Annotated in this window: 51 protein-coding genes (2 of these 51 running past the window's edge); 22 read left to right on the forward strand and 29 right to left on the reverse strand. The window is 66.1% G+C overall.

Annotated elements, in window-relative coordinates; genetic code table 11:
• From PM1_RS18855 to zapE, 8 genes are all read right to left on the reverse strand, one after another.
• Positions 1 to 1,463, reverse strand: partial view of a pilus assembly protein gene (locus PM1_RS18855; RefSeq protein ID WP_009619289.1) — the 5' end (the start) only. It extends 2,893 nt beyond the left edge of the window; only the first 1,463 of its 4,356 coding nucleotides appear in the window; its start codon is at positions 1,461 to 1,463; its stop codon lies off the left edge, out of view.
• A 23-nt stretch (positions 1,464 to 1,486) separates the two neighbouring features.
• On the reverse strand, positions 1,487 to 2,029 hold the full coding sequence (locus PM1_RS18860) for a pilus assembly PilX family protein (RefSeq protein ID WP_009619288.1): 543 nt from the start codon (positions 2,027 to 2,029) through the stop codon (positions 1,487 to 1,489).
• Positions 2,026 to 2,802: a PilW family protein gene (locus PM1_RS18865; RefSeq protein WP_009619287.1), complete on the reverse strand. Its 777-nt coding sequence runs from the start codon at positions 2,800 to 2,802 to the stop codon at positions 2,026 to 2,028. Before PM1_RS18865 ends, PM1_RS18860 begins: the two co-directional genes overlap by 4 nt.
• On the reverse strand, positions 2,803 to 3,348 hold the full coding sequence (gene pilV / locus PM1_RS18870; protein WP_009619285.1) for a type IV pilus modification protein PilV: 546 nt from the start codon (positions 3,346 to 3,348) through the stop codon (positions 2,803 to 2,805). It lies immediately after the preceding gene.
• Positions 3,345 to 3,848 (reverse strand): GspH/FimT family pseudopilin, encoded by a 504-nt coding sequence (locus PM1_RS18875; protein ID WP_009619284.1) that lies wholly within the window; start codon positions 3,846 to 3,848, stop codon positions 3,345 to 3,347. Before PM1_RS18875 ends, pilV begins: the two co-directional genes overlap by 4 nt.
• 476 nt (positions 3,849 to 4,324) lie before the next feature.
• Positions 4,325 to 5,674, reverse strand: coding sequence for an MFS transporter (locus tag PM1_RS18880; RefSeq protein WP_009619283.1), 1,350 nt, complete (start codon positions 5,672 to 5,674; stop codon positions 4,325 to 4,327).
• A gap of 178 nt (positions 5,675 to 5,852) precedes the next feature.
• Positions 5,853 to 6,695: an IclR family transcriptional regulator domain-containing protein gene (locus PM1_RS18885; RefSeq protein ID WP_009619282.1), complete on the reverse strand. Its 843-nt coding sequence runs from the start codon at positions 6,693 to 6,695 to the stop codon at positions 5,853 to 5,855.
• 238 nt (positions 6,696 to 6,933) lie between these two features.
• Positions 6,934 to 8,004, reverse strand: a complete 1,071-nt coding sequence (gene zapE / locus PM1_RS18890; protein WP_009619281.1) for a cell division protein ZapE — start codon at positions 8,002 to 8,004, stop codon at positions 6,934 to 6,936.
• Positions 8,005 to 8,200: 196 nt separating this feature from the next.
• Here zapE and PM1_RS18895 point away from each other — a divergent pair, with 196 nt between their 5' ends.
• The 4 genes from PM1_RS18895 to PM1_RS18910 all read left to right on the forward strand — a co-directional run bounded on the left by PM1_RS18895 (position 8,201) and on the right by PM1_RS18910 (position 14,869).
• A complete protein-coding gene (locus tag PM1_RS18895; RefSeq protein ID WP_009619280.1) occupies positions 8,201 to 10,096 on the forward strand; it encodes a c-type cytochrome in 1,896 nt (631 codons plus the stop codon).
• Positions 10,097 to 10,254: 158 nt separating this feature from the next.
• Complete coding sequence (locus PM1_RS18900) at positions 10,255 to 11,409, forward strand: catalase family protein (protein ID WP_009619279.1); 1,155 nt, start codon at positions 10,255 to 10,257, stop codon at positions 11,407 to 11,409.
• Between the two features lie 63 nt (positions 11,410 to 11,472).
• Positions 11,473 to 14,091, forward strand: coding sequence for an SIR2 family protein (locus PM1_RS18905; RefSeq protein ID WP_009619278.1), 2,619 nt, complete (start codon positions 11,473 to 11,475; stop codon positions 14,089 to 14,091).
• A gap of 280 nt (positions 14,092 to 14,371) precedes the next feature.
• A complete protein-coding gene (locus PM1_RS18910) occupies positions 14,372 to 14,869 on the forward strand; it encodes a BRO-N domain-containing protein (RefSeq protein WP_009619277.1) in 498 nt (165 codons plus the stop codon).
• 525 nt (positions 14,870 to 15,394) lie between these two features.
• On the opposite strand, the gene PM1_RS18915 is transcribed toward PM1_RS18910, so the two are convergent.
• The 13 genes from PM1_RS18915 to PM1_RS18975 form a co-directional block, all read right to left on the reverse strand.
• A complete protein-coding gene (locus tag PM1_RS18915) occupies positions 15,395 to 16,048 on the reverse strand; it encodes an HAD family hydrolase (protein ID WP_009619276.1) in 654 nt (217 codons plus the stop codon).
• Between the two features lie 59 nt (positions 16,049 to 16,107).
• A complete protein-coding gene (locus PM1_RS18920; protein WP_009619273.1) occupies positions 16,108 to 17,406 on the reverse strand; it encodes an MFS transporter in 1,299 nt (432 codons plus the stop codon).
• Between the two features lie 305 nt (positions 17,407 to 17,711).
• A complete protein-coding gene (locus tag PM1_RS18925) occupies positions 17,712 to 17,981 on the reverse strand; it encodes a hypothetical protein (protein ID WP_009619271.1) in 270 nt (89 codons plus the stop codon).
• Between the two features lie 167 nt (positions 17,982 to 18,148).
• Positions 18,149 to 19,063, reverse strand: a complete 915-nt coding sequence (ppk2, locus tag PM1_RS18930) for a polyphosphate kinase 2 (RefSeq protein ID WP_009619269.1) — start codon at positions 19,061 to 19,063, stop codon at positions 18,149 to 18,151.
• A gap of 562 nt (positions 19,064 to 19,625) precedes the next feature.
• A complete protein-coding gene (locus tag PM1_RS18935) occupies positions 19,626 to 20,078 on the reverse strand; it encodes a PaaI family thioesterase (RefSeq protein WP_009619267.1) in 453 nt (150 codons plus the stop codon).
• 81 nt (positions 20,079 to 20,159) lie between these two features.
• Positions 20,160 to 20,561: a hypothetical protein gene (locus tag PM1_RS18940; RefSeq protein WP_238603219.1), complete on the reverse strand. Its 402-nt coding sequence runs from the start codon at positions 20,559 to 20,561 to the stop codon at positions 20,160 to 20,162.
• 136 nt (positions 20,562 to 20,697) lie between these two features.
• Complete coding sequence (locus tag PM1_RS18945; RefSeq protein WP_009619263.1) at positions 20,698 to 21,168, reverse strand: hypothetical protein; 471 nt, start codon at positions 21,166 to 21,168, stop codon at positions 20,698 to 20,700.
• A gap of 262 nt (positions 21,169 to 21,430) precedes the next feature.
• Positions 21,431 to 22,216: a phosphate ABC transporter ATP-binding protein PstB gene (gene pstB / locus PM1_RS18950; RefSeq protein ID WP_009619262.1), complete on the reverse strand. Its 786-nt coding sequence runs from the start codon at positions 22,214 to 22,216 to the stop codon at positions 21,431 to 21,433.
• Positions 22,216 to 23,088, reverse strand: a complete 873-nt coding sequence (gene pstA / locus PM1_RS18955; protein ID WP_009619261.1) for a phosphate ABC transporter permease PstA — start codon at positions 23,086 to 23,088, stop codon at positions 22,216 to 22,218. Before pstA ends, pstB begins: the two co-directional genes overlap by 1 nt.
• Before the next feature lies 1 nt (position 23,089).
• Positions 23,090 to 24,055, reverse strand: coding sequence for a phosphate ABC transporter permease subunit PstC (pstC, locus tag PM1_RS18960; RefSeq protein ID WP_371263856.1), 966 nt, complete (start codon positions 24,053 to 24,055; stop codon positions 23,090 to 23,092).
• Positions 24,056 to 24,150: 95 nt separating this feature from the next.
• Positions 24,151 to 25,167, reverse strand: coding sequence for a phosphate ABC transporter substrate-binding protein PstS (gene pstS, locus PM1_RS18965; RefSeq protein ID WP_009619259.1), 1,017 nt, complete (start codon positions 25,165 to 25,167; stop codon positions 24,151 to 24,153).
• Positions 25,168 to 25,402: 235 nt separating this feature from the next.
• Entirely contained in the window at positions 25,403 to 25,558 is a 156-nt protein-coding gene (locus PM1_RS18970) for a hypothetical protein (protein ID WP_009619258.1), read from the reverse strand.
• A 62-nt stretch (positions 25,559 to 25,620) separates the two neighbouring features.
• The gene (locus PM1_RS18975) at positions 25,621 to 26,745 is read right to left on the reverse strand and encodes a M14 family metallopeptidase (protein WP_009619257.1); all 1,125 of its coding nucleotides are present in this window, start codon (positions 26,743 to 26,745) and stop codon (positions 25,621 to 25,623) included.
• A gap of 353 nt (positions 26,746 to 27,098) precedes the next feature.
• On the opposite strand from PM1_RS18975, the gene PM1_RS18980 reads away from it, so the two are divergent.
• From PM1_RS18980 to PM1_RS18995, 4 genes are all read left to right on the forward strand, one after another.
• Positions 27,099 to 27,371, forward strand: coding sequence for a hypothetical protein (locus PM1_RS18980; protein ID WP_009619255.1), 273 nt, complete (start codon positions 27,099 to 27,101; stop codon positions 27,369 to 27,371).
• Positions 27,372 to 27,869: 498 nt separating this feature from the next.
• Positions 27,870 to 28,880, forward strand: a complete 1,011-nt coding sequence (locus tag PM1_RS18985; RefSeq protein WP_009619254.1) for a GlxA family transcriptional regulator — start codon at positions 27,870 to 27,872, stop codon at positions 28,878 to 28,880.
• Positions 28,881 to 28,903: 23 nt separating this feature from the next.
• Entirely contained in the window at positions 28,904 to 29,146 is a 243-nt protein-coding gene (locus tag PM1_RS18990) for a DUF1272 domain-containing protein (protein WP_009619253.1), read from the forward strand.
• A 13-nt stretch (positions 29,147 to 29,159) separates the two neighbouring features.
• The gene (locus tag PM1_RS18995) at positions 29,160 to 30,329 is read left to right on the forward strand and encodes an MFS transporter (RefSeq protein ID WP_152604503.1); all 1,170 of its coding nucleotides are present in this window, start codon (positions 29,160 to 29,162) and stop codon (positions 30,327 to 30,329) included.
• 378 nt (positions 30,330 to 30,707) lie between these two features.
• On the opposite strand, the gene nfuA is transcribed toward PM1_RS18995, so the two are convergent.
• Positions 30,708 to 31,292: a Fe-S biogenesis protein NfuA gene (gene nfuA / locus PM1_RS19000; RefSeq protein ID WP_009619251.1), complete on the reverse strand. Its 585-nt coding sequence runs from the start codon at positions 31,290 to 31,292 to the stop codon at positions 30,708 to 30,710.
• 156 nt (positions 31,293 to 31,448) lie between these two features.
• Positions 31,449 to 33,737 (reverse strand): fatty acid cis/trans isomerase, encoded by a 2,289-nt coding sequence (locus tag PM1_RS19005; RefSeq protein ID WP_009619250.1) that lies wholly within the window; start codon positions 33,735 to 33,737, stop codon positions 31,449 to 31,451.
• A gap of 175 nt (positions 33,738 to 33,912) precedes the next feature.
• Here PM1_RS19005 and metH point away from each other — a divergent pair, with 175 nt between their 5' ends.
• The 5 genes from metH to PM1_RS19030 all read left to right on the forward strand — a co-directional run bounded on the left by metH (position 33,913) and on the right by PM1_RS19030 (position 41,185).
• Complete coding sequence (metH, locus tag PM1_RS19010; protein WP_009619249.1) at positions 33,913 to 37,605, forward strand: methionine synthase; 3,693 nt, start codon at positions 33,913 to 33,915, stop codon at positions 37,603 to 37,605.
• A 21-nt stretch (positions 37,606 to 37,626) separates the two neighbouring features.
• Positions 37,627 to 37,977 carry a 50S ribosome-binding protein YggL gene (locus tag PM1_RS19015; RefSeq protein ID WP_009619248.1) on the forward strand — a complete coding sequence of 117 codons (351 nt, stop codon included), beginning with the start codon at positions 37,627 to 37,629 and terminating at the stop codon, positions 37,975 to 37,977.
• A gap of 839 nt (positions 37,978 to 38,816) precedes the next feature.
• Positions 38,817 to 39,470, forward strand: a complete 654-nt coding sequence (locus PM1_RS19020) for a potassium channel family protein (RefSeq protein WP_009619247.1) — start codon at positions 38,817 to 38,819, stop codon at positions 39,468 to 39,470.
• A gap of 133 nt (positions 39,471 to 39,603) precedes the next feature.
• Entirely contained in the window at positions 39,604 to 40,929 is a 1,326-nt protein-coding gene (locus PM1_RS19025; protein WP_009619246.1) for an MATE family efflux transporter, read from the forward strand.
• A gap of 37 nt (positions 40,930 to 40,966) precedes the next feature.
• Complete coding sequence (locus PM1_RS19030; protein WP_009619245.1) at positions 40,967 to 41,185, forward strand: DUF2970 domain-containing protein; 219 nt, start codon at positions 40,967 to 40,969, stop codon at positions 41,183 to 41,185.
• Here PM1_RS19030 and PM1_RS19035 read toward each other — a convergent pair.
• A complete protein-coding gene (locus tag PM1_RS19035; RefSeq protein WP_024128312.1) occupies positions 41,182 to 42,261 on the reverse strand; it encodes an ABC transporter substrate-binding protein in 1,080 nt (359 codons plus the stop codon). The genes PM1_RS19030 and PM1_RS19035 overlap by 4 nt on opposite strands.
• Before the next feature lie 344 nt (positions 42,262 to 42,605).
• Between PM1_RS19035 and PM1_RS19040 the strand changes: the two genes are divergently transcribed.
• The 3 genes from PM1_RS19040 to PM1_RS19050 all read left to right on the forward strand — a co-directional run bounded on the left by PM1_RS19040 (position 42,606) and on the right by PM1_RS19050 (position 45,484).
• Positions 42,606 to 43,100: a PaaI family thioesterase gene (locus PM1_RS19040; protein WP_009619242.1), complete on the forward strand. Its 495-nt coding sequence runs from the start codon at positions 42,606 to 42,608 to the stop codon at positions 43,098 to 43,100.
• 238 nt (positions 43,101 to 43,338) lie between these two features.
• Positions 43,339 to 44,997 carry a nitrite/sulfite reductase gene (locus PM1_RS19045; RefSeq protein ID WP_009619241.1) on the forward strand — a complete coding sequence of 553 codons (1,659 nt, stop codon included), beginning with the start codon at positions 43,339 to 43,341 and terminating at the stop codon, positions 44,995 to 44,997.
• Positions 44,981 to 45,484, forward strand: coding sequence for a DUF934 domain-containing protein (locus PM1_RS19050; protein WP_009619240.1), 504 nt, complete (start codon positions 44,981 to 44,983; stop codon positions 45,482 to 45,484). Before PM1_RS19045 ends, PM1_RS19050 begins: the two co-directional genes overlap by 17 nt.
• 742 nt (positions 45,485 to 46,226) lie before the next feature.
• Here PM1_RS19050 and PM1_RS19055 read toward each other — a convergent pair.
• The gene (locus PM1_RS19055; protein WP_009619238.1) at positions 46,227 to 46,805 is read right to left on the reverse strand and encodes a TetR/AcrR family transcriptional regulator; all 579 of its coding nucleotides are present in this window, start codon (positions 46,803 to 46,805) and stop codon (positions 46,227 to 46,229) included.
• Positions 46,806 to 46,940: 135 nt separating this feature from the next.
• Here PM1_RS19055 and PM1_RS19060 point away from each other — a divergent pair, with 135 nt between their 5' ends.
• Entirely contained in the window at positions 46,941 to 47,792 is an 852-nt protein-coding gene (locus PM1_RS19060; RefSeq protein WP_009619236.1) for an alpha/beta hydrolase family protein, read from the forward strand.
• Between the two features lie 22 nt (positions 47,793 to 47,814).
• Here the strand turns inward: PM1_RS19060 and PM1_RS19065 are convergent, their stop codons facing one another.
• Together PM1_RS19065 and sohB are read right to left on the reverse strand one after the other, a co-directional pair.
• Positions 47,815 to 48,807, reverse strand: a complete 993-nt coding sequence (locus PM1_RS19065; protein WP_009619234.1) for a YhdH/YhfP family quinone oxidoreductase — start codon at positions 48,805 to 48,807, stop codon at positions 47,815 to 47,817.
• Between the two features lie 55 nt (positions 48,808 to 48,862).
• Positions 48,863 to 49,885 carry a protease SohB gene (sohB, locus tag PM1_RS19070; RefSeq protein ID WP_009619232.1) on the reverse strand — a complete coding sequence of 341 codons (1,023 nt, stop codon included), beginning with the start codon at positions 49,883 to 49,885 and terminating at the stop codon, positions 48,863 to 48,865.
• 205 nt (positions 49,886 to 50,090) lie between these two features.
• Between sohB and PM1_RS19075 the strand changes: the two genes are divergently transcribed.
• The 4 genes from PM1_RS19075 to PM1_RS19090 all read left to right on the forward strand — a co-directional run bounded on the left by PM1_RS19075 (position 50,091) and on the right by PM1_RS19090 (position 53,289).
• Entirely contained in the window at positions 50,091 to 50,801 is a 711-nt protein-coding gene (locus PM1_RS19075) for a histidine phosphatase family protein (protein WP_009619230.1), read from the forward strand.
• Positions 50,802 to 50,856: 55 nt separating this feature from the next.
• Positions 50,857 to 51,168 carry an SCP2 sterol-binding domain-containing protein gene (locus PM1_RS19080; RefSeq protein ID WP_009619228.1) on the forward strand — a complete coding sequence of 104 codons (312 nt, stop codon included), beginning with the start codon at positions 50,857 to 50,859 and terminating at the stop codon, positions 51,166 to 51,168.
• 257 nt (positions 51,169 to 51,425) lie between these two features.
• Complete coding sequence (locus PM1_RS19085; RefSeq protein ID WP_009619226.1) at positions 51,426 to 52,496, forward strand: phosphotransferase family protein; 1,071 nt, start codon at positions 51,426 to 51,428, stop codon at positions 52,494 to 52,496.
• Between the two features lie 25 nt (positions 52,497 to 52,521).
• Positions 52,522 to 53,289 carry an SDR family oxidoreductase gene (locus PM1_RS19090; RefSeq protein ID WP_009619225.1) on the forward strand — a complete coding sequence of 256 codons (768 nt, stop codon included), beginning with the start codon at positions 52,522 to 52,524 and terminating at the stop codon, positions 53,287 to 53,289.
• Between the two features lie 1,066 nt (positions 53,290 to 54,355).
• Here the strand turns inward: PM1_RS19090 and PM1_RS19095 are convergent.
• Positions 54,356 to 55,003: a hypothetical protein gene (locus PM1_RS19095; protein WP_009619224.1), complete on the reverse strand. Its 648-nt coding sequence runs from the start codon at positions 55,001 to 55,003 to the stop codon at positions 54,356 to 54,358.
• A 100-nt stretch (positions 55,004 to 55,103) separates the two neighbouring features.
• Here PM1_RS19095 and PM1_RS19100 point away from each other — a divergent pair, with 100 nt between their 5' ends.
• Positions 55,104 to 55,895: a TSUP family transporter gene (locus PM1_RS19100; protein WP_009619223.1), complete on the forward strand. Its 792-nt coding sequence runs from the start codon at positions 55,104 to 55,106 to the stop codon at positions 55,893 to 55,895.
• A 22-nt stretch (positions 55,896 to 55,917) separates the two neighbouring features.
• Here the strand turns inward: PM1_RS19100 and nudC are convergent, their stop codons facing one another.
• Positions 55,918 to 56,529 carry the 3' portion of an NAD(+) diphosphatase gene (gene nudC / locus PM1_RS19105; protein ID WP_009619222.1) on the reverse strand. The gene runs 231 nt beyond the window's last position, so only the last 612 of its 843 coding nucleotides appear in the window; its start codon lies beyond the right edge, outside the window — the gene reads right to left on this strand; it ends in the stop codon at positions 55,918 to 55,920.

Consider the following 56,529-nt stretch of genomic DNA (forward strand, 5'->3'; position numbering starts at 1 on the left):
CCGATCTCCGCGTTCCAGAGCGTCGCGCCTATTTTGCTGAAGTCGAAGGTAAAGCCGTTGATCTTTTCCGAGGGGATCGGACTGCTACCCAGGGTGCCGCCGGGCACGTCGGAGTCGTAGCTGGGGTTCACGTCGCTGACCAGCGTCATATAGGGCTTGGTGCAGTACGGATAGGTGTTGTACGGGTTGCTCCAACTACTCAGGCTGGTCAGCCCCAGGCTGGTGTCCTTGCTGCCGGACGCATAGGACGAGAACGGCGTCAGGCCCGCGTAGTAGCGCAACGCCTCATAGGCCATTTCCCCCAGGGGGTTGCCCCAGTCGAGGCAGTCGCCGTTGGAGAACGTCGCCTTATAGGCGCTGCTGCAGACGTCGGTGTAGATCAGGCGGTCAAGGTTGGCGACGATGCCACTGCCGTCGACGTAGGTACGTTTGCTGTTGTTGTTGGACGCGCTACTGGTAAGGAACCGTCCGGAACTGTCGTACTCGCTGGTGAAACTGCTGGTGGGCGCCCGGCGCAGGGCGCCGCCCTGCAGGTTGTTGGTGTAGGTGCCGGTGAGCAGGCCGAAGTACATCTTGTTCGAGGCGGCATAGTCATGCAGCAGGCCTGTGGGCTTGTTGCTGCTGCCATAAGCGGTGCAATTGCTTTCCAGCAGCCCGCTGACGCAAACCTTCACCCGTACCGTCAGGTCGTACTGTGGCGTGATGCTGGTGTCGGTGCGGCTGGTGTCGGCACTGGTGATGGCGTTGGTGCCCTGGGCCACCTCCCGCGACACCCAGCCCCAGATGCGGTAGTTGCTACTGCCCTGCTGGGTGCTGTTGATGATGCGCAGCTTGGGCACTGCGCCGTCGGTGTAGCTGGTGATGGTGTTGCCGCTGCTCGGCCGGGAGGTGTTAGCGAAGAGGATGTACTTGCCGTTGCTGGGTGCGGTGAGGGGCGAGTAGTCGGCGATGTTATAGCCGTCGCGGGCAACGCTCAGGTACTCCTTGCCCCAGGTGTGGGCATCGTTGGGGATGAACTGGCGCTCCAGTACGGTGCTGCTGGTGGTGTCCTCATAGCGATAGCCGCCGTAGAGCACCTTGCGCAGCACGTCGATGCGCGACATGGTCAGGTAGTTGAGGAAGTCGCCGCTCCACTTCCCGCTGCACTTCTTGGTGCTGGTTGTGGATGCAGGAACGAACACACCGTTGCTGTCGTCGTAGGAATAGCACTTGTACGAGTCGAAATAGCCGGTGTAGTCGATGCTCGGCTTGTAGTAGATGTCCAGTTGGCCGTCGCCGTCGATGTCCGAGGCGTCGTTGTAGGCCGGGAAGTAGAGCTTCTGGTCGCGGCCGACCACCAGCATGTTCATCGGCGGGGCGATGTTGCTGACGAACAGCGGCGTCTGCGCCAGCACCGAGGCCCGGGCGCCGGCGCACAGCAGGCAGGACAGCAGGAACAGCGCCAGCATGCGCAGCGGTTTCATGGCGGGGAGCCTCCTTGCGGGCCTCATGGGATCACCAGCGCGGTGCTGGAGCGCAGGCACAGGGTGTTGGCGGCGCAGCCGGTGCTGACGCTGGCGCTGTCCTTGTAGGCCTGGGCGTTGACTTCGTAGTAATAGGTGCAGCCGGACTGGCCCTTGGACAGATAGGCGTTGGCGCTGCCGCCGGAGCCGCCCTTGCAGCTGTTGCCGATGTAGCGCAGGTACCAGCGCGCGTTGCGCGGCAGGCTGGTGGCGCCGTCCAGCCCGGTGTAGGCCGTGGCGCCGGAGAAGTCCGCGGCATAGCTGCTGGCCAGGCCGGTGTAGCAGGGGCTGGACGACGAGCAGGCCTCCAGCGCGCGGCTGCTCTGGCTCACCCTGCCCTCGCCTTCGCGCAGGGCCGACTCGGCGGCGCTGGTCAGCCGCTGCAGCTCCAGGCGGTTGCCGGTCATCCGCCCTTCCAGCTGCATCTCGCGCATACCGCCGACCGCCAGCAGGGTCAGCACCAGCAGCATCACCAGGGCGACGAACAGCACGGCGCCGCGCTGCCGCCCGTGCACAGGAATAGTCATGGCATCAGGTTCCTCAACATGCTGCTGCCGCTGACGATGCGCCGCAGGGTGCCGTCGCCGTCGGTGCAGGCGCTGCCGCCGCTCAGGGTCGTCCAGTTGGCGCAGGTGGTGGTGCTCATGCCGCCGGTCAGGTTGCTCCCGCTGCTGGCCAGCAGCAGCGTGTAGCGCAGGCTGCGCACGGTCTGCGCGCTGCCCGGGCTGGCGACGTACCTGGCGACCTGGCGGGCGTTCTCGTCGGTGCCGGTGTCCACGCCGTAGTCGAAGTGCACCGCCGCCACGTTGTCGGCCAGCACGCTGCCGTTGCAGCTGAGCTGGCCGCTGGCCAGGCCGATCTTCTCCACCACGTCGTTGCTCGAGCTGAAGGTCGCGTAGGGCGTGGTCAGCCCCGGCAGGCTGGCCAGGGAGGCGCCGGTGCAGTCGGTGTCGGCGGCGTCGCGCGGCTGGTAGCGCAGGCACAGGGTGTTGGCGTCCACCCGCACCAGCGCCTGGCCGGCGGCGAAGCTGCAGCCGTTCTTGCTCTGCGCCGGGAAGGCGATGCTCATGCGCGCCGACGGCTGGCGCCGGTAGCCGGCCCGGGACAGGCGCGCGTCCAGTACCTGCTGCAGGTAGCGGGCGTTGTCGAGGTTCTCGGACTGGCCGGCGAAGTAGCGGGTGCGGGTGCTGCCGTCGAGGTACATCTGGGTGACGCCCAGTATCAGGAACAGGCCGAGGGTCATGGCCACCATCAGCTCGACCAGCGAGAGGCCGGCCTGGCGGCGGGAATGGGCGGGCATTCAGGGCTCCTCGCGCAGCACGTAGTGGCAGATGGTCGGGTCGCTGCCGGGGCTGGCCTCCAGGCACTCGCCGGACTTCACCCGCCAGGCCAGCTGGATCTCGATGGCCGAGCCGGTGCCGCTGCAGGTGCTGGCGCCGTTGCTGCGACAGATGTGGAAGTCGCTGCTCATCAGGCTGGCGGCATCGGGCAGCGCCTGCTGCACCCGCTGCGCCCAGCAGCCCAGGCGCTGCGAGGCGCTCAGCGAAGCGAGCGAGGCACAACTGCTCGGTGCTGCGGGGAAGGCTCTGCCGGTGGCCTTGTAGTAGTCGGAGCTGGCCGGCGGGGTCAGCGGCGTGCCGGCGTCCTGGGCGGAATAGAGGTCGGTGCGGAGGGTCTCCATCAGCTCGTCGGCCAGGGCTGCCGCCGTGCCGCGCACCGCCATGTCCTGGGAATAGGCGATCGCCCTGCCCTGCATGGCGAGCATGCCCAGCACGCCGACGCAGATCACCAGCAGCGCCACCAGCACTTCGATCAGGCTGAAGCCGGCCAGGCCACGGCGCGTCATTGGCTGCTCCCCGAGCCAAAGCTCATGTAGCCCGAAGCGGCGACCTTGATGCTGTAGCTGCTGCCGCTCTTGCTGCCGCTTAGGCTCAGGCTGGCCACCGCGGCGCTGCCGTCGGCATGGAAGGTCAGTGCGCTGACGCTGCTGCTGATACCGATGCTGGTCGGCAGGCTGAGGCGCTGCGACACCAGGCTGGAATCGAGCGAGGCGCAACTGCCGGCGCGCACCAGCAGCCACTCGTAGGCGCTGCCGTTCTGGCACAGGCTGGTGGCGGTGCGCGTGCTCACGGCATCGGCGCGGGCGGCCTGGAGCAGACGATAGAGCGCCGAGGCGGAGGACTTCACCCGGCTGGACTCGATCAGCGAACCGAAGGCCGGCACGGCGATGCTGGCGAAGATCGCCACCAGGGCGACGACCACCATCAACTCGATCAGGGTGAAAGCACGCTGACCGCCGGCCCCCTCCCTGGGTACAGGTCTGCGCGGGTGAATGACAAAGCTCATGGCCCGAACCGCTCGAACGACAGTTGCGTGAAACCCCGGCCGAGGGCCGGGATGCGATGGGCCTATTGTCGAGCCGGCGTTAGCGGCGGCATGTGTCCTTAATTTTTCATCGGCGGTACATTCGCTACCGCTCGCAGGTGGGGGGTGACCGCTCGTCTGTTGTCGTTTTTCGGGGCGGCTCTTCGTAGGAGCGAGCTTGCTCGCGAAGGGGGTTTGCTGGTGGCTGTGGGGTTGAGGGGTAAGAGCGCCCTCTCCCCAGCCCTCTCCCGCAAGCGGGAGAGGGGGCCATTCGTGCCACCGGGGCGTCCGGCGTGGCCGGTGAATCCAATCGCGGACAAAGTCCGCTCGCCCGTGCTTCCCTGTAACCGTAGGAGCGGACTCCGTCCGCGATTCGGCGGATAACGCCGTAGTTCGTAGGGCGCATAACGCCTACGGCGTTATCCGCCGTCATTCCCGGGCGCCGACGCCCCAGGGCTTCAAGTCGCATCCGCGTGGCTGACCACCCCCTTGATCACCACCGCCGCGCTGGCAATCGCCGCCGGCACCACCAGGGCAGTGAGCACCTGCTCGAAGTTCCACCCCAGCCCCAGCAGGGTAGCCCCGATCCAGGCCCCGAGAATGGCACCGAAGCGACCAATGCCGAGCATCCACGACACCCCGGTGGCACGCCCCTGTGTCGGATAAAAGCGCGCCGCCAGCGAAGGCATGGCCGACTGCGCACCGTTCACACACATGCCCGCGGCCAGCACCAGAGTCGCCAGCAGACCGAGGGTGCCCAGGCTCTGCCCCACGCAGTAGGCGAAGACACCAGCCAGGCAGTAGAAGATGCCGATCACCTTGTGCGGGTTGAAACGGTCCATGGCCCAGCCCACCGCCACCGAGCTGAGCACCCCGCCGAGCTGGAACAGCGCGCCGATGAAGGCCGCCTGCTCCAGGCTGGCGCCGCTGTCGCGCATCAGGGTGGGCAGCCAGCTGGTGAGCAGGTAGACGATCACCAGGCCCATGAAGTAGGTCAGCCACAGCAGCAGGGTGCCGGCGCTGTAGCGGCCGGCGAACACCACCTTGAGCACGTTGCCGCTGGGCGCGCTGCCCTGCTCCGGCACGCTGAAGCCGCCGGCCATGGCCACCTCGGCCGGGGCTATCGGTGCCAGCGCCTTGCGCACGCGCGCATCGCCGCGGTTGCGCACCACCAGAAAGCGCGCCGACTCCGGCAGCCACAGCAACAGCACCAGGGCCAACGCCAACGGCAGCACGCCGCCAAGCAGCAGCAGGCTGTGCCAGCCGAAGGCCGGGATCAGCTTGGCGGAAATGAAGCCACCGCCGGCCATGCCCAGGTTGAAGCCGCAGAACATGCTGGTGACCAGCAGCGACTTGAGGCGCTCGGGGGTGTATTCGGCGAGCAGCGTGGTGGCGTTGGGCATGGCCGCGCCCAGGCCGACGCCGGTGAGCAGGCGCAGCACCAGCAGCTGGTCGAGGTTGGCGCTGAAGGCGCAGAGCACGCTGAACAGGCCGAACAGGAACACCGCCGCCACCAGCACGACCTTGCGCCCGAAGCGGTCGGCCAGCGGGCCGGAGCCCAGGGCGCCGAAGACCATGCCGATCAGCGCGGCGCTCATCACCGGGCCGAGGCTGGCGCGGTCGATGCCCCAGTCCTGGGTCAGCGCCGGGGCGATGAAGCCCATGGCCGCGGTATCGAGGCCGTCGAGGAAGACGATGAGGAAGCACAGCAGGACGATGCGGTACTGGTACGCCGACAGCGGCTGGGCATTGATGAAGGACTGGACGTCCAGGGTGCCGGTGGACGGCAGGGTGGCGGAACGGGTCATGCGGCGATTCCTGCAGGCGGACAGGAATGAGGGCGCCACCGGGGCGTGGACCGGCGGCCGTCACTCATTGTTGTTATTCGATGCCCTCGCGGGCGGACGGCCCACAGTACGAATTGCCTGTCAGAGCTTCAATTCGATAATCGCCATTGCGGGCGGTTATCGACCAAAACCCTGGCGCTCAGTGGAACAGCCGCGTGCTCAGCTCCCGGCTGGCCTCCAGCAGCACCGGCAGGAAGCGCGTCTCCAGCTCCTGGCGCGACACCCGGCCGACGTGGGTGCCGACGTTCAGCGCCGCCAGCACCTGGCCGGCGGAATCCTTCAGCGGCACCGCCACCGAGCGCAGGCCCATCTCCAGCTCCTGGTCGATGATTACCCAGCCCTGCCGGCGGATCTCGGCGATGCTCACGCGCAGGCCCTCCGGGGTACACACCGTGCGGCTGGTCTTCACCTGCAGGTCGGCGTGGGCCAGGTAGTCCTCCAGGGCCTGGTCGTCGAGCCCGGCCAGGAGGATGCGGCCCATGGACGTGCAGTAGGCCGGCAGCCGGCTGCCCACGCTGAGGTCCACCGAGATCAGCCGCTGCGGCGTGGCCGAGCGGGCGATGTAGAGAATCTCGTCGCCTTCCAGGGTGGCCATGGAGCAGGCCTCGCGCAGCTGCTCGCTGACGCGGTCCAGCAGCGGCTGCGCGGTGACCGCCAGCGGCGTCGACGACAGGTAGGCGTGGCCGAGGGTCAGCACCTTGGGCAGCAGCGAATAGGTGCGCCCGTCGGTGGTCACGTAGCCCAGTTTCATCAGCGTGTGCAGGCAACGGCGCACGGCGGCGCGGGGAATCTCGGTGCGGTGGCTGACCTGGGCGATGGTCAGGTGGCGCTTGCGCTCCTGGAACGCATGGATCACCGCCAGGCCGCGGGCCAGCGAGGTCATGAAGTTGGGGTCGCCGGTGAAGGCCTCGATGCGCTTGGCCGGCGAAGCGACGATGGGCGGGGCCAGGGTGGCCTGGCTGGCGGAATGTTCGTCGGTCATGGCGAGGTCCTGTTGGCGGCGGATTCGGCCGATTATCGAAGCGTCGGGCGATAATCGCAAATGAAATGGGGCGATAATCGCCCACACCTGCAGAGGGGCAGTCCGGGCCGAGCCCGAGGTGGGTCATGCCAAAGTCAGGCGGCGGATAACCGCGAACGGTTATTCGCCCTACGTCATGATCGACCTGTGCGCCGATACCCCAGGCACACCCGCCCCGCCGAAGCCGGGCCCGATTCCCCTACAACGGCTCCAGCTTCAACTGCCGCAAGCGGCTCAGGGTCCGCCCGAAATCGATGGCGGTGCCACCTTCGGCCAGGCGCTCCAGCGACACGCTGGCGAACAGCTGCAGGCGCAGCTGGCGGTCGTAGGCGATGTCGATGAAGTTGAGGAAGCGCATGCTCACGTCCGGCGGGTAGTCGCCCAGCGGGCCCAGGCCGCTGACCGCCATGCGCGGGAAGTGCTCGATCAGCCACAGGTAGTCGGCCGCCGAGCGCGGGCGTTCGAACAGCTCGCTGAAGTCGAGCCAGGCGCGGCCCTCCTCCAGGGCATGGATGCGCAGCGGGTGGTGGTTGACGTCCAGCACCTGGTCGAACTGCGCCGCGTCGTCCAGGCCCAGACGCTGGCCGATCAGGTCCAGGTCGTCGGCGCGCGCCGGCCACAGGTAGCTGCCCCAGTTCTCCAAGGGCGTGGCGCGCAGGCGGTAGTCCTCGCCGCCGTCCAGCGGCACCACGTCGAAGCGCTTCTCGAGCAGCTCGATGGCCGGGCGGAAACGCTCGCGGTACAGCGGGTTGGGGCACAGGCCCTCGGGCTCGTAGTTGGAGGTGCAGACCATGCCCACGCCCTCCTCCACCAGCACCTTGAGCATGCGCCCGAGCAGCATGGCGTCGCCGATGTCGTGCACGTGGAACTCGTCGAAGCACAGCAGCCGCGTCTGCGCGGCTATGTCGCGGGCCGCCCGCGCCAGCGGGTCGGCCTGGCCGGCGAAGGCCATCATGCGTTGCTGCAGCTCCTGCAGGAAGGCGTGGAAGTGCACGCGGCGCTTGGCCTGCAGCGGAGCCGCGGCATAGAAGCAGTCCATCACGAAGCTCTTGCCGCGGCCCACGCTGCCCCACAGGTACACGCCCGCGGGCGGCTTACGCAGCCAGGAGCGGCGGCCGCCGAGGAAGCCGTCCAGCCAGTCGGCCAGGTGCTCGATGGCCGACTGCTGCGAGCCGTCGGCGCTGTAGCCGCGCTCGTCCAGGGCCACGCGGAAGTGCCGCAGCACCCGCGCGGCCACCGATTCGTCGTCGAGGGAATGGTTGGAACTCAAGACACACCTTTCAACATCACCGACAGTGATGTCCCTTGCAAAACGGCGGATAAACCGCGGACGGACCTGGCCTGTGCCTGCTACGGGGTGCATGGTGGCAGGCAAAAACCCTGACTTGTGTGCGGCATCACCTTGCCAACCGGTGCCGGTATTGGCATAACGATGGCCCCGGGCCTCAAGAAACAAGGAAGTTGCGATGCGCATAATCGGACGGATCATACTCGCTATCGTCCTATTGCTCCTGCTCGTGGGTGGCGTGCTGCTGTGGTACGTCGCCCATCCCAACGTGCCGCAGTACACCGCGCCGGACAAGCTCAACCTCCTCCCGCAATGGGACCAGCAGGCCCGCGAGCACTACTACTACACGCCCCAGGGCACCCAGGTGAAGGGCCTGCTCTACGACTGGTTCATCCATCTGCGCCAGCCCTTCTCCAGCGAGAAATTCGCCGCCCCGGCCAACCTCGCCCGCTACGGCTTCCTCATCGACCCCGAGCAGCTCAAGCCGGCGAAGGAGCGCAAGCTCGACCCGAACAACCCCGGCAACCTGCCGGTGGGCTTCGCCCGCCACCGCAACGGCGAGAACGGCCCGCAATACCTCGACATCACCTGCTCCGCCTGCCACACCGGCGAGCTGCGCTACAACGGCCAGGCCGTGCGCATCGACGGCGGCGCGGCCATGCACTCCATCGCCTCCACCGTGCCCACCGTGCGCGGCGGCGCCTTCGGCCAGGCGCTGGGCATGAGCATGCTGTTCACCTACATCAACCCCTGGAAGTTCGACCGCTTCGCCGAGGACGTGCTGGGCAGGAACCCCGATAAAGAGGCCAAGGCCGAACTGCGCGCCGGCTTCAAGGACGTGCTCGGCACCCTGCTGGGCACCGCCTGGAACGACACCCGCCGGCGCCTCTACCCCACCGAAGAAGGCCCCGGCCGCGCCGACGCCTTCGGGCGCATCGCCAACGGCGTGTTCGGCGACCACATCAGCGCCGACAACTACCGCGTGGCCAACGCCCCGGTGAACTACCCGCAGCTGTGGGACATCTGGAAGTTCGACTGGGTGCAGTGGAACGGCTCGGCCATGCAGCCCATGGCCCGCAACATCGGCGAAGCCCTGGGCGTGGGCGCCACCCTCGGCCTGCTCGACGCCGACGGCCAGCCGGTGCTGGGCGACGCGCGCTACGCCTCCAGCGTGCGGGTGCAGGACCTGCATTCCCTGGAAGAAGGCCTCAAGACCCTCAAGCCGCCGGCCTGGCCGGAGCAGGTGTTCGGCGCCATCGACCTCAAGCGCGCCTCCCAGGGCCGCGCGCTGTTCCGCGAGAACTGCCAGCGCTGCCACGGCCCCCACGTGGTGGAACCGGACCAGCGCCTGGCCCCCGCGCGCGACCCGGAATGGAAGATGAGCATGATCCCCACCACGGTGATCGGCACCGACCCGACCACCGCGGACAACATCGCCAACCACACCTACGACCTGACCCCGCTGAAATGGCAACTCGACGAGCTGAACAAGCTCAACGTAGTGCTGATGCCACCGCCCAGCCAGCCGCTGGACCTGTCCAAACTCTCCGCCGCCAAGGGCCTGGCCTACATCACCGCCTACGTCGAGCAGCGCGCCTACAAGGACGCCGACATCGGCCCCGAGGAGCAGAAGCGCATGAACGGCTACGGCCTGGAGATCGGCGTGCGCGAACTGGCCGCCTACAAGGCCCGTCCGCTGGACGGCGTCTGGGCCACCCCGCCGTTCCTGCACAACGGTTCGGTGCCCAACCTGTTCCAGCTGCTCTCGCCGGTGGCCGAGCGCGACACCCAGTTCTACGTCGGCACCTTCGACTTCGACCCGAAATTCGTCGGCTACCGCACCGAACGCTTCCCCGGCGGCTTCCTGTACAAGACCAGCGTCACCGGCAACAGCAACCGCGGCCACGAATTCCGCGACGGCTGCCGCAAGGACGGCGCCATCGGCCGCGCCCTGAGCCCGGACGAACGCTGGGCGCTGGTGGAATACCTGAAGGTGCTGGGCAACCCGGCCTACGAAAGCCGCCTGACCGACGAACCCACCCCACCCTGGACCCCAGGCCCGAACTGCGAGTGATGCCCGAGCGGAGCTGACCGGCTAACGGTGTAGCCCCGCCCCACTCCGAACAGTCCCCTCTCCCTTCAGGGAGAGGGTTAGGGAGAGGGCAAAAACTCCCCGCACACTCGACCCCCACAGAAGAAAACCAAGAAAGCCCCCCGCAAAGGACCGCCCCCATGCGCGCACTGCTCACCCGGATCTGGAACCTCCTCGGCAAATGGGTGGCGCTGCCCATCCTCTGCCTGGCCCTGCTCGGCCTCGTCGGCCTGGGCATTGGCTGGGTGTACTACAGCATCAAGTTCAGCGGCCCGGTCTCCACCCAGGAACAGATCCCGGCGGACGAAGCCCAGCAGGCCCAGGCCATCATCGAAGACGCCATCCGCATCGTCGAACAGCACCGCGACAACACCCGCGTGCTGCGCGACGCCCACGCCAAGGCCCACGGCTGCGTGAAGGCCGAAGTCACCGTCAACCCCAACCTGCCCGCCGACCTGCGCCAGGGCGTGTTCGCCCAACCGGGCAAGGTGTGGAACGCCTGGGTGCGCTTCTCCAACGGCAACGCCTACCCGCAGCAGGACAGCGCCAACGACGCCCGCGGCATGGCCATCAAGCTGCTCGACGTGCCCGGCGCCAAGCTGATGCCCGGCAAGGGCCACGACGGCGAGCAGGACTTCGTCATGTTCAACCACCCGGTGTTCTTCGTCCGCGACGTGGCCGAGTACCGGCAGAACTTCAACGCCCAGGCCAGCGGCCAGAAGATCCTCGCCTTCTTCCCCAGCTGGAAGCCCAACACCTGGGAAATCCGCCACCTGCTGATCGCCCTGCAAACCCTAGCCCCGGCCCCGGCCAGCCCGCTGCAGGCCAGCTACTTCGGCATAGCCCCATACAAGCTCGGCGAGCAGAACAACATCAAATTCCGCAGCGTCCCCGCCCCGGGCGCCTGCCCCAGCTACCAGTTGCCCAAGCTCAACGAAAAACTGCCGAACTTCCTGCGCACCGCGCTCTACCAGCAGCTCTCGATAGACCGAGTCCCGGCCTGCTTCGCGCTACAAGTGCAAAAACAGGACGCCAACAAATACATGCCCATCGAAGACACCAGCGTGGAATGGAAAGAAAAGGACTCCCCCTTCCAGACCGTCGCCCTGGTCAGCATCCCCCCGCAGGACTTCGACAGCCGCGACCAGAACCTGATGTGCGACAACCTCTCCTTCAACCCCTGGCACGCCCTGCCGGAGCATCGGCCGATTGGTGGGATCAACCGGTTGAGGAAGGCGGTTTATGAGGCGGTGAGTGTTTATCGGCATGAGAGGAATGGGGTGGGTGGGGAGTGACTCACTTTACAGAGAATATTCAATAGCCAATACAACTTCCAAAAAACACAGAAGAGTATCGAAATGAATGCAAGCGAGCTACTTAATTCACACGGCGAGCTTTCTCACAAAGTCAGAAGCATCTCCGATGTAATAAGGCATATTAGAACCAAAGAAGAAAAAAGCACCGCAAACTACAGTCTCTTCTTAGGGGCAGGAGCATCTGTTACCTCTGACATTCGTGCAGCTACAACATTAATAGACGAATGGTCTATCGAGCTATATGAAAGATTCGAAAGAAAAATACCTGAATCAGCCAAAGTAGCAAAAGAATATTTTGAGAAATCACATCCAACTTGGTACAACCCAGCCAACCCTTACTCATCTCTATTTGAAAAGAAATTTGATCTACCAATCCAAAGAAGGCGCTTTGTAGAAAAGGAAGTAGACAAAAAACTTCCATCTATCGGATATGCATACCTTGCATCTTTAGTAGACAACAATTACTTCAACACCATTTTCACCACAAATTTTGACGACCTGATAAATGAGGCATTCTACCAATTCTCAACTGAGCGCCCTATACAGTGCGCCCACGACTCATCTGTCCACTCAATCTCAATAACCTCAAAACGACCAAAAATAATAAAACTTCATGGCGATTATTTATTCGATGATATAAAAAGCACACTCAGAGAGACCGAGTCGCTAGAGCAAAACACTAAAGAAAAATTTGTCGAATTTTCAAAAGAGTACGGATTGATTGTCGTCGGCTACTCTGGCAGCGACCGTTCAATCATGGATGTCCTAGAGTTTCTAGTTAAACAGGAAAATTATTTAAAGAATGGTGTCTACTGGTGTTTGAGGCCAAATGACAACATATGTCACGCCCTGCGAAATCTACTTTGGAAAGATAAAGTATACCCTGTACTAATCGACGGTTTCGATGAACTCTTTGCGGAGACGCACCATCGACTAGTCGGCGGTGAACTCGAATTAAAATCGATCACAAAAGAATCAAAAATACAAAAGACCATACAAAATATCATCGAGGATAAATATGGCGTATCTCGAAACCAAATAATTAGAAACGAAATAGCCGCAATAAAAAACGATAGCAACCAGCAAGATATTTCTCAATTCCTTCAAGACCTTTCAAAAGGTAGCGATTCCGACACCCAACTTGGAATCACTGATATGCGAAACTTTTTGGAAATTCAGTCTTTAACACACAAAGATAATTTCGATGCAGCTTACAGCCTATGCGAATCCTACTTCCACTCATGTACGTGCAACGAAACAAAACCAAAATACATTGAAAGACTCATTAGCCTCTCCATAAACAAAGAAGACTTCAACGCTGCCATCCGGTGGAGTGACCGGCTAATTGAGACCGACAGCAAAAATGTATCCTATTACATAAGGAAAGCAGGCTGCATAAAAATTCATGAGGAGCGCTTCCAGTTCCTTAATGACCTATTACCAAAATTCCCCTACAGCCCTTCGCTCCTGAATTACACGGCAACCAGCGGATTCAACGCAATAAAATCAGACCCAACCAGATCGTCTCCTAAAATAGATCAGCTCCTTGAGCTTCTAAAAAGAAGCATATCTACAGATCCAAGCTTAGAGAATCCGGCCTGGGCTGACCTAATAGACGTCATTGACCATATGAAAGGCTCCAAGGACTTAACCAGCGAACAGGCCCAAGAAGAGCTAAACACCCTATTCAATCAAGCAAAGCAACAAAATCCGGAGCATTCAAGATCTCTGGAAATTCAAATATACCAAATCCCAAAATCCTCTGGCTCAGCAGCTCTGAAGTCACACATAAATTTTCTTTACGAAATACATGAAAAATCCTCAACAACCAAACGCAAGAAAATAAACTCTCTAATCTGCGATGTGTTTACAGAGGCCAAGAACCGAGAACAACTCCACGAACTAAACCTAGAGCAAGAAAAATTCTTTGAGCGACACATAAAAGATATAGAAATAGAAAAGAATGCCAAAATTCTTTTAGAAAAGGCCAAGTACTTCATATCACAAAAAAGAAACCTAGAAGCAGCAGCTTCTTATCTAGCAAGCACTCTTGAGTGCCACAACATCTCAAGCCGCCTCTCTGACATATTGAATTATGCGCGCTTTGCAAACCGAAGCCTAATACCTCAAATAGAGGAAAAACTAGAACAAGACAAGCCAAATCTATTCCAGGAATATTATCACGACTTAAAAAGCGACATATACATAGAAAACGGCGACCTAGATAAAGCTATTGAGCACTTAGACAAAGCTTTTAATTTCGGACTCAAGATATCTGCCTATTTATCCGGAAAGACTTACGCCCTACTCATGCAAGAGAAATACGAAGAGGTTATAGCCCTAGCAGAAGCCTATAATGACAAAATTGAAGAGATAGACTGTGAAACAACAAAAATAAACACTCAATTTGCAGCATACAAAATTAACAGCCAAAAGCTAGACAAGACGCTTCTAAGAAACCTTAGCGCACAGTCTCCGTCTAACGATGTAAAAATATGTGCCTTTGTAATACTTGAAAACTATCCAGACGCAAAAAGGTTAATAAAGAAAGAAATTGAAAACGACTATTTCGCTTATTTCCGATTCAAAACGTGGCCAATAGTAAATGATAAGTTAGGTGACTTTTTGACAGAGTGTGTCTCTCTAGCTAACGCTGCATAGCATCCAGTTGACCAATGGACTTTATCTAAATAATCTTCACGTGCCCCGTGAAAACGACGGGGCCGGGTTTAGCAGCCCGAACTCACTAGAAGCGGAAACGCTAGGCGTTCTTTCGGTGATGTCATTCGCCCAAAGAAATCCGATATGGCGGGCCGCATGGGGAGACCTTCGGGTCTGCCGGCTTCTAGTGGTCGGTCTGCTAACCCTGTGCGGTTCCGCCTCCATCCGATTAGCAGCGGTTGGTCGCGGTCCTACAACTCACTAGAGAAGGACCTTTCCCATGGACGAATCCACCCTCCCCACCCCGCTCTACTTCTTCCACAAGCACCGCCCCCTCCGCGCCCTGTTACTCGACGATCAGGTCTGGTTCGTGCTGGATGACCTGCGCCGGCTGATCGGCCATGCCAGCTGCGAACGGTTGGCCAGGCGCCTGGAGGATGACCAGTTGTGCACGCAGTGGCTCCGCCTGGACGATGGCGGCAGCCTGGAGCGGCTGTTGGTCAGCGAGTCCGGTGCTTATGCGTTGTTGTTCCATTTCGCCCATGCCGATCTGGGTGGGTTGCGGCGCTGGATCAGTACGCAGGTGGTGCCGGAGGTGCGTTGTCAGAGCGGCGATGGCGGGCCGCGGCAGTTGTGCCTGAGTTGGGGGCGGCAGGGTGTGCGGGTGCTGGATTGGCAGGGGCAGTTGTGGGTGAACATGGCGGAGTTGCCGCGGGTGGTGCGGGGGTCTGCCGAGGTGCGGGCGGGTTGGCGGGAGTGGGCTCGGCGGTTGAGGTAGGGGGTTTTTGTAGGAGCGAGCTTGCTCGCGAACCGCATGGCACCACGTTTGTTCGCGAGCAAGCTCGCTCCTACGAGAAGCTGTGGTTGTCTGTAACGTTAGCGGGTCTTGCCTGCGATTTGCGCGCAGGGCGCGCTCCTACAAGGGGCGCGGTGTGACGTGCTGGGTTGTAGGGGCTTGTGTTTCCCGGTAATTGCAGCGTTTGGGGATTACTCCGTTCCCTCTCCCCAGCCCTCTCCCTGAAGGGAGAGGGGGCCGTTCGGCGTAGCGGGGAGGGACGGTGCCGACCTGTAGGAGCGGGCCCTGCCCGCGATTCGCGCGCAGGGCCCGCTCCTACAAGGGGTACGGTGTGACGTGCTGGGTTGTAGGTGCTTGCGTTTCCCGGTGATTGCGGTGTTTGGGGGGACTCCGCTCCCTCTCCCCAGCCCTCGGCTACGCGCCCCGCCCTGAAGGGAGAGGGGGCCGTTCGGTGTGGGCGGGAGGGTCGGTATCAGCCTGCAGCGCTAGAGCCGCTTTTAAGTGATTTCAGCGCCAGTCGAGGATCGGCCAGCCGGCGGTTTCGGCGTGGTAGCGCAGGGCTGGGTCGGGGTTTACTGCTCGGGGGTTCTGGACCAGGGATAGCAGGGGCAGGTCGTTGCGGGAGTCGGAGTAGAAGTGGGCGCCGGCCAGGCTTTCGCCCTGCTCTTGTAGCCAGGCTTGCAGGCGGGTGACCTTGCCTTCGCGGTAGGTCAGGGTGCCCTGGGTGCGGCCGCTGTAGGTGCCCTGGTGCTGTTCCAGGTCGATGGCCAGGACCTCGGTCACGCCTAGGCGGGCGGCGATGCTGGCGACCAGGAAGTGCGCCGAGGCGGAGATGACCAGCAGGCGGTCGCCGGCTTCGCGGTGCTGGTTCAGGCAGCCCATGGCGTCGAAGCGGATGCAGGGGCCTATGACTTCCGTGACGAAGGGTTCGACCGCTGCGGCGACGGCTTCGGCGGTGCGCCCGGCCAGGGGCGCCAGGGTGAAGGCCATGTAGTCTTCCATCGCCAGCCGGCCTTCGGCGTAGCGGGCCATGAGTGCCCGTTCGTGGCGGACGAAGGCGTCGCCTTCCACCCAGCCCAGGTCGGCCATGTGCCGGCTCCACAGGCTGGCGCAGTCGCCGTCGATGAGGGTGTCGTCCAGGTCGAAGAGTGCGAGGGCCATGGGCGTTCTCCTTGTTTAGTCGGGAATGCTGGCCGGGCCGCGGGCGGCCCGGTGGTGGCTCAGCGGGCTTGCAGGGCGGTGGCGGGTGCGGCGCCTGCCCTCCCCTGCGGGAGGCTGTGCCAGAACGGCACCAGCAACAGGCAGGCGGTCAGCGCGGCGCAGGTGAAGAGGATGAACACCGAGAAGGTGTCGAAATAGCCGGGCAGCAGGCCGCCGAGGATCGCCCCCACCGAACCGCAGCCGTTGACGAAGCCGGTGGCGGTGCCGGCGGCCTGGCGGGTGCCGAAGTCGATGGCAGCGGCGCCGCTGATCATCGAGTCGGGACCATAGAGGGTGACGCCCATCAGGAACAGCAGCCCCACCACCAGGTACAGGTTGCCGCTGAGCAGCACCGGGGTGAACAGCGCCAGGCACGCCGCCAGCGCCAGCAGGCTGAGCACGCAGGCGGGCATGCGCCGGGCGCCGAACAGCCGGTCCGAGGCCAGGCCGATGAGGATGGGCCCGAGCAGGCCGGCGACCTCGAAGGCGGTGGGGACGACGGCGGCGGCGACCTTGCCGATCTCCGGCATGCGTTCGTAGATGATCACCGGGCCCCAGAACAGGATGGCGTAGCGCGCCGGCTTGAGCAGAAAGTAGGCCAGCCCCAGGACCAGCACGGTGCGGTTGCGCAGCACCTGGCGCAACGCGTCCCACAGGCCGGTGGTGGCTTGCGCCTGCGTTTCCTGTTCGTCGTCCGCTGGCGGCAGGCCGACGTCTTCCGGGCGGTTGCGCTGCAGCAGCAGGAACAGGCAGCCCACGGCCAGCACCACGCCGGCGGAGGCGCTGAAGGCTACCTGCCAGTCGTCGCTGAGCTGGTAGGCGCACCAGCCGACGAAGGGCGTGGCCACCAGGCCGCCGAAGGCGTAGCAGGTGCTCCAATAGCCCATGGCGCGGCCGCGCTCGGCGGTGGAGAAGAAGCCGCCCATGTTCTTGCACAGCCCCGACCAGCCGGTGGACTGCGCCAGGCCCTGGACGACCATGCAGGTGGCGAAGATCGGCACGGTGGCGAAGGTGCCCATGGCCAGCGCCGCCAGGGCCGAGACGAACAGCCCGCCGCCCACCACCACGCGCGGGCCGAAGCGGTCGGCGAAGCTGCCCCAGACGAACTGGCCCACGGCGTAGGCGGCGAGGTAGAGGGCGTCCAGGTCGGCCATGGCCGCCTTGTCGAGGACGAAGCCGGGGTCTTCGCCGATGCCGAGCTTGGCTACGGAGAAGGCCTTGCGGGTGAAGTAGAAGGCGGCGTAGGCCAGCCAGGTGATGGCGAAGATCTGGATGCGCCAGCGCTGCCGGGCCGTCCAGCCGCCGCTTCGAATCTGCATGGTGGTGGTCCCCCATTGGTTGTTCTTGTCGTGGGTGCGACCGGTGCACGGCAAGGCCTGGTCCGGCGCGTGGGGGCGATCTTAGGGGTGGCGCGCCGTGCAGAACTTGACCGCCGGCTCACGCGGCGAACCCCTGGGGTCAAGTCCCACAACGCTCGGCGCAATTGCGGAAATCAGCTACGGCAAGGGCGAGGCAGAACTGTCGGAAATCTGCGCGTCTCCGGCAAGAGTGTGGCGTGGGCAGGTGACGGGCGGGGCTTTGGCGGCGGACCGGGATTCAGAGGGCGTTTGCCTGGCGTTGGCGCTCAGGTGCCCAGGTAGCGCTCCGGCCAGCGCAGCTCCCAGGCCTCCAGTTCGGTGCCGCTGGGTGGGCGGCAGCCAGCGCGCAACGGCGCCACGGCCGCCGGCGGGCTGGGCAGGTCGCAGTGGATGGCGGGGTTGGCGCTGGCGTAGCGGCGCGCGGCCTCGGCGCAGGCTGAGGCTTCGTCTTCACTGGCGCATACGATGAAGAACGTCCCCAGGAAGACCTTCCATGCGGGCGGATCACCATCGGTCTGTTCGATCCGGATGTCCATGGGCCCAAGCATAGCCACACATTTATTACGGGAAGGCGCAGGTCGTCGCCTGGGTGGGGGGCCGCTGGTCGGGGTGGTAATGCCAGGTTCGATGCCGAGTGGACGGTGGCCGAGGTCAAACGGCGGATAACGCCAGAGGCGTTATGCGCCCTACGCCAGGCCTGGGCTCAATACTGCTCCGGCACCAGCATTTCCGCCGGCGTGGGGATGCGCACGTAGTCGGCGTGGCGCTGGCGCGCCGGCAGTTCGATGGGCTTGTGCGCCACTTCTTCGTAGGGCACCTGGCCGAGCAGGTGGTGGATGCAGTTCAGCCGCGCGCGCCTCTTGTCGTCCGCCTGCACCACCCACCAGGGCGCCTCGGCGATGTGGGTGCGTTCGAGCATGGTTTCCTTGGCCTTGGTGTAGGCCTCCCAGCGCCGCCGCGATTCCAGGTCCATGGGGCTGAGCTTCCATTGCTTGAGCGGGTCGTGGATGCGGCTGAGGAAGCGCAGGTGCTGCTCCTCGTCGGTGATCGAGAACCAGTACTTGACCAGTTGGATGCCCGAACGCGCCAGCATGCGCTCGAACTCCGGCACGCTGCGGAAGAACTCTTCGTACTGCTCGTCGTTGCAGAAGCCCATCACCCGCTCCACCCCGGCGCGGTTGTACCAGCTGCGGTCGAACAGCACGATCTCCCCCGCCGCCGGCAGGTGCGAGACGTAGCGCTGGAAGTACCACTGGGTGCGTTCGCGGTCGTTCGGCGCCGACAGCGCGGCGACACGGCACACGCGGGGGTTGAGACGCTGGGTGATGCGCTTGATCACCCCGCCCTTGCCTGCGGCGTCGCGGCCTTCGAAGAGCACCACCAGCTTGTGCCCGGTCTTGACCACCCAGTTCTGCAGCTTCACCAGTTCGCCCTGCAGGCGGAACAGTTCGCCTAAGTAACGCTGGTGGGCCAGGCGCTGTTCGAAGTTTTCCAGGGTGTCGGCGCGCAGGCCGTCGAGGTCGTAGAGCTCCTGCCAGTCGAGCTCGAGTTCCTCGTCGCGGTCGTCGAGCGCCTCCTGGCGGATGCGCTGGGGCAGGGTCTTGTCGTTGAGCAGCATGGGTCAGCACTCGCAAGGTCGGTATGGGCCGTCACTGGCTCCGTCACTCAGGCGTGACATTTTCATGACAGAAAAATGTAGTTACGACTGATGACAGAATCATGACAAAAGACCTTTCGAGAACACGAAAAACTGCGGGCCAGAGCGGTTGGGGATGGCAGGAGGCCATGGGGAGGGATCGTGGACGGAGTCCGCTCCTACGGGGGGGAACACTGCGATTTCCCAGCTGCGGGCCCTGCCCGCGATTCGCGCGCAGGGCGCGCTCCTACAGGGGAGCGGCGCGGCTGGGGCAGCGTAGGAGCGGATCTCATCCGCGATTCGCGCCGATACCTCCGGCAAACACCAGACCCGTAGGATGGCGTTGAGCGAAGCGATACCCATCACCACGACCGCATGGGTTTCGCCAAGGCTCAACCCATCCGTTGAGGCGCGCCTTCGCGCAGCCGGCAAGACAGTTGCTCCTACGGGTGCACGTTGTAAGCGGATCTCATCCGCGAATCGCGCCGGTGGTTCAGGTTATCGCGGACAAGGTCCGCTCCTACAGTCATTCCGGGGCGCAGGCTCAGGCGTCGATCACCGGGCGCTGTTTGTTCTGGTACTTGAAGGTGCCGCTGGCGGTGGCCACGGTTTCGCCCGCGGCGTTGCGGACTTCGGCCTCGCAGAAGGCGATGGAGCGGGTGCGGTGGCGGACCTGGCCGAAGGCTTCGAGCACTTCACCGACGTCGCCGCCGGGGCGCAGGAAGCTGGTCTTCATTTCGACGGTCACGCAGCCGCGGCCTTCCTCGTCGACATGGCTGCAGGCCAGGGCCATGGCCACGTCGAGCAGGCTCATGAGCACGCCGCCGTGGGCGTTGCGCCAGCCGTTGAGGTGCTCGCGCTCCACGCGCAGCACCAGGTGGCCATCGTGCTCGCCGGCGCCGGCCGGCTGGTAGCGGAACTTCAGGTGGTCGAGAAAGGGAATCTCGATGCCACGGTATTTGGTGTAGGACTGCAGGTGCGAAGGGTCGAAGCTCATGGGCCATCCGGTGGAAGTTGACGGGCAGGATCATTTCAACGCATCGGCGGGTCCCGGCGTATCACTCCTTGGGATGAATCTTCAACGGCGCCCCTTGCGGCTGCGCTCGCCGTCGCGCTGCAATTCCACCGCCTGGACGAACAACTCGTCCACCATCAGCGTCTGGATGGGTTCCTCGCACAGCAGCGACAGGCTCATGGATTCGATGGCCTGGTTGTATTCCAGGCGCGCGATGCCGCACAGCAGGATGCGCTGGTTGAAGCCGACGCGGCCGCGGTCGATCAGTTGCTCGCGGACGGTCTCGCCGTCCTGGTAGCTGACTTTCAGTGTCACCTGGGTGTCGCCAGCGGTGGCCAGGTGCAGCCACACCGCGACGTTGAAGTCGGCGCGCCAGCCGCGCCCGACCTTCTTCGCTACGGCCTGCTGGATCAGGTGCCGGGGAACGTGGCTGATGAGTCTGCTGTGGGATTGCATGGAAGACATGTGCACAAACGTGGGTTCACTGCGGAAGACCGCAGTCTAGGCAAGGGAGTTCAGCGATGCAGCCAGCATCGGGTAGCGTCCCGTATCGGTTCCGATACAAGGCTTGAGGCCGGCGCGAGGGCCGGCCGGGGCGGGGTCAGCCGAGGAGGTCGAGGCTGGGCTGGGTTCGTTCGACGCCATACATCTGCTTCAGGGCCACCGGAGTGGCAGTGGGTGCGACCGGCTGGCTGCCGGAGTCGGCCTGCTGCGTGATCTTTTCCCTGATGCGCTGGGCTATTTCGTTCTCGATGCGCTCGCGGTCCTCGGCGGGCATGGCGTCGAGCTGTTCCTGGGTGACGTCCATGTCCTGCATGACGCTGTGCCGCAGCTTTTCGCCGGGACTGAGCTTCATGTAGGCGAGGAATTCGTCCAGGGGGCCGCCGCCACTCTGCGCGGCGCCGCCGGAGGATGCTACCGCGCCGGAGGGCGCCTCGCTCGTACCGCTCGTCGTCGCGCTTGCGCTGCTGGCGTTGGCCAGGTAGCTGGCGAACTCGCTGGCGCCGGCGACCACGCCGCGCACCAGCTTGGTCGCCAGGCCGATGCCGCTCAGGCCGTCGATGATGTTCATGGGCAGGTCTCCCGTGCCGAAGGGGGGAGCCTGTATCGGGCAAGAAACACGCCAGGATGCCGGCCGGCGGTCATGACGGCGCCGCCCTCCCCTGTAGGAGCGAGCTTGCTCGCGAACCGCATGGCAGCGTCGCCCGTTCGCGAGCAAGCTTGCTCCTACGCAAGGCAAACGCCTGCCAGGCTGCGGCAAGGCTTTGCCGGCGCCGCAATGAAAACGCCCACCGCGGCGTGCACCGTGGCGGGCGTCGGGTTAACGCCTGGGCTCAGCCGAAGCGACCGGTGATGTAGTCCTCGGTCTGCTCCTTGGCCGGCTTGGTGAACAGGGTGTCGGTGTCGCCGAACTCGATCAGGTCGCCGAGGAACATGAAGGCGGTGTAGTCCGAGCAACGCGCCGCCTGCTGCATGTTGTGGGTGACGATGACCACGGTGAACTCCTGCTTGAGTTCGGTGATCAGCTGCTCGATGCGCCCGGTGGAGATCGGGTCCAGCGCCGAGGTCGGCTCGTCGAGCAGCAGCACCTGGGGCTTGAGCGCGATGGTGCGGGCGATGCACAGGCGCTGCTGCTGGCCGCCGGAAAGGCCCTGGGCGCTGGCGTTCAGCTTGTCTTTCACTTCGTCCCACAGGGCCGCACCGCGCAGGGCCTGCTCGACGCGGTCGTCCATCTCGCGGCGGCTGACCTTTTCATGGTGGCGCACCGCGTAGGCGATGTTCTCGTAGATGGTCATCGGGAACGGCACCGGCTTCTGGAACACCATGCCCACCTGGCTGCGCAGGCGGTTCATGGAGTAGCCGGGGGCGAGGATGTTCTCGCCGTTGAGCAGCACCTCGCCGCGCGCTTCCTGCTTCGGGTACAGGGAGTAGATGCGGTTGAAGATGCGCAGCAGGGTCGACTTGCCGCAGCCGGACGGGCCGATGATGGCGGTGATGCACTTCTCCGGGATGTCCATGTTGATGGACTTGAGCGAACGGTGCTCGCCGTAGAAGAACTCCAGGTCGCGAACGCGGATCTTGGTGCGTTCGGCGGCGATGGCGGTGGTCATGGCAGTCATCAGGATGCCCTATTGCGCAGAAGGATGAGACGGGAGGTGAGGCTGAGCAGCAGTACGAATAGGGTCAGCACCAGGGCGCCGGCCCAGGCCAGGGCGTTCCAGTCGCTGAAGGGGCTCATGGCGTACTGGAAGACCACGACGGGCACGCTGGCCATGGGCTTGAGCAGGTCGCTGCTCCAGAACTGGTTGCCGAAGGCGGTGAACAGCAGCGGCGCGGTTTCGCCGGTGATGCGCGCCAGGGCCAGGAGGATGCCGGTGATCACCCCGGCGCGGGCGGCGCGCAGGACGATCTGCAGGGTCAGCTTCCATTGCGGCACGCCCAGGGCCAGCGCGGCTTCGCGCATGGTGGTCGGCTGCAGCTGGAGCATTTCGTCGGTGGTCCGCACCACCACCGGGATCACCAGCAGGGCCAGGGCCAGGGCGCCGGCGATGGCGGAGAAGCCCACGCGGTGGTCGGTGAGGTAGTTCAGCGGCAGGATCACGCTGGTGTAGACGAACAGGCCCAGGACGATGGACGGCGCCGACAGCAGGATGTCGTTGATGAAGCGCACCACGGTGCCCATGCGGGTGTGGCGGGCGTATTCGGCCAGCCAGATGCCAGCCATCAGGCCGATGGGGGTGCCGATCAGCAGCGCCAGCGCGCTCATCAGCACGCTGCCGTAGAAGGCGTTGGCCAGGCCGCCCTCGGCTCCCGGTGGCGGCGTCATCTTGGTGAACAGGTTGAGGTTCAGCGCCTCGATGCCGTGGCTGATGGTGGTCAGCAGGATCCACGCCAGCCACATCAGGCCGAACAGGGTGGCGCCGCAGCTGAGCAGCATGGCGGCGCGGTTCTTCAGCGCGCGGGTGCGATACAGGCTTTCGTTGCCGGCCATGTCACTTGCCCTCCTTCTGGGCCAGGCGCAGCAGCATCAGGCGAGCGGCGGCGAGAACGATGAAGGTGACCACGAAGAGCAGGAAGCCCAGGGCGATCAGCGAGGAGCGGTGCAGGTCGGTGTAGGCCTCGTTGAACTCGTTGGCGATCACCGAGGCGATGGAGCTGCTGGGCATCAGCAGCGAGGCGGAGAAGTGCTGCGAGTTGCCCAGCACGAAGGTCACCGCCATGGTCTCGCCCAGGGCGCGGCCCAGGCCGAGGAAGATGCCGCCGACCACCGCCGAGCGGGTGTAGGGCAGGACGATGTCCCAGACCACTTCCCAGGTGGTGTTGCCCAGGGCGTAGGCCGATTCCTTCAGGGTGGTCGGTACGCTGTTGAACACTTCGTTCATCACCGAGGTGATGAAGGGGATGATCATGATCGCCAGGACGATGCCGGCGCTGAGCATGCCGATGCCCAGCGGCGGGCCCTGGAACAGGCCGCCGATCAGCGGCAGCGCGCCCAGGTAGTCGTTCAGCCAGGGGGCGATGTGCTGGGCCATGAACGGGCCGAAGACGAACAGGCCCCACATGCCGTAGATGATCGAGGGGATCCCGGCCAGCAGCTCGACGGCCGCGGCCACCGGCATGCGCAGCCACGGCGGCGCCAGCTCGGTGAGGAAGATGGCGATGCCGAAGCTGACCGGTACGGCGATCAGCAGCGCCAGGAAGGAGGTGACCAGGGTCCCGTAGATCGGTACCAGGGCGCCGAATTTGTTGTTCACCGCATCCCATTCGGTGCTGGTGAGGAAGTCCAGGCCGAAGTGCGAGAAGGCCAGGCTGCCGCCCCACAGGGTGGAGCCGGCGACGCCGGCGAGCAGCAACAGCACCAGCAGCGCGGAGCCGAACATGGCGTTGCGGAACCAGCGGTCGTGGCGCTGGTCGCGCTGGGCGCGGTCTTCGGCTTCGGCGGCCTTCAGGTTGGGCATGGCGAGGGACGGTGAGGATTCGGTAGACATCGGTTCATCCAAGCAAGTGAACCGCCGCACGGGGTTCCGGGCGGCGGTCCTGGTCATTCACCCGATCAGCGGGCGAAGTCCGACTTCCAGTAGCCTTCGATGCGCTTGACCAGGGACTCCGGCAGCGCCACGTAGTCCAGGGCGGCGGCCTGCTGCTGGCCGTTCTCCAGGGACCACTTGAAGAAGTGGAAGGCGGCCTGGGCCTGTTCCGCGTTCTTCGGTTGCTTGTACATGATGATCCAGGTGGTGGCGGTGATCGGCCACGCGGTGTCGCCCGGGGCGTTGGTCATCAGCAGGTTGAAGTCCTTGGCGTTGGCCCAGTCGGCGGTGTCGGCGGCAGCCTGGAAGCTCTTGGTGTTGGGCTGCACGAACTTGCCGGCGGCGTTCTTCAGCGAGGCGTAGGCCATCTTGTTCTGCAGGGCGTAGGCGTACTCGACGTAGCCGATGGAGTTCTTGATCTGCTTGACGTAGGCGGAGACGCCTTCGTTGCCCTTGCCGCCCATGCCGACCGGCCAGGGTACGGTGGTGCCGAAGCCGATCTTGTCCTTCCACTCCGGGCTGACCTTGGACAGGTAGTTGGTGAAGTTGTAGGAGGTGCCCGAACCGTCGGAACGGCGGACCACGGTGATCTTGGTGGCCGGCAGCTTCAGCTCGGGGTTCAGCGCGGCGATGGCCGGGTCGTTCCAGTCGGTGATGCTGCCGAGGAAGATCTTGGCCAGGGTTTCACCGTCCAGGTGCAGCTTGCCCGGCTCGACGCCGTCCAGGTTGACCACCGGCACGATGCCGCCGATCACGCTGGGGAACTGGCCCAGACCGGCCGCTTTCAGGTCGTCGGCCGACAGCGGGGCGTCGGAGGCGCCGAAGTCGACGGTGGCGGCCTTGATCTGGGCGATGCCGCCGCCGGAGCCGATGGACTGGTAGTTGATGCGATTGCTGGAAGACTTGCTGTATTCCTGGGACCACTTCGACAGCACCGGGTAAACGAAGCTGGAGCCGGCGCCGGTGACATCAGTGGCATGGGCCAGGCCGGTCAGGGCCATGGAAGCCAGCAGGACGGACAAGCGGGTTTTGCTGAGCAGCATCACGTCAATACCTCAATATGGGAGGAAGTCCGGGAAGTCCCCGGTTGGTTAGAAGACGTGATGATTTAATGCCGTGAATGTGTACGCTTTATGACAGCGAGATTAATAATCCGCGTACTGGCAACTTAATGGCAGCGCGGGTGTCCGCCCTCCCTTTGCCACTCGGCCCGGCCAGGGCTGCCAGGGCAGGCGCCCTATACGCACCCGGCCGGCGGCCGGGTGCGCGGCGCGCCGGTCAGGCCGGCGCTGCGGCCAGGCGCGGGCGATGGTCGCCCGTGCGGTTCTTGCGGACTTCGCGGCGTTCGCGGAAGTCCAGTTCCTCCATGGCCTCCATGCGTTCCTGCAGGTCCTCGATCTCCTGGGGGGTCAACAGCTTGCGCGTCCTGTACATGGACACCTCCGCATGCAAGTTCCTCACAGCTTTAGACTGGCATGCGGCGGCGAAGATTCCAGTCAGCGCAGTTCTTCCACCAGGCTCGACAGCGTCGAGAGCACCGCGCCGGCCAGGCGCTTGGCGCGCGCGCCGCTCCAGCCGGTGCGGGCATCCGGGGCCAGGTCGTGGTCCTTGAACGGCATCTCCAGGGTCAGCGCCAGGCACTGGTAGGTTTTGCCGACGTGGTTGCAGGCCAGCGTCATGTTGGCCTTGCCCGGCGCGCTGCGCGGGTAGCCGTGCAGGCTCTGGAACTCGCCACGCTCCTCCAGGCGCTTGCGGAACTCCGCTTCGAGGTAGGCCTGGCGCTCGCTGTAGCCGGGGTTGCCCTCGCAGCCGGCGGCGAACACGTAGGGGATTTCCTCGTCGCCGTGGATGTCGAGGAACAGGTCGACGCCCTGCTGGCGCATGTGCGCCTGGACGAACAGCACTTCCGGGCTGTTCTCGGCGCTGGGCGAGGCCCAGGCGCGGTTGAGGTCGGTGCCGGCGGCGTTGGTGCGCAGGTGGCCGCGGAAGGCGCCGTCGGGGTTCATGTTCGGCACCAAGTACAGCTCGGCGTGCTGCAGCAGGTAGTCGAGTTCCGCATCCTTCTGCTGCAGGCGCTCGATCAGGCCTTCCATGAACCATTCGGCCATGTGCTCGCCGGGGTGCTGCTGGGCGATCAACCACAGCTTGCGCGTGGCCTGCGGGTTGCGGCGGATGCGCAGCAGCGGGATGTCGCGGCCCTCGATGCTGCGCCCGGTGGCCACCAGCTCGGCGCCGGCCTGCTCGATGGCCTGGCGCACCAGCGCGGCATGGCGCTCGCGGCTGTAGGGCTCGAAGTAGGCGAACCAGGCCCGGGGCTGCTCGGCGTCGAGGCTGAAGCGCAGCGACTGGCCGTCGTAGCGGCTGTCCACGCGGAACCAGTCGCGCTGGTCGTAGGAGGCCACCGCGCGGTAGCCCGGCCAGCCGCCGGTGTAGCTGGAGTGCCCGGCGTTGGTCAGGTCGAAGGTGTAGCGCTGGCCCGGGGTCAGGCCGTCGGCGCGGAAGTGGAACCACTGGAAGTGCGGGCTGTTCAGGTCCGGGCGCAGGGCCAGGCGCACGTCCTGCGGGTCGCTGGCATCCAGCACCTGGATGTTGCCGCTGTCGAAGTCGCAGCGAATCTCCATGAAACCTCCTCAGGCAAAAGCGGATGCAAAGCCCCTATCTTGCGGCGCCCTGCCCCGGCTGTCACGAATTGGCCGTGGAAAAGCCGAACCAAGGGCACGCGGCCCCTGCGACGCAACGGCGCACCCCGCAAGTTCGATGAAAGCCGCGTGGCAGAGCCATTTATCGGCGGTTTCCCGGAAGATTGCCGGCAATTTTCCGGTTTCCAATGCGACAACCTTGTGCACAAAAGCGACAGGCGTTGTGACTTTTTGCGCGGCTCGCGGTGTCAATGGGTTGTACAGATCGGACGGATCAGTGAAGCGCCGTCCCCTTAACAGAGCAATGGATGACCTGCGCAGAGAGTGTAACCACCATGAACGCGACCCTTCGTTTCAACGAGGCTCTGCTGATCACCGGACGAGCCTTCCAACCCTTCCACTGCGTCACCTGGATCGACCAGTCCGGCGGCGACGGCAGCCTCGACCTGTCCGTCCTCGACCGCACCGGCACTCGCCTGCTGGGCCTGACGCGCATTCCCTGCACCGAATACTCCGACCCGGCGCGCCTGGCCGACCTGCTGACCCAGGCCCGCGAAGAGCTGAACCGCGAAGGCTATGACCTGCAGGAATGGCATATGCCGGAGTGAGGCCCAGGGCCTTGCCGCCCGGAGCTTGAAAAGCGCCGTTTTCCTCGGGGAGGGAAACGGCGTTTTTTATTTCCGGCGGGGCGTTTTGGGCGAGGGCTGTTGTAGGAGCGAGCTTGCTTGCGAACAGCGTTTCCTGGGACGTAGGTGTCCTGGATTGATTCCGCTCCCTCACCCCAGCCCTCTCCCAGAGGGAGAGGGGGCCGTTTGGAGCGAGCTGGAGGTCCGGCGTTCTCCTGGCAGTCCCATCGGCGAACCGCAGTCACAGGATCACGCCGAACCCACAACCTGCAGAGGACAGCCCCCTCTCCCTTCAGGGAGAGGGTTGGGGAGAGGGGACGGAGTTGAGCCGGACTACGAAATAACCGGGAAACACCTTTCGCGAGCAAGCTCGCTCCCACGAAAAGCCACCGAGCGATTGGCAAGATCCGTGGGGCCCATGTCATTGCCGCCACTCCCCACCCGGCGCACACTCCCGGCAAACCCCGGGAGCCGCCCGCCATGCCCGCCATCCGCCGCATCGCCTGCCTGATCTACCCCGACGTGATGAGCTTGGACGTCACCGGCCCGCTGCAGGTGTTCGCCTCGGCCAACATCGAGCGCCAGCGCCAGGGCCTGTCGGCGCCCTACGAGTTGCTGGTGCTGGGCGAAAACGAAGGCCCCGTGGCCACCTCCGCCGGCCTGCGCATCTGCGCCGACGCCACCTGGGCCGATACCGACGCCGCCAGCCTCGACACCCTGCTGGTCCCCGGCGGCCTGGGCGTGGAGGCGCAGTGCGCCAACCCCGCGCTGCTGGCATGGCTGCGCGCCGCCGAAGGCCAGGTGCGGCGCCTCGGCTCGGTGTGCTCCGGCGCCCTGCTGCTGGCCGCCGCCGGGGTACTCGACGGGCGCAGCGCCACCACCCACTGGGCCGACGTCGACACCCTGCGCGAGTGCCACCCCGCAGTCCACGTGCAGGGCGACCGCCTGCACACCTACGACCCCAGCCGCCGCGACGGCGACGACCACGTGTTCACCTCCGCCGGAGTCACCGCCGGCATCGACCTGGCCCTGGCGCTGGTGGAGGCCGACCTCGGCCGCCCGCTGGCCCTGGCCGTGGCCCGGCGCCTGGTGATGTTCCTCAGGCGGCCCGGCGGGCAGGCGCAGTTCAGCGCCTGGCTGACGCCCGAGCCGGTGCGCGCACCGCGCCTGGCCGCGTTGCTGGAGTGGATTCCGGCCAACCTCGGCGCCGACCTGTCGCTGGAAGCCCTGGCCGAGCAGGCCTGCATGAGCCCGCGCACCCTGTCGCGGGTGTTCATCAATGAGCTGGGCGTAGCACCCGGCCGCTATGTCGAGAGGGTGCGCCTGGAGGCCGCCCGCGCCCTGCTGCAGGACGCCCGGGCGTCGATCGCCACCGTGGCCCGGCTGTGCGGCTTCGGCCACCCGGAGAACCTGCGGCGCACCTTCCACAAGCACCTGGCGGTGAGTCCCCAGGAATACGCCGAACGCTTCGGCCAGCTCACCGACGTCTGATCCCCAGTCAGAAGGACCTCGCCATGCTCGAACTGCGCCCCAACTGCGAATGTTGCGACCGCGACCTGCCGGCCGACAGCACGGACGCGCGCATCTGCACCTTCGAATGCACCTTCTGCCGCGACTGCGCCGAAAGCGTGCTCGGCGGCCAGTGCCCGAACTGCGGCGGCGAACTGCTGCAACGGCCACGGCGCCCGAGCGAGGCGCTGCTGCGCCACCCGGCCTCGACGCAGCGGGTGCTCAAGCCCGGCGGCTGCCGGAACTGAGGGCGCGGACATGCTGCTACTGCGCAACGGCGCGCTGCGCCTGCTGTTCCTCGGCCAGGCGCTGTACTGGTCGTGCTCGCTGATCGGCATCACCCTGACCTCGCTGATCGGCGCGCAACTGGCGCCGCTCAACGGCCTGGCCACCCTGCCCCTGGCCCTGCTGGTGCTGGGCAACCTGCTGGCGGTGCAGCCGCTGTCGCTGTTCATGCAGCGCCACGGCCGCCGCCCCGGGCTGATGCTCGGCGCCGCCGGCGGCGTGCTCGGCGGGCTGACCTGCGCCCTGGGCGTGCAACTGGGCTCGTTCTGGCTGTTGTGCCTGGGCGCCCTGCCCATCGGCGCCTACCAGGCCTCGGCGATGTACTACCGCTTCGCCGCCCTGGAAGCGGTGGGCGAGACCGAGAAAGGTCGAGCCAGCGCCTATGTGATCGGCGGCGGAGTGTTGGCCGCACTGCTCGCCCCGAGCCTGGCGCTGTGGGCCCGCGAGGCGCTGCCCACGCCCTTCGTCGGCGCCTACCTGGCCATCGCCGCGTTGGCGCTCGTCGGCCTGCTGCTGATGGCGCGCCTGCGCGAAGGCGCCGCGCCTCGCCCACCGCACGGCGGCATCGCAGCCATGCGCGCCCTGCTCGGCCGGCCGCTGGTGCGCGCGGCCATGGCCTGCACCGCCGCCGGCCACGGGCTGATGATCCTGATCATGAACGCCACGCCGCTGGCCATGCAGTTCTGCGGGCTGTCCCTGGAAAGCTCGGCGAGCGTGATCCAGTGGCACATCCTCGGCATGTTCCTCCCGGCCTTCGTCGCCGGCCCGCTGGTGGACCGCCTGGGCAGCCGCCGCGTGGCCCTGCTCGGCATCGCCCTGCTGGCGGCCAGTGCAGCCGTGGCCCTGGCCGGCCTGGACCACGGCCACTTCCTGGCCAGCTCGCTGCTGCTGGGCATGGGCTGGAACCTGCTGCTGGTGGCCGGCACCACCCTGCTCGGCGAAGGCCATGGCGCGGACGAGCGCGGCCAGGCGCAGGGGCTGATGGAGCAAGGCAACAGCCTGATGGCGGCGCTGATGTCGTTCAGCTCCGGCGCGCTCATCACCAGCCTGGGCTGGAGCGCGGTGAACCTGCTGGTGTGGCCGGTGCTGGCATTCGCCCTGGCGCTGCTCTGGCCGGCGCGCCGACGCCAGCCGGCCAGCGCCTGAGCCACGGTATTCCTCCCCCGTAGGAGCGGACCTTGTCCGCGATAGCCGGCCATCCCGGCGCGATTCGCGGATGAGATCCTACGCCGCCCCACCCGCGCCATTCCATGTAGGAGCGCGCCCTGCGCGCGAATCGCGGGCAGGGCCCGCTCCTACAGGTAGCCTGGAAGCACGGTCCCCCCCGTAGGAGCGGACCTTGTCCGCGATAGCCGGCCATCCCGGCGCGATTCGCGGACAAAGTCCGCTCCTACGCTGCCCCACCCGCGCCATTCCCATTGTAGGAGCGCGCCCTGCGCGCGATTTCGCGGGCAGGGCCCGCTCCAGGTAGAACCACAAAAAAGCCGCCCCTCGGGGCGGCCTTCTTGCCGAAACACCCACCACTCAGTAGTAGGCGTTTTCCTTGTTGCTGTGGTCGGTGACGTCGCGCACGCCCTTCAGTTCCGGGATGCGTTCGATCAGGGTCTTCTCGACGCCGTCCTTGAGGGTCATGTCGACCATGCCGCAGCCCTGGCAGCCGCCGCCGAAGCGCAGCACGGCGATGTTGTCCTCGACCACCTCGACCAGGCTCACCTGGCCGCCATGGCTGGCCAGGCCGGGGTTGATCTCGGTCTGCAGGTAGTAGTTGATGCGTTCGTTGATCGGGCTGTCTTCGTTGACCATCGGCACCTTGGCGTTCGGCGCCTTGATGGTCAACTGGCCGCCCATGCGGTCGGTGGCGTAGTCGACCACGGCGTCTTCCAGGAAGGGCTCGCTGATGCCGTCGACCCAGGCGGTGAAGTCCTTCAGGCCGATCGGGGTGTCTTCCGGCTTCTGTTCGCCCGGCTTGCAGTAGGCGATGCAGGTTTCCGCGTACTGGGTGCCCGGCTGGGTGATGAAGATGCGAATGCCGATCCCGGGGGTGTCCTGCTTGACCAGCAGTTCGGCCAGGTAATCCTGGGCAGCTTCGGTAATGGTGATGGCGCTCATGGCAACTCCTCGCAAACGTGGGGGCAGTTTACGCCATTCGCCCGCCCCGGATAAAGCCCTACCAATTTAGTAGGAATAGTTCGCAAGTAGCGGCTTCAAGCTTCAAGCTTCAGGCCGCAGGCTCCAAAGCGCTCCTGCCTGCCGCCTGCAGCCGCCTCAAAGATTTTCATAGCGATTCATGTCGAGGATGCCCGCCTCCACCGGCTCGGTCTCGCGCAGGTAGGCGTCGAGGTCGTGGAAGTAGCGCCAGAACTGCGGGTTGCTGCGGCGGATGCCCCAGCGCTCCACCACCTTGTCGAAATCTTCCTGGCTCTGCACGCGCTCCAGGGCCGAGACGAAGTCGCCGGCCTCCTCCGCCTTGAGGTCGAAGATGAAGTTCGGGTAGCTGGAGAGCACGCCCGGGTAGATGGTCAGGGTGTCCAGCCCCGGCTGGTAGCGCAGCGACTCGCCGAGCATGAAGGCGACGTTGCTGTGCGCGCGGTTACGCAGCGCCGTGTAGATCTCGCGTTTCCCGCCGGGCAGCTCGACGCGCAGGATGGTCGCTTCGGGGAACTGCTCGATCACCTTGAGCCCCGCCGCCGGGCGGCTGACCAGGCGGCTGAAGGCCTGCTCGGCGTCCTGCAGCGGGCGCGGGACGCTGCGCCGGTAGCAGCCGCCGTCCTGGCACAGGTTGATCGGGTCGGGCCGCGCATCGAGGCTGGCGTAGCGGCTCAGCAACTGTACGGCGAAGGCGTTCTTGGCGCCCTTCTCCGGCAGGTCCAGGCCGCTGGGCGCGTCGTTGTCGAGGTTCTGGTAGTCCAGCCACATCTTCAGCCGGCCGCTGTTCTGGTACCAGTCGTCGAGCAGGTGCTTGCGCGCGGCCACCGGCATCAGGCGCAGGAAGTTCTGCTCGGCGCCGTTGCGGATCAGGTCGAAGTACAGCCGCGTCTGCGCCTGGTGCGAGACGTTGCCGTAGACGTCGAAGTTGACCACCAGCTGGTAGTAGGTGCGCTCCAGCAGCGGGTAGTCCATCCACCACAGCGTCTGCGGGACGCCGCCGATCAGGCCCTTGCGCACCGAGGCGCTGTCGTACTGGCGGAAGATCGACAGCAGCGCGTTGTCGTTGCCGCGCCAGATGTCCGCCCAGGTCGGCGCCGGGGCCTCTTCGTAGGCGTCCAGGCGCAGCGCCTCGTATTCGTTGCGCTTGTCGCGGTAGCTGGTCCATTGCTGGAGCATCTGGCCCATGTCGTCGATCTGCCCGGGCAGGCCCAGCAGCGGCGTGGCCTTGGCCCGGTACGCCGGGTCGGTGACGTAGAGGTCGTGGGCCGGATCCTGGAAGATCGCCCAGAAGTTGTCGCGGATCACGTCGGTGGCGATCTGCCCGCGGCACACCGGGCCGCGGATGAAGGTGCGGACGAAGTACTCGGCGTTGTCCAGCATGAACTGGTAGCGCGCCCGCGCCGGGATGGCGGCGAAGGTCTCGAAGGGGTTGGCGCGGTGCTGCAGGCCGTAGCCGGGCACCTTGTCGGCCGCCCAGGCGCCGGCGAAGAACAGCTCGCGGGTATGCGCCAGCTTGGCCGGGCTCAGCGGGTAGGTGATGTGCGTCTTGTGCACGATCACGCCCTGGATCGGCCACAGGCGATAGTAGAAGGCCGCGCCGGGGTCGTCGTTGGGCCGCCGCGTGGCGATGGGGTCGATGGGCTGGCCGCTGGGCGTGCGCGAGCGCACCAGCTGGAAGAAGTGCCCCGGCGCGCCCTGCTCTTCGAAGTACAGGTGGGCGAGGAACAGGTGCTCGTAGAGCCAGCGCGAAACCAGGCTCTCGCGGGCGCCGGGCTGGTTCAGGAAGCGCTCCCATTCGCCGATCTGCCGCGCCTCGCCGGCGCCGGGCTGCCAGGCCTGCTCGTCCACCGGCGCGCCCTCGGCCAGCCATTGCTTCAGGGTGGCGTACTGCTGGGCGCTGAGGCCGGTGACGGCGAAGGGCATGCCGCTGCGCGGGTTCTTCTGCACGAACTCGTCGATGCTGTCCGGCGTCGGGCACTGGTTGCTGCGGTTGATCGACAGGTCCAGGCCTTCGGGGATCTTCGCGTTGGGCACCAGCGGGTGGGCCTGGCCGAGGTCGAGCATGCGCTGCATCAGCGCCGCCTGGCCGCCGCGGGCGTCCAGCACCGACCAGAAGTCCTTGCGCCGCCAGGCGTCGGCGCCGTGGGCATCGAGGAACAAGCGCGTGGTTTCCTGGGCCTTGGTGCGGGTGCCGTCGTACACCGGCAGCTTGTTGGCGCCGCGCTGGGCGCCCTCGGCGGCGCTCAGGTTGAGCTGGCACGGCGAGTCGTAGCAGGCATGGCAGGCCACGCACTTGTCGGTGAAGATCGGCTGTATGTCCTTGCTGTAGGAAATGCCGGCTGCCTGGGCAACGGCTGAAAGCAGCATGAACGCAATGGTCAACGCAAAGGATGCGCGCAAGGACATCGGGGACTCCATACCTCGTGAATAGGCGGATTCTAGCGGCTCCGCGGGCTTTTGCGGCCAACCGATGGCCGGTACAACATGAACTGCGCTCATGTAAAAGCCCGGTCGGCTCAAATCCCCTGCAGGTTTGCTATCATCAGCGACCCTTTGCCACAGCCGTTTCCAGGTAGTTCCCATGTCCGATCGTGCCGCCCGCCAGCAAGCCCTGCAGAAAGCCCTGAAGGAGCGCATCCTGATCCTCGACGGCGGCATGGGCACCATGATCCAGAGCTACAAGCTGCAGGAAGAGGACTACCGCGGCGAGCGCTTCGCCGACTGGCCGAGCGACGTGAAGGGCAACAACGACCTGCTGCTGCTCAGCCGCCCGGACGTCATCCAGGCCATCGAGAAAGCCTACCTGGACGCCGGCGCCGACATCCTCGAGACCAACACCTTCAACGCCACCCAGGTGTCCCAGGCCGACTACGGCATGGAAGAACTGGTCTACGAGCTGAACGTCGAGGGCGCGCGCCTGGCCCGCGAAGTGGCCGACGCCAAGACCGCCGAGACCCCCGACCGGCCGCGCTTCGTCGCCGGCGTGCTGGGCCCGACCAGCCGCACCTGCTCGATCTCCCCGGACGTCAACGACCCGGGCTTTCGCAACGTCACCTTCGACGAGCTGGTGGCGAACTACAGCGAGGCCACCCGCGGCCTGATCGAGGGCGGCGCCGACCTGATCCTGATCGAGACCATCTTCGACACCCTCAACGCCAAGGCGGCGATCTTCGCCGTGCAGGGCGTCTACGACGAGCTCGGCTTCGAGCTGCCGATCATGATCTCCGGCACCATCACCGACGCCTCCGGGCGCACCCTGTCGGGGCAGACCACCGAGGCCTTCTGGAACTCGGTGCGCCACGCCAGGCCGATTTCCGTCGGCCTGAACTGCGCCCTCGGCGCCAAGGACCTGCGCCCCTACCTGGAGGAGCTGGCGACCAAGGCCGACACCCACGTTTCCGCGCACCCCAACGCCGGCCTGCCGAACGCCTTCGGCGAATACGACGAGACCCCGGCGCAGATGGCCGAGGTGGTCGAGGAGTTCGCCGCGTCCGGCTTCCTCAACATCATCGGCGGCTGCTGCGGCACCACCCCGGCGCACATCCAGGCCATCGCCGAGGCGGTGGCCAAGTACCCGCCGCGGGCGATCCCGGAAATCCCCAGGGCCTGCCGGCTGTCGGGCCTTGAGCCGTTCACCATCGACCGCAGCTCGCTGTTCGTGAACGTCGGCGAGCGCACCAACATCACCGGTTCGGCGAAGTTCGCCCGGCTGATCCGCGAGGAGAACTACGCCGAGGCCCTGGAAGTGGCCCAGCAGCAGGTGGAAGCCGGCGCCCAGGTGATCGACATCAACATGGACGAGGGCATGCTCGACTCCAAGGCGGCGATGGTGAAGTTCCTCAACCTCATCGCCGGCGAGCCGGACATCTCCCGCGTGCCGATCATGATCGACTCCTCCAAGTGGGAGGTGATCGAGGCGGGCCTCAAGTGCATCCAGGGCAAGGGCATCGTCAACTCCATCTCCATGAAGGAAGGCGTCGAGCAGTTCAAGCACCACGCCCGCCTGTGCAGGCGCTACGGCGCCGCGGTGGTGGTGATGGCCTTCGACGAGGCCGGCCAGGCCGATACCCAGGCGCGCAAGGAAGAAATCTGCCAGCGCTCCTACGACATCCTGGTCAACGAAGTGGGCTTCCCGCCGGAGGACATCATCTTCGACCCGAACATCTTCGCGGTGGCCACCGGCATCGAGGAGCACAACAACTACGCGGTCGACTTCATCAACGCCTGCGCCTACATCCGCGACAACCTGCCCTACGCGCTCTCCTCGGGCGGGGTGTCCAACGTGTCCTTCTCGTTCCGCGGCAACAACCCGGTGCGCGAGGCCATCCACTCGGTGTTCCTCTACTACGCCATCAAGAACGGCCTGACCATGGGCATCGTCAACGCCGGCCAGCTGGAGATCTACGACGAGATCCCGAAGGAGCTGCGCGACAAGGTCGAGGACGTGGTGCTCAACCGCAACCCGGACGCCACCGAGGCGCTGCTGGCCATCGCCGACGACTACAAGGGCGGCGGCTCGGCCAAGGAAGTGGAAGACGAGGAATGGCGCAGCCATAGCGTCGAGAAGCGCCTGGAGCACGCCCTGGTCAAGGGCATCACCACCTACATCGTCGAAGACACCGAGGAATGCCGGCAGAAGTGCGCGCGGCCCATCGAGGTCATCGAAGGCCCGCTGATGAGCGGCATGAACGTGGTCGGCGACCTGTTCGGCGCCGGCAAGATGTTCCTCCCGCAGGTGGTCAAGTCGGCCAGGGTGATGAAGCAGGCGGTGGCCCACCTGATCCCCTTCATCGAGGCGGAGAAAGGCGACAAGCCCGAGGCCAAGGGCAAGATCCTCATGGCCACGGTGAAGGGCGACGTGCACGACATCGGCAAGAACATCGTCGGCGTGGTGCTGGGCTGCAACGGCTACGACATCGTCGACCTCGGCGTGATGGTGCCGGCGGAGAAGATCCTGCAGACCGCCATCGCCGAGAAGTGCGACATCATCGGCCTGTCCGGGCTGATCACCCCATCGCTGGACGAGATGGTCCACGTCGCCAAGGAAATGCAGCGGCAGAACTTCAGCCTGCCGCTGATGATCGGCGGCGCCACCACCTCCAAGGCGCACACCGCGGTGAAGATCGACCCGCAGTACAGCAACGACGCGGTGGTCTACGTCACCGACGCCTCGCGCGCGGTGGGCGTGGCCACCACCCTGCTGTCGAAGGAAATGAAGCCCGACTACGCGCGCAAGCTGCGCGAGGAGTACGCCGAGGTCCGCGAGCGCACCGCCAACCGCAGCGCCCGCACCGAGCGCCTGAGCTACGCGGCGGCCATCGCCGCCAAGCCGCAGTTCGACTGGGCCGGCTACCAGCCGCCGGTGCCCACCTTCACCGGCGTGAAGGTGCTGGAGGACATCGACCTGAACGTGCTGGCCGAGTACATCGACTGGACGCCCTTCTTCGTCTCCTGGAACCTGGCCGGCAAGTACCCGCGCATCCTCAGCGACGAAGTGGTCGGCGAAGCGGCCACCAGCCTGTTCAACGACGCCCAGGACATCCTGCGCAAGCTGATCGACGGCAAGCTGATCAAGGCCCGCGCCGTGTTCGGCTTCTGGCCGGCCAACCAGGTCAACCACGACGACCTGGAGGTGTACGCCGAGGACGGCCACAAGCTGGCCACCCTGCACCACCTGCGCCAGCAGACCATCAAGCCCGACGGCAAGCCGAACTTCAGCCTGGCCGACTTCGTCGCACCCAAAGACAGCGGCATCAAGGACTACGTCGGCGGCTTCATCACCACCGCCGGCATCGGCGCCGAGGAAGTGGCCAAGGCCTACGAGGCCCAGGGCGACGACTACAACGCGATCATGGTCAAGGCCCTGGCCGACCGCCTCGCCGAAGCCTGCGCCGAATGGCTGCACGAGCGCGTGCGCAAGGAATACTGGGGCTACCAGCCCGAAGAACACCTGGACAACGACGCGCTGATCCGCGAGCAGTACGTCGGCATCCGCCCGGCCCCCGGCTACCCGGCCTGCCCGGACCACACCGAGAAGGGCACCCTGTTCCAGCTGCTGGACCCCAAGGGCCTGTCCGGCGTCACCCTCACCGAACACTACGCCATGTTCCCGGCGGCCGCGGTCAGCGGCTGGTACTTCGCGCATCCGCAGGCGCAGTACTTCGCCGTGGGCAAGGTCGACAAGGACCAGATCGACGCCTACAGCGCCCGCAAGGGCCAGGACGTGGCGGTCAGCGAACGCTGGCTGTCGCCGAACCTGGGCTACGACGCCTGATCCGCCTTCCAGGAGCGAAAGATGAAATACCTCACCCCCGAACAGATGGAAAAACCGCGCAAGCGCCGCCTGCGCAAGAAACTGCGCCTGGCCGAGTTCAAGGAACTGGGCTTCAGCCTGGAAGTGAACTACAGCGGCGACCTGGACGAAGTGCTGGACCAGTGGATCGCCTTCGTCGAATCCCAGGGCTGGCTGTTCGTCGGCGGCGCCACCGAGGACGGCGAGTTCACCGGCTACCTGTGCCTGAACGCCGTCGGCAGCCTCGACGAAGCCGACCGCGAAACCGTCCGCCAGTGGCTGCAGAACCAGGCCTGGTGCACCTCCTCCGAGCTCGGCGAGCTGAGCGACTGCTGGCACGGGCTGCTCGACTGACGGAGCCCTGCGCATCCGGGCAATCGTGGACGGATGGAGGCCCTCGTAGGATGGGTTGAGCGAAGCGATACCCATCGCCATGGCCGCATGGGTTTAGCAGGCTCAACCCATCCTACGAAAAGCACCTCGGCGCCCCTGCCCCGCGGACCTTGTCCGCGATAACCGGAACCTCCGGCGCGATTCGCGGATGAGATCCGCCTACACCACCCCACCCACACCATTCCCTGTAGGAGCGCGCCCTGCGCGCGAAATCGCGGGCAGGGCCCGCTACAATTCCAGGGAGGTACGGTCGTAGGAGCAACTGACTTGCCGGCTGCGCCGAAGCGCTTTTCGTAGGATGGGTTGAGCCTTGGCGAAACCCATGCGGCCATGGCGATGGGTATCGCTTCGCTCAACACCATCCTACGAAAAGCCGTGCTCGCTCATGCGGTAGGAGACCTTGTCCGCGATAGCCGGACGCCTCGGCGCGATTCGCGGATGAGATCCACACCTACGCTGCCCCACCCGCACCATTCCCCTGTAGGAGCGCGCCCTGCGCGCGAATCGCGGGCAGGGCCCGCCCAATCCACTGTGAGGCATGGCATTTCCCCGTAGGAGCGGACCTTGTCCGCGATAGCCGGAACCTCCGGCGCGATTCGCGGATGAGATCCGCTCCTACGCTGCCCCACCCACACCATTCCCTGTAGGAGCGCGCCCTGCGCGCGAAATCGCGGGCAGGGCCCGCTCCTACAGTTCGCCGGGAGGCATGGCGCCTCCCAATAGGAGCGGACTCCGTCCGCGATCCGGCCCGCAGGGCCGGCAGCGGCTATGGTTAAGTCGACCCGTAACCGAGCGACATCATGCCCGCCCTCGCCCACCTCAAGCGCCACCCCTCCGCCATACTGCTGTTCGTCCAGTTGCTCGGCGTGCTGCTCTACCCCTGGATGGACGACAGCACCCTGGGCCGCGCGCTGTTCGGCGCCTTCGGCCTGCTGGTGCTGGGCCTGGCGCTGCAGGTGGTCAAGCGCAGCCCGGTGCATAGCTGGGTCGCCGCGGTGCTGGCCTTGCTGGTGCTCACCCTCGGCCTGCTCGACCTCTGGCTGGCCAGCCGCATGCTGGAGCTGCTGGTGCCGGCGCTGGAGGCGGCCTTCTATTTCTATGCCGCGGCCAGCCTGATCGCGTACATGAACGCCGACCAGCGCGCCACCACCGACGAGCTGTACGCCGCCGGCGCCACCTTCACCCTGCTGGCCTGGGCCTTCGCCCATCTGTTCAGCTTCTGCCAGTTGGCCGTCCCCGGCAGCTTCAGCGCCGCGCTGGACGCCGATGCGCCGCGCACCTGGACCGAGCTGCTGTTCCTCAGTTTCACCACCCTGTCCGGGGTCGGCCTGGGCGACATATTGCCGCTGACGCCCGCGGCCCGCTCGTTGGTGATGATCGAGGAATTTGCCGGCGTGATGTACCTCGCCCTGGTGGTTTCGCGGCTGATCGCCATGAGCGTCAGCCGTCGCTGAAGCCGGGCCCGCGCGACGATCGAGCGGGCATCGCCGCGCCCGTTACGCTAGGCTTTGGCATGAGGGGCGCGGTCACCGGCACGCCGCCGCCCTCGACCAACAATCGCCGGATCACCTGCAGTTCGGGGACGCCATGCTAGAGCGCGAGCGCCTTCGCAATATCCTCTGCCTGGGGCTGCCGATCATCGGCGGCATGCTCAGCCAGAGCCTGCTCAACCTGGTGGATGCCGCCATGGTCGGCCACCTGGGGGAAAAGTCCCTGGCCGGGGTGGGCATCGGCAGCTACGCCAACTTCGTCGCCATTTCCCTGGTCATGGGCCTGGGCGCCGGCGTCCAGGCGCTGGTGGCGCGGCGCCGCGGCCAAGGGCGCGACGGCGACCTGGCCGCGCCGCTGAACTGCGGACTGCTGGTGGCCCTGGGCCTGGCCCTGCCCATCAGCCTGGCCTGCCTGCTGTTCGCCAGACCCATTGTCAGCCTGCTGTCGCCCGACCCCGAGGTGCTGGCCATTGGCGTGCCCTACTTCGAGTGGCGCACGCTCTCAGTGCTGGCCGTGGGCCTGAACTTCTCCTTCCGCGGCTACTGGAACGGCACCCGCCGCTCGGGCACCTACATGCGCACCCTGGTGGTCATGCACCTGGCCAACGCCGCCATCAGCTACAGCCTGATCCACGGCCTGTTCGGCCTGCCGCGCATGGGCGCGGTGGGCAGCGGCCTGGGCACCACCCTGGCGCTGTACCTGGGCTCGGCGATCTACGCCTGGATCACCTGGCGCGACGCCCGCCAGCACGGCTTCCTCGCGCGCCGCCCGAGCGAGCGGGAAATCCGCGTGATGCTGCGCCTGTCGCTGCCCAACTCGCTGCAGCAGTTCTTCTTCGCCGCCGGCATCACCTTGCTGTTCTGGATCATCGCCCAGGTCGGCACCCGCGAACTGGCGGTGGCCCACGTGCTGATCAACCTGGCGCTGTTCCTGATCCTGCCCGGCATCGGCCTGGGCATGGCGGCCACCACCCTGGTCAGCCAGTGCATGGGCGAGCGCGACTTCGACAGCGCGCACCGCTGGGGCTGGGACGTGGTCAAGGTCGCCGCCTGCGGCCTGGCGCTGCTGGGCACGCCGTTCTGGATGTTCCCCGAGGCCATCCTGCGGCTGTTCGTCAGCGACCCGGCGCTGATCGAGCTGGGCCGCGTGCCACTGATGTTCACCGGCCTGGGCATGGTCATCGACGCCACCGCCCTGGTGCTGACCCAGGCGCTGCTCGGCGCCGGCGCCACGCGCACGGTGATGGCCGTCAGCCTGGGCAACCAGTGGCTGTTCTTCCTGCCCCTGGCCTACCTGGTCGGCCCGGTGCTGGGCGGCGGCCTGCTGGCGATCTGGAGCATGCAGATCATCCAGCGCGGCCTGGCCTCGGCGATCTTCGCGGTGATGTGGCAGAAGCGCCAGTGGACGCAGATAGAGCTCTGAGGCCGGCTATGCTTATCCCACAGCAAAGGAGGCTTGCATGAACGACGATCCGCAGAACCGCCCGCCGAGCTTCTGGCAGATGCTGCAAAGCGTGCTGGCCGCCGCCTTCGGCGTGCAGAGCGGGAAGAACCGCGCCCGCGACTTCACCCATGGCAAGCCCAGCCACTTCATCGTCCTCGGCGTGGGCTTCACCCTGGTCTTCGTCCTGTTGCTCTATGCCCTGGTGCGCCTGGTGCTGCACCTGGCCGGCGTCTAGTCCAGCAGCGGCTGCAGGGAGAAACGGTAGGCCTTCTGCTTCGGGTGCAGGGCCAGGCTGAAGTCGCGGAAGTCCAGGCCATAGCCGGGACGCGCCAGGTTGGCGCGCAGTTTCTGCGCGCGGCGTTTGTCCAGCAGGATGAACACCGGCAACTGGCGGTCCTTGCCGCCATAGGCGGCGAAGTCCACCCCGGCGTCGTAGTCGTGCAGCAGGACCATGGCCCAGCCACCCAGGGTGAAATGGCCGCTCATGGCCACGCTGATGCTGCCGTCGATCACCGCGCCGAGTAGCTCCGGGGAGTTGTTCAGGCCGCTGAACAGCATGTCGCGCCCCGGCACGCGGCCTGCCTCGCGGGCCGCCTTCATCGCGCCGAAGGCCATCTCGTCGTTGGCCGACCACACCAGCCGCACCTGCGGGTAGCGGCGCAGCAGCTGCTGCGCCTGCTCATAGGCGCGCTGGCGGTCCCAGCCGCCATACACCACCTGCAGCAGCCGGGCCCGCGGGAAATCGGCCAGGGCCCGGCGCATGCCCTGCTCGCGCAGTTGCGCCACCGGCGCCTGGGCCAGCCCGGAGAAGGCCAGCAGGTCCAGCCCCCGCCCCGCCGCCGCGCCGGCCTGGAGCAAGCCGTGGGCCATCAGGTAGCCCGCCTCCTCCTCGTTGGCCACCAGGCTGCCGATCCAGTTGCGGTAGCGCTCGCGGCTGCCGCCGACGATGCGCTGCTGGTCGGTGGTCAGCATGTTGTTCACGGCGAACAGGCGCACCGGGGTATCGGCGAACAGGCGCAGCAGTTCCGGGCCGATGTAGCCCTCGTTGGTGAACACCAGGTAGTCGGGCAACTGGCCGTCGCGCAAAAGCTCGCGCGCCTGCTGCAGCGAGCGTTGCGGGTCGCGCTCGGCGTAGAGCACGCGCAGCGGCATGCCCAGGTCGCCGGCGGCGGCCTGCATGAAGTGGGTATAGCTGACCCAGTAGGGCTCGTTGGACCGCCCCGGGTTGAGGAACACCACCGACGCCGCCTGGCAGCCCAACGACAGCGACAGACCGACGACCAGCAACCAGGACCTGCACAGAAGACTCAAGAACCCACACCCCACCGACCGGAAGCCGGCGAAGTATAGCCATTTGCCTTCATTGTGTTCGCCCACCCCTGACCGGTGGAGCTAAATTATTGATGGCTCACCCAGAATATCGCCGTAGCCACCACCAGCAGGATGAGGATCAAGGCCGCGCGGGCGTCGATCACGCTGTCGCGGTTTTCGTTACGGGATTCTTCGCTCATGTTTCCCCCATTTGTTATTGCTGTTTTCGGTGGACCCACCAGCAGTTAAGACCAGGGCACGGGCAGCGACAAGGCGCGGCCCTTCATGAGGGCGGCGAAACCGGCTAGGCTGGGGCGGTTTCCGCGACAAGAACAAGGCACCCCATGGACAACCTCTCCCTGCAAGACCGCGCCGCGCCCGAAGGCATCTGCTACGGCTGCGGCGGCAGCAACCCCCACGGCCTGCACATCAAGAGCTACTGGCACGAGGACGGCATCCACGTGATGGCCGAGCACCTGCCCGAGGCCAAGTACACCGGCTGGCCGGAGCTGGTCTACGGCGGCCTGATCGCCATGCTGGTGGACTGCCACTCGAACTGGACGGCCATGGCCTACCACTACCGCGCCGAAGGCCGCGAGCCGGGCAGCCTGCCGCGCCTGGACTGCGTCACCGGCAACCTCGGCATCAAGTTCATCAAGCCCACGCCGATGGGCGTGCCGCTGACCCTGCGCGCGCACGTGGAAGGCGAGCTGGGACGCAAGAGCCGGATCATCTGCGAGGTGTATGCCGGCGACGTGCTGACCGCCATCGGCGACTCCATTTTCGTCCGCGTCGATGCCGCTCAGCTGGGCGCCCAGGCCCACGGCCGCGAAGGCTGAGGACCCGCCGCGAGGGCCTGCGGCCAGGCGCCGCAAGCCCTGGCGCGGCGCCGGTGGGTGGAGAAGGTTCCCACGGATGCCGCGCTTATATCAGAAAGTTCTCGCCATATACTCAAACTTCACTTTTACGCATATTCCCTAACTGGTATCTTGCCCGCCACTCCGCGTGGAGCGCGTTGCCGTGCGCGCTCGGAAGCGTAGTACGCCCGAGCGCTATAGCCTGACAGCAGGATTTTTCATGTACGTATACGACGAATACGATCAGAGGATCGTAGAGGATCGCGTCAAGCAGTTCCGCGATCAGACCCGCCGCTACCTGGCGGGCGAACTGACCGGCGAGGAATTCCGCCCGCTGCGTCTGCAGAACGGCCTGTACATCCAGCGCTATGCGCCGATGCTGCGTATCGCCGTGCCCTACGGCCTGCTCGCCTCCCGGCAGCTGCGCAAGCTGGCGCAGATCGCCCGCGACTACGACAAGGGCTACGCCCACATCAGCACCCGGCAGAACGTGCAGTTCAACTGGCCGGCGCTGGAAGACGTGCCGGACATTCTCGCCGAGCTGGCCACCGTGCAGATGCACTCGATCCAGACCAGCGGCAACTGCATCCGCAACACCACCACCGACCAGTTCGCCGGCATCGCCCGCGACGAGCTGGTGGACCCGCGCCCCTGGTGCGAGATCATCCGCCAGTGGTCGACCTTCCACCCCGAATTCGCCCACCTGCCGCGCAAGTTCAAGATCGCCGTCAACGGCGCCGCGAGCGACCGCGCCGCCATCGAGGTGCACGACATCGGCCTGGAAGCGGTGAAGAACGAGGCCGGCGAGCTGGGCTTCCGCGTGCTGGTCGGCGGCGGCCTGGGCCGTACCCCGATCGTCGGCAGCTTCATCAACGAATTCCTGCCCTGGAAGCACCTGCTGTCGTACCTGGACGCCATCCTGCGCGTGTACAACCGCTATGGCCGCCGCGACAACAAGTTCAAGGCGCGCATCAAGATCCTGGTCAAGGCGCTGACCCCGGAAGTCTTCGCCGAGAAGGTCAACGCCGAATGGGCGCACCTCAAGGACGGCCCCAGCACCCTGACCGAGGCGGAAGTGCAGCGCGTTTCCGCGTTCTTCGTCGACCCGGCCTACAAGGCCCTGGAAGACCAGGACGCCGCCCTCGCCGCCCTGGACGCCGAGCATCCCGGCTTCGCCCGCTGGCGCGAGCGCAACACCTTCGCCCACAAGAAGCCCGGCTACGTCGCCGTGACCCTGTCGCTCAAGCCCACCGGCACCGCCCCGGGCGACGTGACCGACAAGCAGTTGGACGCCATCGCCGAGCTGGCCGACCGCTACAGCTTCGGCGAAGTGCGCAACAGCCATAACCAGAACATCATCCTCGCCGACGTCGAGCAGGCGCAGCTGTTCACCCTCTGGGGCGAACTGCGCGAGCTGGGCTTCGCCAGCCCCAACGTGGGCCTGCTGACCGACATCATCTGCTGCCCGGGCGGCGACTTCTGCTCCCTGGCCAACGCCAAGTCGATCCCGGTGGCCGAGGCCATCCAGCGCCGCTTCGACGACCTCGACTACCTGTTCGACATCGGCGACATCGACCTGAACATCTCCGGCTGCATGAACGCCTGCGGCCACCACCACGTGGGCCACATCGGCATCCTCGGGGTGGACAAGAAGGGCGAGGAGTTCTACCAGGTGTCCCTCGGCGGCAGCGCCGGCCGCGAAGCCAGCCTGGCGCAGATCCTCGGCCCGTCCTTCGCCCAGGACCAGATGGCCGACGTGATCGAGAAGCTGATCAAGGTCTACGTCGAACGGCGCACCGAAGAAGAACGCTTCCTCGATACCTACCGCCGCATCGGCATCGACCCCTTCAAGGAGCGCGTATATGCAGCGAATCATTAAGCACCGCGAAGTGGTCGACGACCGCTGGCACCTGCTGCCCAAGGACGCCACCCTGGAGAGCGTGCCCAACAGCGACGACGTGATCATCCCGCTGGCCCTGTGGCTGGAACACGGCCCGGCCCTGCGCGGCCGCGACGGCGGCCTGGGCGTGTGGCTGGACTCCGACGAGGAGCCCGAAGCCATCGCCGGGGACCTGGACAAGTTCCAGGTGATCGCGGTGAACTTCCCGGCCTTCACCGACGGCCGCGGCTTCAGCACCGCACGCCTGCTGCGCGAGCGCTACGGCTACAAGGGCGAGGTGCGCGCCATCGGCGACGTGCTGCGCGACCAGCTGTTCTACATGCAGAGCTGCGGTTTCGATGCCTACGCCATTCGCGCGGACCGCGATCCATATGATGCGCTGGCCAGCCTGGACGACTTCAGCGAGGTCTACCAGACCTCGGTGACCCAGCCGCAGCCGCTGTTCCGCCGGCGGCAGTTGGCCTGACCTGAAAAGCCCCGCCCTGGCGGGGCTTTTTCGTTGGGCCGGCGGCATCACGCTTCTCTTCCCCATCGTCGTTCCCACGAACGTGGGACGCGGCTCCATCGCGAACAGCGCTTGTGCTGGCCCGAAGGGGGATAACCCAGCTGCCTTGGCTTGGGTGTTTCTGCGCCGCTCCGAGTTTGCCCGGCCTTCTTGTTTCGCCCCCTCGGGCGAGTCCCTTTTGTCAATCGCCACAAAAGGAACCAAAAAGGCTTGCCCCGCCATACGGGCCCGATGGAGCCGGGCTACCCTCACGAACTCCCCCGCCACGGAGGCCCGCCCCGAGGGTACGTCCCTGTAGCCCATCGGGGCTCTCGCGACATCCATGTCGCATGACCTCCTGAGCGGGGGTTTCGTTCGGCCTGCTGAAGGGGCGTTTCGGTGCGCTCGGAGGTTTCTCTGGAAGTCCGAATCGCGGACAAAGTCCGCTCCTACAGTTACAGGGAAGCACGGGCGTAGGAGCGGACCTTGTCCGCGATTGGACTCAACGCTCCCGCCGGACACCCCGGTGACACGGCTTTTCGTAGGATGGCGTTGAGCGAAGCGATACCCATCACCACGACCGCATGGGTTTCGCAAGCTCAACCCATCCTACGAAGAGCACCTCGGCGCAAGGAGCGGACTTTGTCCGCGATTGGACTCACCGGCCACGCCGGACACCCCGGAGGCATGGCCAACGCCGCATAACCACGAACGGTCATCCGCCCTACGCCCTGACGCTCTCCCAGGCAATCTGCGCCAGCAGGTCCCGGCAATCCGCCAGTTCCACCCGCGTCCGCCCGGCCAGCCAGTTGCGCACGTAGTCGTGGGTGGGGCCTATCACCACCGAGTTGAACAGCTCGAAGGGCATTTCCCGGAAGGCACCAGCCTGGCGGTGCACCGCCAGCAGTTCGGCGATGCGCCGGCCCTGCTGGCGGTTGGCTTCGCGCAGTTGTTCGCCCATCTCCCCCGCCTCCACCCGGCCGCGGTTGTGCAGGATGAAGCGGGCCCAGTCCGGGTGCGCCACCACCCAGTCGATGTAGCAGGTGACGAACAGCCTGACCGTGGCCTCGGCGCCCATGCCCTCGCGCAGCCCGGCGTCGAGCAGGGCCGCGTACTGGCCGATGCCTTCCAGGTAGAGCGCGCCGATGATCCGCTCGCGGTTGCCGAAGTGGTGGTACAGGCTGCCGATGCTGGCGCCGGAGCGGTCGCGGATCATCTCGATGGTGGTGGCGTCCACCCCGGATTCGCTGAAACAGGCCAGCGCGGCCTGGAGGATGTCGTCTTTGCGGGAAGCTCGGCCCATGGGGTTCCTTGTGCGGATCGCTTCTAGAATATTTTTCTAGAATTAATTTCTAGCCTTCGTATACTGCCCTGACGCGCCGCCATCCTTCAACCCGAATCCACGCAGCCTGACCGGCCAGCCCCAGGAGCATGCAGCATGACCACCCCGCAGCCTCGCGAGATCGACAACGGCCACGGCCAGCGCCTGGCCAGCCACTGGTACCGGCCGCCGGGCGAGATGCTCGGCGCCGCCCTGATCGTCCCGGCCATGGGCGTCGAGCAGCGTTTCTACGGCGCCTTCGCCAACTGGCTGGCCGAGCGCGGCTATCTGGTCGTGACCTTCGATTACCAGGGCATGGGCCAGTCGCGCAGCGGCCCGCTGCGCGAGGTGAAGGCCAACGTCGTCGACTGGGGCCGCCACGACTGCAGCGCCGTGCTCGCGGCGGTGGCCGAGGCCGCGCAGGACAAGCCGCTGTACTGGATCGGGCACAGCCTGGGCGGGCAGATCCTGCCCTTCGTCGACGGCCGCGGGCGCATCACCCGGGCCTTCAGCATCGCCAGCGGCAGCGGCTACTGGCGCGACAACACCGCCGGCCTGCGTGGCCGCGCCTGGCTGCTCTGGCACTTCATCGCGCCGACCGTCACGCCGCTGCTGGGCTACTTCCCGGGCCGCCGACTGGGCATCGTCGGCGACCTGCCGCGCGGGGTGATCGAGCAATGGCGGCGCTGGTGCCTGCACCCGCAGTACGCCCTGGGCGAAGGGGAGCAGATGCGTATCCGCTATTCGGCGGTGCACACGCCCATCGTGTCGCTGTCGTTCACCGATGACGAAATGATGTCCCAGCGCAGCACCGAAGCCCTGCTCGGCTTCTACCGCAGCGCGCCCAAGGTGAGCCGGCGCATCGCCCCGGAACAGCTGGGGGTGAAGCGCATCGGCCACTTCGGGTTCTTCCGCGAGCAGTTCGCCGACACGCTGTGGGAGGGCTACCTGCTGCCGGAGCTGGGCTGAGCGCCCGGCCCCGGCGCGGGCATCAGTCGAGGTTCACCAGCAGCCGGCCGACCAGCTTGCCGGCGAGGATCTGGTGGATGGCGGTGGGCAGGTCGTCGAGGCGGATTTCGCGCACCAGCTCCTCCAGGCGCGGCAGCTTCCACTGCAGCGAGAGCTTGTCCCACATGGACGCCTTGACCACCAGCGGCAGCTCCACCGAGTCCACGCCCAGCAGGTTCACCCCGCGCAGGATGAACGGCAGCACCGTGGCCTTGAACGCGGCGCCGGCAGTCAGCCCGCAGCAGGCCACGCTGCCGCCGTACTGCAGCGACTTGACCACGTTGAACAGGATGTCGCCGCCGACGGTGTCCACGGCGCCGGCCCACTGCTCCTTGAGCAGCGGCTTGTCGACGCCGTCGGCGACGGTGGCGCGGTCGATGATCTGCCGCGCGCCCAGGCCGTTGAGGAACTCGGCCTGCTCCAGCTTGCCGGTGGAGGCCGCCACGCTGTAGCCCAGTTGGGCCAGCAGCATCACCGCGATGCTGCCGACGCCGCCGCTGGCGCCGGTGACCAGCACCGGGCCGGAGGCCGGGGTCACGCCGGCCCGCTCCAGCTTGTCGACGCACAGCGCCGCGGTCAGGCCGGCGGTGCCGAGGATCATCGCCTCGCGCAGGCTCAGGCCCTGCGGGCGCTTGATCACCCAGGCGGCCGGCACGCGGATGTACTGGCCGAAGCCGCCCGGGGTGTTCATCCCCAGGTCGTAGCCGGTGACTATCACCTCGTCGCCGGCGACGAACTCGCCCACCGAGGACTCCTCCACCACCCCGGCGGCATCGATGCCGGGGGTGTGCGGGTACTTGCGGGTCACGCCACGGTTGCCGCTGGCCGACAACGCATCCTTGTAGTTCAGCGACGAATACCGCACCCGGATCAGCACCTCGCCGGCCGGCAACTGGCTGGTGTCGCGCTCGACCACCTGCTGCTCGTAGATGCCATGCGGGGACTCGGTAACCCAGAGGGCCTTGAATGCACTCATCACGCTCTCCTTCTGCAAAGCCTGCCGCGCGGGCGCCCCTGCGCCCGCGCCGGAATCATTGCCAGTAACGGCTGCGCCCCAGGCGCTCCCACCAGCTCAGCAGCACGCGGTCGATCACCGTGCTGGCGCCCACGCCCAGGCGTTCCTGGACGCTTTTCTTCTGCACGTACTGCAAGTGGTAGACGTCAGCCTCGCGGGCGCGTTCGGCCAGGTACTCGTCGCTGGTCTTCAGCTCGTCCACCAGCTTGCGCCCCAGCGCCGCCTGGCCCAGCCAGACCTCGCCGGTGGCGATTTCCTCGATGGCCAGCTTCGGCCGGTAGTGGGCGACGAAGCCCTTGAACAGCTCGTGGGTGGACTCCAGGTCCTCCTGGAACTTCTCGCGGCCCTTGTCGGTGTTCTCGCCGAACACCGTCAGGGTGCGCTTGTACTCGCCGGCGGTGAGCACCTCGAAATCGATGTCATGCTTCTTCAGCAGGCGGTGCACGTTGGGCAGCTGCGCCACCACGCCGATGGAACCGAGGATGGCGAAGGGCGCGGACAGGATGCGCTCGCCGATGCAGGCCATCATGTAGCCGCCGCTGGCGGCGATCTTGTCGACGCACACGGTCAGCGGCACGCCGGCCTGGCGGATGCGCGCCAGCTGCGAGGCGGCCAGGCCGTAGCTGTGGACCATGCCGCCGCCGCTCTCCAGGCGCAGCACCACTTCGTCCTTGGGCGTGGCCAGGCTGAGCAGCGCGGTGATCTCGTTGCGCAGGTGCTCGGTGGCCGAGGCCTTGATGTCGCCATCGAAGTCCAGCACGTAGACGCGGCTCTTCTGCGCGCCGGCCTTCTTCGCCTGCTTGGCGGCCTTGTGCTCGGACTTGCGCAGGGCCTTGAGCTTGTCCTTGTCGAGCACGCTGCCCTGCAGGCGCTCACGCAGGTCCTTGTAGAAGTCGTTGAGCTTGCGCACTTCCAGATGGCCCGAGCTGCGCCGCCCGCGGCCGCGCAGGGCGGCGACCACCACCAGCACCACCAGCACCGCCACCAGCACGGTGAAGGTCCTGGCCAGGAAACCCGCGTAATCCAGAAGAAACTCCACACTTCCCCCTATCAACCTGTGCCCCGCCCGCCGACCGGGCCGGGGAATCCCGCAAGCATACCCAGCCCGCCGGGCCGCAGCCAGCGCTGGCGAACGCCTTCATCAGCGTTGGGAATAGCATTCAAACAAGCGTATGTTTTTTCGTTGACAGCCCAAAGCCTTCCTCATACCCTCGCCGGAACTTTCCCCCTGCCGAGGTCCGTGCGTGGGCAGCATCTATCTGATTCGACATGGCCAGGCTTCGTTCGGCGCCGACGACTACGACGTGCTCTCGGCGACCGGCGTGCGCCAGGCCCAGGTCCTGGGCGAACACCTGGCGGGCCTGGGCCTGCGCCTGGACCGCTGCCTGGCCGGCGACCTGCAGCGCCAGCGCCACACCGCCAGCGAAGCCCTGGGGCGCATGCGCGAAGCCGGGCTCGAGGTGCCGGAGCTGGAGATCGACGCCGCCTTCAACGAGTTCGAGGCCGACGCGGTGATCCGCGCCCACCTCGACGACCTGCTGCAGCACGAGCCCCAGGCCCTGCACATCCTGCGCAACGCCGCGCAGCACCGCGGCGAGTTCCAGCGCCTGTTCTCCTACGTGATCGCCCGCTGGGTTTCCGGCGAGCACCACAAGGACGGCCTGGTCAGCTGGCAGGAATTCCTCGACACCGTGCACGACGGCCTGCAGCGCCTACTGCGCCAGGCCAGCGGCAAGGACAACATCGCCGTGTTCACCTCCGGCGGGACCATCACCGCCGTGCTCCAGCAGATCGTCGGCATGCCGGCGATCAAGGCCTTCGAGCTGAACTGGCAGATCGTCAACACTTCGCTCAGCCGCCTGAAGTTCCGTGGCGACGAAGTGTCCCTGGCTTCCTTCAACAGTCACGTGCACCTGGAACTGTTGAGGGCGCCGGAGCTCATCACCTATAGATGAGCCCGGCCCATTGCGCCCCCGGGCGCGCGAGAAAACCTAGAAAAGGGATAGAACCATGAGCGTTGCTGACATCGTCTCCACCATGAAGAGCAAATTCAACGCTGGCGCCGCCGCCGGCCTGGACCTGGTCTTCCAGTTCAACATCGAGGACGGCGACAACCACTACCTGGTGGTCAAGGATGGCACCTGCGAAGTCGTGCAGGGCGATGCGCCGAACCCCAACGTCACCCTGATCATGGACAGCGAGACCCTCAAGGGCATCACCAGCGGCGAAACCGACGGCATGCAGGCCTTCATGGCCGGCAAGCTGCGCGCCGAAGGCGACATGATGCTGGCCATGAAGCTGGGCGAGCTGTTCCCGGTCTGACCTGGAGCGCTGCCTGCCGGCACGAGAAACCGGGGCCCCGCGGCTCCGGTTTTTTTTCGCCCGCGCCGCTCTGGCAAAGGCGTATCAGGCAGCCTGATCGGGGTCCAACACGCTCGCCAATAACGCCCTGCGGCGCTTGTGGGGGTAGCAGGCGAGCATTAGATTAGCCAATTATCTCGGGACACCATTATTGCCCTGCATGATGGATCCCGGGCGCCGCTGCCCCGGCAACTACCGACTACAAGAAAGGGATAAGCATGTCGCTGACTGACCAGTCCACCCGCATCCGCCAAGGCGAAGAGCTCGACGCCGCGGTCATCGATCCCTACCTGAAGGCCCACATTCCCGGCCTGCAGGGCGAGCCGAAGATCAGCCAGTTCCCTGGCGGCGCCTCGAACCTGACCTACCTGCTGGAATACCCCAGCCACGAGCTGGTGCTGCGCCGCCCGCCGTTCGGCCGCAAGGCCAAGTCGGCCCACGACATGGGCCGCGAGTACCGCATCCTCAACCAGCTCAACGCCGGCTTCCCGTACTGCCCGAAAGCCTACGTGCACTGCACCGACGAGTCGGTGATCGGCGCCGAGTTCTACGTGATGGAGCGCGTCAACGGCATCATCCTGCGCGCCGACCTGCCGCCGGAGCTCAAGCTCGACGCGCAGCAGGCCAACACCCTGTGCAAGAACTTCATCGACCGCTTCGTGGAACTGCACAACGTCGACTACCAGGCCTGCGGCCTGGGCGACCTGGGCAAGCCCGAGGGCTACGTGCAGCGCCAGATCGAAGGCTGGAGCGACCGCTACGAGAAGGCCCTGACCCCCGACGCGCCGAGCTGGGAAGCGGTCAAGGCCTGGCTGCGCGAGAAGATGCCGGCCGACCACCCCAAGCCGGGCATCGTGCACAACGACTACCGCTTCGACAACGTCATCCTCGACCCCAAGGACCCGATGCGCATCATCGGCGTGCTGGACTGGGAGCTGACCACCATCGGCGACCCGCTGATGGACCTGGGCAACACCCTCGCCTACTGGATCGAAGCCGACGACCCGGCGCCGGTGCAGCTCATGCGCCGCCAGCCGAGCCACCTGCCGGGCATGCTGACGCGCCAGCAGTTCGCCGACTACTACGCCGAACGCGCCGGCCTGCCGCGCATCGACAACCTCGACTTCTACTACACCTACGGCCTGTTCCGCCTGGCCGGCATCGTGCAGCAGATCTACTACCGCTACTTCCACGGCCAGACCCAGGACAAGCGCTTCGCACAGTTCATCCACATGAACAAGCTGCTGGAGCAGATGAGCCTGCAGGTCATCGGCAAATCGCGCCTGTAACGACGATCACAACAAGGGGAACCCCATGTCCAAGACCAACCTGTTCGACCTCGACGGCAAGATCGCCTTCGTCTCCGGCGCCAGCCGCGGCATCGGCGAGGCCATCGCCAAGCTGCTGGCCCAGCAAGGCGCCCACGTGATCGTCTCCAGCCGCAAGATCGAGGGCTGCCAGGAAGTGGCCGACGCCATCAATGCCGCCGGCGGCAAGGCCACCGCCATCGCCTGCCACATCGGCGAGATGGAGCAGATCCAGAGCGTCTTCGCGCAGATCCGCGAGCAGTTCGGCCGCCTGGACATCCTGGTCAACAACGCCGCCACCAACCCGCAGTTCTGCAACGTGCTGGACACCGACCTGGGCGCCTTCCAGAAGACCGTGGACGTGAACATCCGCGGCTACTACTTCATGTCCATCGAAGGCGGCAAGCTGATGAAGGAGAACGGCGGCGGCAGCATCATCAACGTCGCCTCGATCAACGGCGTCAGCCCCGGCGAGTTCCAGGGCATCTACTCGGTGACCAAGGCTGCGGTGATCAGCATGACCAAGGTCTTCGCCAAGGAATGCGCGCAGTTCGGCATCCGCTGCAACGCCCTGCTGCCGGGCCTGACCGACACCAAGTTCGCCTCGGCGCTGGTGAAGAACGACAGCATCCGCAACGCCGCCCTGCAGCGCATCCCGCTCAAGCGCGTGGCCGACCCGAGCGAAATGGCCGGCGCCGTGCTGTACCTGGCCAGCAGCGCCTCCAGCTACACCACCGGCGTGGCGCTGAACGTCGACGGCGGGTTCCTGGCCTGATCGCGCAAGCGCAATGGCAAAGGGAGCCTTCGGGCTCCCTTTTTCGTTGGGCGATCCGTCGATGCACGCCTCCCCGCAACCTGTAGGAGCGGGCCCTGCCCGCGATTTCGCGCGCAGGGCGCGCTCCTACATGGAAATGGCGTGGGTGGGGCAGCGTAGGAGCGGATCTTATCCGCGAATCGCGCCGGGACGTCCGGCCATCGCGGACAAGGTCCGCTCCTACGGGGGAAGGAATACCGTGCCTCCCGGCGACCTGTAGGATCGGGCCCTGCCCGCGATTTCGCGCGCAGGGCGCGCTCCTACAGGGGAATGGCGCGGGTGGGGCAGCGTAGGAGCGGATCTTATCCGCGAACCGCGCCGGGGCGTCCGGCTATCGCGGACAAAGTCCGCTCCTACGGGGGAAGGAATACCGTGCCTCCCGGCGATCTGTAGGAGCGGGCCCTGCCCGCGATTTCGCGCGCAGGGCGCGCTCCTACAGGGGAATGGCGCGGGTAGGCGGCGTAGGAGCGGATCTTATCCGCGAATCGCGCCGGGGTGTCCGGCCATCGCGGACAAGGTCCGCTACGGGGAGGAATACCGTGTTTCCCGGCAACCTGTAGGAGCGGGCCCTGCCCGCGAAATCGCGCGCAGGGCGCGCTCCTACATGGAGTGGCGTGGGTGGGGCCGCGTAGGAGCGGATCTTATCCGCGAACCGCGCCGGGATGTCCGGCTATCGCGGACAAGGTCCTCTCCTACGGGGGAAGGAATACCGTGCCTCCCGGCGACCTGTAGGAGCGGGCCCTGCCCGCGATTTCGCGCGCAGGGCGCGCTCCTACAAGGGAATGGCGCGGGTGGGGCAGCGTAAGCGGATCTTATCCGCGAATCGCGCCGGGGTGTCCGGCCATCGCGGACAAGGTCCGCTCCTACGGGGGAGGAATGCCGTGCCTCCCGGCGGGTGGGGCGACGTAGGATGGCGTTGAGCGAAGCGATACCCATCACCACGACCGCATGGGTTTCGTAAACTCAACCCATCCTACGAAAAACCTCTCGGCGCAACCGGCAAGACAGTTGCTCCGGTGCAGCCCGCCTACCGCCACTCCCGCAGCGCCTGTTGCGCCGCGGCGTTGACCGGTTCCGCCTCCAGGCCCGCGGGGCCCAGGCGGACGCTGTAGACCGCCTGGTCCGCCATGGGCAGGAAGTTCACCCGCGCCGCCAGCGGCCGGAAGGTCAGCAGGTCGTGCTGGCCGTCGCGCAGCCAGCGCCACAGGTCGAAGCCGTAGGGGCTTTGCGCCAGCACCTGCTGCCGGGCCTGGGCCTGTTGCTGCTCGATGGCCAGGTAGCGGCCGGCCAGGCCCTGCAGGCGGTAGCCGGGGTCCAGGCCGATCAGCGCGGCCAGGCCGCGCCACTGCATCAGGCGCACGTCCAGTTGCCAGAGGTCGCCGCCCAGCTCGACGCGGCGTTCGCGGTCACCTTCGAGGATCTTCACCTCGTAGCGCTGCGGCGCCAGGCGCTGGAAGCTCAGGGTCGCCAGCGGCCGCTCGGCGGGCAGCGCGTCGTAGCTGCTCAGGTCCCAGGCCGCCAGGCCCAGCGCCAGCGCGGCGGCGACGAAGGCCAGGCCGGCGCAGCCGCGCAGCCAGCCGAGGAACCAGTGGCGGTCGAAGAGGATGCGTGCGGCGACCAGCAGCGCCAGCAGGGCGATCAGCGCGAACGTCCAGGCCAGGCCGTCGTACTGCATTGAATCAGTTCCTTGCGGGTAGAATTGCCGGCATTATGCGCACCCCTCGACGCGACGGCCAGCCGTGGCGTCGCAGCCTTGAACCCAGGTCGTACTTTTCATGCCCTTCACCCTCCCCTTCGAGCTGGCCATCGACCCGCTCACCCTGCTGATCCTCGCCGTCGTGGCCTTCCTCGCCGGCTTCATCGATGCCATCGCCGGCGGCGGCGGCCTGCTGACCATCCCCGCCCTGCTCACCGCCGGCGTGCCGCCGCACCTGGCGCTGGGCACCAACAAGCTGAGTTCCACCTTCGGCTCGGCCACCGCCAGCTACACCTTCTACAAGCGCAAGCTGTTCCACCCGGCGAAGTGGCGCAACGGCCTGCTCGCCACCGCCATAGGCGCGGCCGTCGGCGCCTGGGCCGCGCACCTGCTGCCGGCGGAATGGCTGAACCGCATGTTGCCGGTGGTGGTGTTCTCCTGCGGGATCTACATGCTCTTCGGCGGCACACCCAAGGCGCCGCTGGACGCCGACGCCCCGGTCGGGCGCAGGCGCCAGTGGCCGCAAGGCCTGGGCCTGGGCTTCTACGACGGCGTGGCCGGCCCCGGCACCGGCGCCTTCTGGACCGTCAGCAGCCTGCTGATGTACCCCCTGGACCTGGTCCGCGCCAGCGGCGTGGCGCGCACCATGAACTTCGTCAGCAACATTGTGGCGCTGGTGGTGTTCGTCGCTTCCGGCCAGGTGGTCTGGCTGCTCGGGCTGTGCATGGGCAGCGCGCTGATGGTCGGCGCCTACCTGGGCGCGCGCACCGCCATCGGTGGCGGCGCCAGGTTCATCCGCCCGGTGTTCATCCTGGTGGTGCTGGCGCTGACCGCGCGCCTGGTCTGGCAACACTGGCTCAGCGCGGCTTGAAGCGCGGGGAAAGCGCCGGGCGTCAGTAGCCGCCGCCCGGCAGGATGGGATCGGGCCGCCCGGCGCGGCGCGCCAGCCAGGTCTCGATCAGGTAGCGGGCGATGGAACGCCCGGCCGGCAGGCGCGGCAGCGAGTCGTAGGGGAACCACTGGGCGTCTTCGATCTCGTCCGGCTGGCAGACGATCTCGCCGCTGACGTACTCGGCGTGGAAGCCGAGCATCAGCGAATGCGGGAAGGGCCAGTTCTGGCTGCCCAGGTAGCGGATGTTGCCGACCTGCAGCCCCACCTCTTCCTTCACCTCGCGGGCCACGCAGTGCTCCACCGACTCGCCCGGCTCGACGAAGCCGGCCAGGGTGCTGTACATGCCCGGCACGAAGCGCGGCGAGCGCGCCAGCAGCAGTTCGTCGCCGCGGGTGACCAGGACGATCATGCTCGGCGACAGCAGCGGGTAGCGCTGGATGTCGCAGGCGTCGCAGCGCATGGCGCGTTCGCGCGGCACGGCGCGCATCGGCTGGCCGCAGCCGCCGCAGAAACGGTTCTCGCGGGCCCAGGTGCCGACCTGGCTGGCGAAGCCGAGCATGGCGAACTGGTCTTCCTCGGCTTCGAGCATGACGTGGCGCAGGCCTATCCAGCT

Source organism: Pseudomonas sp. M1 (assembly GCF_022760135.1).
GTDB classification, from domain to species: Bacteria; Pseudomonadota; Gammaproteobacteria; order Pseudomonadales; family Pseudomonadaceae; genus Pseudomonas; species Pseudomonas citronellolis.

Bases quoted from the DNA above. Each gene is read 5' to 3' on its own strand.
- PM1_RS18860 (WP_009619288.1), bottom strand. From the start codon at position 2,029: ATGACTATTCCTGTGCACGGGCGGCAGCGCGGCGCCGTGCTGTTCGTC.
- PM1_RS19085 (WP_009619226.1), top strand. From the start codon at position 51,426: ATGTCGCTGACTGACCAGTCCACCCGCATCCGCCAAGGCGAAGAGCTC.
- PM1_RS19005 (WP_009619250.1), bottom strand. From the start codon at position 33,737: ATGTCCTTGCGCGCATCCTTTGCGTTGACCATTGCGTTCATGCTGCTT.
- ppk2 (WP_009619269.1), bottom strand. From the start codon at position 19,063: ATGCTGCTCAACGACAAGACCCTGCCCCAGCGCATCCGCCAGGAGGCG.
- nfuA (WP_009619251.1), bottom strand. From the start codon at position 31,292: ATGAGCGCCATCACCATTACCGAAGCTGCCCAGGATTACCTGGCCGAA.
- metH (WP_009619249.1), top strand. From the start codon at position 33,913: ATGTCCGATCGTGCCGCCCGCCAGCAAGCCCTGCAGAAAGCCCTGAAG.
- PM1_RS18880 (WP_009619283.1), bottom strand. From the start codon at position 5,674: ATGACCCGTTCCGCCACCCTGCCGTCCACCGGCACCCTGGACGTCCAG.
- PM1_RS18865 (WP_009619287.1), bottom strand. From the start codon at position 2,802: ATGCCCGCCCATTCCCGCCGCCAGGCCGGCCTCTCGCTGGTCGAGCTG.
- PM1_RS18875 (WP_009619284.1), bottom strand. From the start codon at position 3,848: ATGAGCTTTGTCATTCACCCGCGCAGACCTGTACCCAGGGAGGGGGCC.
- PM1_RS19015 (WP_009619248.1), top strand. From the start codon at position 37,627: ATGAAATACCTCACCCCCGAACAGATGGAAAAACCGCGCAAGCGCCGC.
- PM1_RS18990 (WP_009619253.1), top strand. From the start codon at position 28,904: ATGCTCGAACTGCGCCCCAACTGCGAATGTTGCGACCGCGACCTGCCG.
- PM1_RS18915 (WP_009619276.1), bottom strand. From the start codon at position 16,048: ATGGCCCTCGCACTCTTCGACCTGGACGACACCCTCATCGACGGCGAC.
- pstB (WP_009619262.1), bottom strand. From the start codon at position 22,216: ATGACTGCCATGACCACCGCCATCGCCGCCGAACGCACCAAGATCCGC.
- PM1_RS18985 (WP_009619254.1), top strand. From the start codon at position 27,870: ATGCCCGCCATCCGCCGCATCGCCTGCCTGATCTACCCCGACGTGATG.
- PM1_RS18970 (WP_009619258.1), bottom strand. From the start codon at position 25,558: ATGTACAGGACGCGCAAGCTGTTGACCCCCCAGGAGATCGAGGACCTG.
- PM1_RS19030 (WP_009619245.1), top strand. From the start codon at position 40,967: ATGAACGACGATCCGCAGAACCGCCCGCCGAGCTTCTGGCAGATGCTG.
- PM1_RS19100 (WP_009619223.1), top strand. From the start codon at position 55,104: ATGCCCTTCACCCTCCCCTTCGAGCTGGCCATCGACCCGCTCACCCTG.
- PM1_RS18895 (WP_009619280.1), top strand. From the start codon at position 8,201: ATGCGCATAATCGGACGGATCATACTCGCTATCGTCCTATTGCTCCTG.
- PM1_RS18905 (WP_009619278.1), top strand. From the start codon at position 11,473: ATGAATGCAAGCGAGCTACTTAATTCACACGGCGAGCTTTCTCACAAA.
- PM1_RS18935 (WP_009619267.1), bottom strand. From the start codon at position 20,078: ATGAGCTTCGACCCTTCGCACCTGCAGTCCTACACCAAATACCGTGGC.
- PM1_RS19095 (WP_009619224.1), bottom strand. From the start codon at position 55,003: ATGCAGTACGACGGCCTGGCCTGGACGTTCGCGCTGATCGCCCTGCTG.
- PM1_RS18980 (WP_009619255.1), top strand. From the start codon at position 27,099: ATGAACGCGACCCTTCGTTTCAACGAGGCTCTGCTGATCACCGGACGA.
- PM1_RS18940 (WP_238603219.1), bottom strand. From the start codon at position 20,561: ATGTCTTCCATGCAATCCCACAGCAGACTCATCAGCCACGTTCCCCGG.
- PM1_RS18910 (WP_009619277.1), top strand. From the start codon at position 14,372: ATGGACGAATCCACCCTCCCCACCCCGCTCTACTTCTTCCACAAGCAC.
- PM1_RS19060 (WP_009619236.1), top strand. From the start codon at position 46,941: ATGACCACCCCGCAGCCTCGCGAGATCGACAACGGCCACGGCCAGCGC.
- PM1_RS19090 (WP_009619225.1), top strand. From the start codon at position 52,522: ATGTCCAAGACCAACCTGTTCGACCTCGACGGCAAGATCGCCTTCGTC.
- PM1_RS19080 (WP_009619228.1), top strand. From the start codon at position 50,857: ATGAGCGTTGCTGACATCGTCTCCACCATGAAGAGCAAATTCAACGCT.
- PM1_RS19065 (WP_009619234.1), bottom strand. From the start codon at position 48,807: ATGAGTGCATTCAAGGCCCTCTGGGTTACCGAGTCCCCGCATGGCATC.
- PM1_RS18920 (WP_009619273.1), bottom strand. From the start codon at position 17,406: ATGCAGATTCGAAGCGGCGGCTGGACGGCCCGGCAGCGCTGGCGCATC.
- PM1_RS18885 (WP_009619282.1), bottom strand. From the start codon at position 6,695: ATGACCGACGAACATTCCGCCAGCCAGGCCACCCTGGCCCCGCCCATC.
- PM1_RS18975 (WP_009619257.1), bottom strand. From the start codon at position 26,745: ATGGAGATTCGCTGCGACTTCGACAGCGGCAACATCCAGGTGCTGGAT.
- pstA (WP_009619261.1), bottom strand. From the start codon at position 23,088: ATGGCCGGCAACGAAAGCCTGTATCGCACCCGCGCGCTGAAGAACCGC.
- pstS (WP_009619259.1), bottom strand. From the start codon at position 25,167: ATGCTGCTCAGCAAAACCCGCTTGTCCGTCCTGCTGGCTTCCATGGCC.
- PM1_RS18945 (WP_009619263.1), bottom strand. From the start codon at position 21,168: ATGAACATCATCGACGGCCTGAGCGGCATCGGCCTGGCGACCAAGCTG.
- PM1_RS19025 (WP_009619246.1), top strand. From the start codon at position 39,604: ATGCTAGAGCGCGAGCGCCTTCGCAATATCCTCTGCCTGGGGCTGCCG.
- pstC (WP_371263856.1), bottom strand. From the start codon at position 24,055: ATGCCCAACCTGAAGGCCGCCGAAGCCGAAGACCGCGCCCAGCGCGAC.
- PM1_RS19050 (WP_009619240.1), top strand. From the start codon at position 44,981: ATGCAGCGAATCATTAAGCACCGCGAAGTGGTCGACGACCGCTGGCAC.
- PM1_RS19055 (WP_009619238.1), bottom strand. From the start codon at position 46,805: ATGGGCCGAGCTTCCCGCAAAGACGACATCCTCCAGGCCGCGCTGGCC.
- PM1_RS18925 (WP_009619271.1), bottom strand. From the start codon at position 17,981: ATGGACATCCGGATCGAACAGACCGATGGTGATCCGCCCGCATGGAAG.
- PM1_RS18900 (WP_009619279.1), top strand. From the start codon at position 10,255: ATGCGCGCACTGCTCACCCGGATCTGGAACCTCCTCGGCAAATGGGTG.
- PM1_RS19040 (WP_009619242.1), top strand. From the start codon at position 42,606: ATGGACAACCTCTCCCTGCAAGACCGCGCCGCGCCCGAAGGCATCTGC.
- pilV (WP_009619285.1), bottom strand. From the start codon at position 3,348: ATGACGCGCCGTGGCCTGGCCGGCTTCAGCCTGATCGAAGTGCTGGTG.
- PM1_RS19045 (WP_009619241.1), top strand. From the start codon at position 43,339: ATGTACGTATACGACGAATACGATCAGAGGATCGTAGAGGATCGCGTC.
- PM1_RS19020 (WP_009619247.1), top strand. From the start codon at position 38,817: ATGCCCGCCCTCGCCCACCTCAAGCGCCACCCCTCCGCCATACTGCTG.